The 57,671-nt window shown below is 61.4% G+C and carries 54 protein-coding genes and 3 pseudogenes (2 of these 57 only partly in view); 43 read left to right on the forward strand and 14 right to left on the reverse strand.

What is annotated here, in order from left to right; translation table 11 throughout:
• The 8 genes from P6U23_RS09205 to P6U23_RS09240 form a co-directional block, all read left to right on the forward strand.
• Positions 1-162: the 3' end of an adenylate/guanylate cyclase domain-containing protein gene (locus P6U23_RS09205; RefSeq protein ID WP_407179267.1), read on the forward strand. Its footprint begins 3,159 nt before the window's first position; only the last 162 of its 3,321 coding nucleotides appear in the window; its start codon lies beyond the left edge, outside the window; it ends in the stop codon at positions 160-162.
• 480 nt (positions 163-642) lie between these two features.
• Complete coding sequence (locus tag P6U23_RS09210; RefSeq protein ID WP_407179269.1) at positions 643-1,326, forward strand: Crp/Fnr family transcriptional regulator; 684 nt, start codon at positions 643-645, stop codon at positions 1,324-1,326.
• A 160-nt stretch (positions 1,327-1,486) separates the two neighbouring features.
• Positions 1,487-2,308, forward strand: a complete 822-nt coding sequence (locus P6U23_RS09215; protein WP_407179270.1) for a Crp/Fnr family transcriptional regulator — start codon at positions 1,487-1,489, stop codon at positions 2,306-2,308.
• A 279-nt stretch (positions 2,309-2,587) separates the two neighbouring features.
• Positions 2,588-2,788, forward strand: coding sequence for a CsbD family protein (locus tag P6U23_RS09220; RefSeq protein WP_407179272.1), 201 nt, complete (start codon positions 2,588-2,590; stop codon positions 2,786-2,788).
• Positions 2,789-3,174: 386 nt separating this feature from the next.
• Positions 3,175-3,660, forward strand: a complete 486-nt coding sequence (locus P6U23_RS09225; RefSeq protein ID WP_407179274.1) for a ketopantoate reductase family protein — start codon at positions 3,175-3,177, stop codon at positions 3,658-3,660.
• Between the two features lie 32 nt (positions 3,661-3,692).
• On the forward strand, positions 3,693-4,283 hold the full coding sequence (locus tag P6U23_RS09230; protein ID WP_407179276.1) for a DUF2760 domain-containing protein: 591 nt from the start codon (positions 3,693-3,695) through the stop codon (positions 4,281-4,283).
• A gap of 122 nt (positions 4,284-4,405) precedes the next feature.
• Positions 4,406-6,238: an Hsp70 family protein gene (locus P6U23_RS09235; protein WP_407179278.1), complete on the forward strand. Its 1,833-nt coding sequence runs from the start codon at positions 4,406-4,408 to the stop codon at positions 6,236-6,238.
• Between the two features lie 27 nt (positions 6,239-6,265).
• Positions 6,266-9,082, forward strand: a complete 2,817-nt coding sequence (locus P6U23_RS09240) for an Hsp70 family protein (protein WP_407179280.1) — start codon at positions 6,266-6,268, stop codon at positions 9,080-9,082.
• A 160-nt stretch (positions 9,083-9,242) separates the two neighbouring features.
• Here the strand turns inward: P6U23_RS09240 and P6U23_RS09245 are convergent, their stop codons facing one another.
• Entirely contained in the window at positions 9,243-9,506 is a 264-nt protein-coding gene (locus P6U23_RS09245; RefSeq protein WP_407179282.1) for a hypothetical protein, read from the reverse strand.
• A 611-nt stretch (positions 9,507-10,117) separates the two neighbouring features.
• On the opposite strand from P6U23_RS09245, the gene P6U23_RS09250 reads away from it, so the two are divergent.
• A complete protein-coding gene (locus P6U23_RS09250; RefSeq protein ID WP_407179284.1) occupies positions 10,118-10,354 on the forward strand; it encodes a hypothetical protein in 237 nt (78 codons plus the stop codon).
• Positions 10,347-10,634: a hypothetical protein gene (locus P6U23_RS09255; RefSeq protein WP_407179285.1), complete on the forward strand. Its 288-nt coding sequence runs from the start codon at positions 10,347-10,349 to the stop codon at positions 10,632-10,634. The genes P6U23_RS09250 and P6U23_RS09255 overlap by 8 nt, the downstream gene beginning before the upstream one ends.
• 585 nt (positions 10,635-11,219) lie before the next feature.
• On the opposite strand, the gene P6U23_RS09260 is transcribed toward P6U23_RS09255, so the two are convergent.
• The 6 genes from P6U23_RS09260 to P6U23_RS09285 form a co-directional block, all read right to left on the reverse strand.
• Complete coding sequence (locus P6U23_RS09260) at positions 11,220-12,494, reverse strand: trehalase family glycosidase (protein WP_407179286.1); 1,275 nt, start codon at positions 12,492-12,494, stop codon at positions 11,220-11,222.
• Positions 12,495-12,626: 132 nt separating this feature from the next.
• Complete coding sequence (locus P6U23_RS09265) at positions 12,627-13,097, reverse strand: hypothetical protein (protein ID WP_407179287.1); 471 nt, start codon at positions 13,095-13,097, stop codon at positions 12,627-12,629.
• A gap of 250 nt (positions 13,098-13,347) precedes the next feature.
• The gene (locus P6U23_RS09270; protein ID WP_407179288.1) at positions 13,348-14,394 is read right to left on the reverse strand and encodes a substrate-binding domain-containing protein; all 1,047 of its coding nucleotides are present in this window, start codon (positions 14,392-14,394) and stop codon (positions 13,348-13,350) included.
• Between the two features lie 398 nt (positions 14,395-14,792).
• Entirely contained in the window at positions 14,793-15,419 is a 627-nt protein-coding gene (locus tag P6U23_RS09275; RefSeq protein WP_407181392.1) for an isochorismatase family cysteine hydrolase, read from the reverse strand.
• Between the two features lie 68 nt (positions 15,420-15,487).
• Positions 15,488-15,778, reverse strand: a complete 291-nt coding sequence (locus tag P6U23_RS09280) for a putative quinol monooxygenase (protein WP_407179289.1) — start codon at positions 15,776-15,778, stop codon at positions 15,488-15,490.
• Positions 15,779-15,816: 38 nt separating this feature from the next.
• Entirely contained in the window at positions 15,817-17,478 is a 1,662-nt protein-coding gene (locus tag P6U23_RS09285) for a thiamine pyrophosphate-binding protein (RefSeq protein WP_407179290.1), read from the reverse strand.
• Between the two features lie 647 nt (positions 17,479-18,125).
• Between P6U23_RS09285 and P6U23_RS09290 the strand changes: the two genes are divergently transcribed.
• From P6U23_RS09290 to P6U23_RS09300, 3 genes are read left to right on the forward strand one after another with little or no spacing between them, the layout of a single operon-like run.
• Complete coding sequence (locus tag P6U23_RS09290) at positions 18,126-19,052, forward strand: tyrosine-type recombinase/integrase (protein ID WP_407176356.1); 927 nt, start codon at positions 18,126-18,128, stop codon at positions 19,050-19,052.
• An 11-nt stretch (positions 19,053-19,063) separates the two neighbouring features.
• Positions 19,064-20,275 carry an IS91 family transposase gene (locus P6U23_RS09295; protein WP_407176357.1) on the forward strand — a complete coding sequence of 404 codons (1,212 nt, stop codon included), beginning with the start codon at positions 19,064-19,066 and terminating at the stop codon, positions 20,273-20,275.
• A complete protein-coding gene (locus P6U23_RS09300; RefSeq protein ID WP_407176359.1) occupies positions 20,272-20,514 on the forward strand; it encodes a hypothetical protein in 243 nt (80 codons plus the stop codon). Before P6U23_RS09295 ends, P6U23_RS09300 begins: the two co-directional genes overlap by 4 nt.
• A 140-nt stretch (positions 20,515-20,654) precedes the next feature.
• On the opposite strand, the gene P6U23_RS09305 is transcribed toward P6U23_RS09300, so the two are convergent.
• Entirely contained in the window at positions 20,655-21,449 is a 795-nt protein-coding gene (locus P6U23_RS09305) for a hypothetical protein (RefSeq protein WP_407179291.1), read from the reverse strand.
• 873 nt (positions 21,450-22,322) lie between these two features.
• Positions 22,323-22,667: a hypothetical protein gene (locus P6U23_RS09310; protein ID WP_407179292.1), complete on the reverse strand. Its 345-nt coding sequence runs from the start codon at positions 22,665-22,667 to the stop codon at positions 22,323-22,325.
• 304 nt (positions 22,668-22,971) lie between these two features.
• Here P6U23_RS09310 and P6U23_RS09315 point away from each other — a divergent pair, with 304 nt between their 5' ends.
• The 5 genes from P6U23_RS09315 to P6U23_RS09335 all read left to right on the forward strand — a co-directional run bounded on the left by P6U23_RS09315 (position 22,972) and on the right by P6U23_RS09335 (position 28,261).
• Positions 22,972-23,898 carry a tyrosine-type recombinase/integrase gene (locus P6U23_RS09315; RefSeq protein WP_407176356.1) on the forward strand — a complete coding sequence of 309 codons (927 nt, stop codon included), beginning with the start codon at positions 22,972-22,974 and terminating at the stop codon, positions 23,896-23,898.
• Between the two features lie 11 nt (positions 23,899-23,909).
• Complete coding sequence (locus P6U23_RS09320; protein WP_407176357.1) at positions 23,910-25,121, forward strand: IS91 family transposase; 1,212 nt, start codon at positions 23,910-23,912, stop codon at positions 25,119-25,121.
• 572 nt (positions 25,122-25,693) lie between these two features.
• Positions 25,694-26,695: a dienelactone hydrolase family protein gene (locus P6U23_RS09325; protein WP_407179293.1), complete on the forward strand. Its 1,002-nt coding sequence runs from the start codon at positions 25,694-25,696 to the stop codon at positions 26,693-26,695.
• 293 nt (positions 26,696-26,988) lie between these two features.
• A complete protein-coding gene (locus tag P6U23_RS09330; protein ID WP_407179295.1) occupies positions 26,989-27,387 on the forward strand; it encodes a VOC family protein in 399 nt (132 codons plus the stop codon).
• 256 nt (positions 27,388-27,643) lie between these two features.
• Positions 27,644-28,261 (forward strand): DUF6624 domain-containing protein, encoded by a 618-nt coding sequence (locus P6U23_RS09335; protein WP_407179297.1) that lies wholly within the window; start codon positions 27,644-27,646, stop codon positions 28,259-28,261.
• A gap of 475 nt (positions 28,262-28,736) precedes the next feature.
• On the opposite strand, the gene P6U23_RS09340 is transcribed toward P6U23_RS09335, so the two are convergent.
• A complete protein-coding gene (locus P6U23_RS09340) occupies positions 28,737-29,768 on the reverse strand; it encodes an IS110 family transposase (RefSeq protein ID WP_407179298.1) in 1,032 nt (343 codons plus the stop codon).
• Between the two features lie 215 nt (positions 29,769-29,983).
• Between P6U23_RS09340 and P6U23_RS09345 the strand changes: the two are divergent.
• Positions 29,984-31,017: pseudogene (locus tag P6U23_RS09345) on the forward strand (IS110 family transposase).
• 624 nt (positions 31,018-31,641) lie between these two features.
• Positions 31,642-32,511, forward strand: a complete 870-nt coding sequence (locus P6U23_RS09350; protein WP_407181393.1) for an AraC family transcriptional regulator — start codon at positions 31,642-31,644, stop codon at positions 32,509-32,511.
• Between the two features lie 802 nt (positions 32,512-33,313).
• Here P6U23_RS09350 and P6U23_RS09355 read toward each other — a convergent pair.
• Positions 33,314-33,583 carry a hypothetical protein gene (locus P6U23_RS09355; RefSeq protein ID WP_407179300.1) on the reverse strand — a complete coding sequence of 90 codons (270 nt, stop codon included), beginning with the start codon at positions 33,581-33,583 and terminating at the stop codon, positions 33,314-33,316.
• A gap of 185 nt (positions 33,584-33,768) precedes the next feature.
• Here P6U23_RS09355 and P6U23_RS09360 point away from each other — a divergent pair, with 185 nt between their 5' ends.
• The 17 genes and pseudogenes from P6U23_RS09360 to P6U23_RS09440 all read left to right on the forward strand — a co-directional run bounded on the left by P6U23_RS09360 (position 33,769) and on the right by P6U23_RS09440 (position 50,402).
• Positions 33,769-34,848, forward strand: coding sequence for an IS630 family transposase (locus P6U23_RS09360; RefSeq protein ID WP_407179302.1), 1,080 nt, complete (start codon positions 33,769-33,771; stop codon positions 34,846-34,848).
• Positions 34,849-35,195: 347 nt separating this feature from the next.
• The gene (locus tag P6U23_RS09365; protein ID WP_407179303.1) at positions 35,196-38,522 is read left to right on the forward strand and encodes an AAA family ATPase; all 3,327 of its coding nucleotides are present in this window, start codon (positions 35,196-35,198) and stop codon (positions 38,520-38,522) included.
• A 691-nt stretch (positions 38,523-39,213) separates the two neighbouring features.
• Positions 39,214-39,927, forward strand: coding sequence for a reverse transcriptase domain-containing protein (locus P6U23_RS09370; protein WP_407179305.1), 714 nt, complete (start codon positions 39,214-39,216; stop codon positions 39,925-39,927).
• 75 nt (positions 39,928-40,002) lie between these two features.
• The gene (locus P6U23_RS09375; RefSeq protein ID WP_407179307.1) at positions 40,003-40,206 is read left to right on the forward strand and encodes a hypothetical protein; all 204 of its coding nucleotides are present in this window, start codon (positions 40,003-40,005) and stop codon (positions 40,204-40,206) included.
• 38 nt (positions 40,207-40,244) lie between these two features.
• Positions 40,245-40,442, forward strand: a complete 198-nt coding sequence (locus tag P6U23_RS09380) for a group II intron maturase-specific domain-containing protein (protein ID WP_407179309.1) — start codon at positions 40,245-40,247, stop codon at positions 40,440-40,442.
• Positions 40,443-40,886: 444 nt separating this feature from the next.
• Positions 40,887-41,813, forward strand: a complete 927-nt coding sequence (locus tag P6U23_RS09385; protein ID WP_407176356.1) for a tyrosine-type recombinase/integrase — start codon at positions 40,887-40,889, stop codon at positions 41,811-41,813.
• Positions 41,814-41,824: 11 nt separating this feature from the next.
• Positions 41,825-43,034: pseudogene (locus P6U23_RS09390) on the forward strand (IS91 family transposase).
• Positions 43,031-43,273 (forward strand): hypothetical protein, encoded by a 243-nt coding sequence (locus tag P6U23_RS09395; protein ID WP_407176359.1) that lies wholly within the window; start codon positions 43,031-43,033, stop codon positions 43,271-43,273. The pseudogene P6U23_RS09390 and the gene P6U23_RS09395 overlap by 4 nt, the downstream one beginning before the upstream one ends.
• Positions 43,274-43,474: 201 nt before the next feature.
• A complete protein-coding gene (locus P6U23_RS09400; RefSeq protein ID WP_407179305.1) occupies positions 43,475-44,188 on the forward strand; it encodes a reverse transcriptase domain-containing protein in 714 nt (237 codons plus the stop codon).
• Between the two features lie 75 nt (positions 44,189-44,263).
• Positions 44,264-44,467, forward strand: a complete 204-nt coding sequence (locus P6U23_RS09405; protein ID WP_407179307.1) for a hypothetical protein — start codon at positions 44,264-44,266, stop codon at positions 44,465-44,467.
• Positions 44,468-44,505: 38 nt separating this feature from the next.
• Positions 44,506-44,742 carry a group II intron maturase-specific domain-containing protein gene (locus tag P6U23_RS09410; RefSeq protein WP_407179310.1) on the forward strand — a complete coding sequence of 79 codons (237 nt, stop codon included), beginning with the start codon at positions 44,506-44,508 and terminating at the stop codon, positions 44,740-44,742.
• A gap of 406 nt (positions 44,743-45,148) precedes the next feature.
• On the forward strand, positions 45,149-46,075 hold the full coding sequence (locus tag P6U23_RS09415) for a tyrosine-type recombinase/integrase (RefSeq protein WP_407176356.1): 927 nt from the start codon (positions 45,149-45,151) through the stop codon (positions 46,073-46,075).
• Positions 46,076-46,086: 11 nt separating this feature from the next.
• Positions 46,087-47,298 (forward strand): IS91 family transposase, encoded by a 1,212-nt coding sequence (locus tag P6U23_RS09420; protein ID WP_407176357.1) that lies wholly within the window; start codon positions 46,087-46,089, stop codon positions 47,296-47,298.
• On the forward strand, positions 47,295-47,537 hold the full coding sequence (locus P6U23_RS09425) for a hypothetical protein (protein ID WP_407176359.1): 243 nt from the start codon (positions 47,295-47,297) through the stop codon (positions 47,535-47,537). Before P6U23_RS09420 ends, P6U23_RS09425 begins: the two co-directional genes overlap by 4 nt.
• A gap of 329 nt (positions 47,538-47,866) precedes the next feature.
• On the forward strand, positions 47,867-49,135 hold the full coding sequence (locus tag P6U23_RS09430) for a M20 family metallopeptidase (protein ID WP_407179312.1): 1,269 nt from the start codon (positions 47,867-47,869) through the stop codon (positions 49,133-49,135).
• Positions 49,136-49,196: 61 nt separating this feature from the next.
• Positions 49,197-49,862: a trimeric intracellular cation channel family protein gene (locus tag P6U23_RS09435; protein ID WP_407179314.1), complete on the forward strand. Its 666-nt coding sequence runs from the start codon at positions 49,197-49,199 to the stop codon at positions 49,860-49,862.
• 237 nt (positions 49,863-50,099) lie between these two features.
• The gene (locus tag P6U23_RS09440; RefSeq protein WP_407179316.1) at positions 50,100-50,402 is read left to right on the forward strand and encodes a hypothetical protein; all 303 of its coding nucleotides are present in this window, start codon (positions 50,100-50,102) and stop codon (positions 50,400-50,402) included.
• Positions 50,403-50,734: 332 nt separating this feature from the next.
• Here P6U23_RS09440 and P6U23_RS09445 read toward each other — a convergent pair whose 3' ends face one another.
• Entirely contained in the window at positions 50,735-50,944 is a 210-nt protein-coding gene (locus tag P6U23_RS09445) for an alpha/beta fold hydrolase (protein ID WP_407179318.1), read from the reverse strand.
• A gap of 13 nt (positions 50,945-50,957) precedes the next feature.
• Positions 50,958-51,542 (reverse strand): alpha/beta fold hydrolase, encoded by a 585-nt coding sequence (locus P6U23_RS09450; RefSeq protein WP_407179320.1) that lies wholly within the window; start codon positions 51,540-51,542, stop codon positions 50,958-50,960.
• A 432-nt stretch (positions 51,543-51,974) separates the two neighbouring features.
• Between P6U23_RS09450 and P6U23_RS09455 the strand changes: the two are divergent.
• The 5 genes and pseudogenes from P6U23_RS09455 to P6U23_RS09475 all read left to right on the forward strand — a co-directional run.
• Positions 51,975-52,502 (forward strand): annotated as a pseudogene (locus tag P6U23_RS09455) (adenylate/guanylate cyclase domain-containing protein); the annotation flags it as partial.
• A 752-nt stretch (positions 52,503-53,254) separates the two neighbouring features.
• Positions 53,255-54,181, forward strand: a complete 927-nt coding sequence (locus P6U23_RS09460) for a tyrosine-type recombinase/integrase (RefSeq protein WP_407176356.1) — start codon at positions 53,255-53,257, stop codon at positions 54,179-54,181.
• A gap of 11 nt (positions 54,182-54,192) precedes the next feature.
• Positions 54,193-54,840 carry a transposase zinc-binding domain-containing protein gene (locus P6U23_RS09465; RefSeq protein WP_407179321.1) on the forward strand — a complete coding sequence of 216 codons (648 nt, stop codon included), beginning with the start codon at positions 54,193-54,195 and terminating at the stop codon, positions 54,838-54,840.
• A 76-nt stretch (positions 54,841-54,916) separates the two neighbouring features.
• The gene (locus P6U23_RS09470; protein WP_407179323.1) at positions 54,917-55,405 is read left to right on the forward strand and encodes a transposase; all 489 of its coding nucleotides are present in this window, start codon (positions 54,917-54,919) and stop codon (positions 55,403-55,405) included.
• Positions 55,402-55,644 (forward strand): hypothetical protein, encoded by a 243-nt coding sequence (locus P6U23_RS09475; protein ID WP_407176359.1) that lies wholly within the window; start codon positions 55,402-55,404, stop codon positions 55,642-55,644. The genes P6U23_RS09470 and P6U23_RS09475 overlap by 4 nt, the downstream gene beginning before the upstream one ends.
• Before the next feature lie 221 nt (positions 55,645-55,865).
• On the opposite strand, the gene P6U23_RS09480 is transcribed toward P6U23_RS09475, so the two are convergent.
• A complete protein-coding gene (locus tag P6U23_RS09480; protein ID WP_407179325.1) occupies positions 55,866-57,164 on the reverse strand; it encodes an MFS transporter in 1,299 nt (432 codons plus the stop codon).
• A gap of 139 nt (positions 57,165-57,303) precedes the next feature.
• Here P6U23_RS09480 and P6U23_RS09485 point away from each other — a divergent pair, with 139 nt between their 5' ends.
• Positions 57,304-57,671, forward strand: the 5' end (the start) of a protein-coding gene (locus P6U23_RS09485; RefSeq protein ID WP_407179327.1) for a LysR family transcriptional regulator. The gene runs 625 nt beyond the window's last position; the window shows 368 of its 993 coding nt (coding positions 1-368); the start codon lies at positions 57,304-57,306; its stop codon lies off the right edge, out of view.

A 57,671-nucleotide genomic window follows, 5' to 3' on the forward strand; every position in this document is an offset into this window, starting at 1 on the left:
ACTTTCGAGCTGCGCAGCGCGCTCCGGCTTGCCCACCTGTATAGCGCAAGTGACCGAGCCGATGCGGTGCACGAGGTGTTGGCGCCGGTCCTCCTCAACTTCGACGTGTGCCAAGATCTGCCCGAGATCGAAGCAGCGCAAAGGCTGCTTAGACATGAGTGATAGCCAAGCTGCCCTAAGCGGCCCTCGACGGACGTGCTTGCGGAGGTCCTGGGCACCCTCGTCGAGGTCGCTTATGCGCATCCTCGCATAAACGCACTGATCGCGGCATAAGTCGCGCGTTACTCTTTCCAGATCGCAGCAGCATTTGCTGCGCCCCGGAAATTGGAACTCCCTATGGTGTTACCCATACGCATTTTGCAATTGTCTCGAGTGGCGCATTTGCATCTAAAGTCCCCAATGATGCTGCCAGGCAAACATTCGCCTCGCAGTCGCGAGTGTTGGAGATTTGTTTTTGAGATTGAGAGCTTCTGCAGCTGAATCGGATGCGCACAGCGCAGGCAGGTTTAAACAAAGTTCGAGGCTGCCGTTCTACGCAAGTCGGAGTGGACGAGGCGGCGGATCGCTCACGGCGGGTCACCTGCGGTGATCCGTCCCGGCGGAATTGGTAATCGCCTTCTGGCAGCGCTGCCGCGAGCTGACTTGGATCTGCTCGCGCCCGGGCTGGAGATGTTCGCGCTCGCCCAGGATGAGGTTCTCTTGCGAGCGGGTGACCCGATCGAACATCTCGTCTTCCCTCATAGCGGCGCCATCTCGCTGATGATCGACATGGGGAATGGGCAGACGGTTGCCACCGCAATCGTCGGGCGCGAAGGGGCAGTCGGCAGCCTCTCACTGCTGGGGCCGTCACCTTCGGCCATAACCGCCGTCGTTCGTGCGGCGGGGACTGCCTCGCGGATCAACGCCTCCCGATTTCTTGCCGCTTTCAATCGCAGCCGCTCGATCCGGCATGCGATCCAAATTCACGCCAGCGCGATGCTGACACAGTTTCAGCTCAGCGCGGCCTGCAATGCGCTGCATCCGGTCCAAGCCCGCATGGCCCGCTGGCTGCTGCATCTTCGCGACCATATCGACGTCGACGTTCTCCCGCTCACCCAGGAGGCGCTGTCGCAGATGCTCGGCGTCCGACGGACGACCGTGAACGGCCTAATGCGCAATCTGCGCGCGTTCGGAGCGATCAGATCCGAGCGACGTGGCCAGATCGAGATCGACCAATCGCGGCTCACTGCGGCTGCGTGCGATTGCCACGGCGCCATACGTCTCCAAATTGAAGAGATATTTTCGATGAATACGGCGCCGATCCCGCTTTCAGGATGTTCCGGATGATGGCGCATCTTCGCGCGTTCGTCAGCCACGCCCTGTGAGCCGCTTCCGTGCGGCCGCCTGCGCGAAAAGATCTTTTTCCGTCGCCATGGGTTAAATCACATTCATGGATGCTGCTTCAAATTCGTCGGTGCAGTGTTTGCTCGGTTCACGGAAGAACACTGTGATCGGGCGCCCGACCGGCATTGAGAATTGGCTTCTAGCGGCATTGCCACCGGCGGACTTGAGCCTGCTCACGCCTCACTTGCAGAGAGTCTCGTTCGAACCCGACACCGTCTTGGTGCGGTCGGGCGATGAGCTCGATAAGGTCTATTTTCCCCATAGCGGGGCCATCGCCTTCGTTGTCGATATGCCTGACGGGCAAGCGGTCGCGACCACGTTGATGGGGCGGGAAGGCGCATTGGCGTCGCTCTCCGCGCTTGGCCCCTCGCGTTCGTCCGTTACCGCGGTTGCTCGTGTGGCCGGCACCGCATCGCTGATTTCCGCCGCAACATTCCGGGTCGCCTACGCGCGAAGCGCAGCCATCAGGTACGTCGTGCAGGTCCACGCTCGCGCGCTGTTGCTGCAGCTCCAGCACGTGGCCGCCTGCAACGCACTGCATCGGGTGGATCGCCGCATGGCGCGGTGGCTCCTGCAGCTCCACGACCGGATTCCCGACGACGTGCTTCCGCTCACGCAGGAGACGCTTGCCCAATTGCTCGGGGTACGGCGGCCGACGGTGACGTTGATAGTGAGCAAGCTTCGCGCGGCGCGCGCGATCTCGTCCGACCGGCGCGGCTTCGTCGAGATCGACCGGGCGCGGCTCGAGAGCGCGGCATGCGAATGCTATGCGTTGATGCAGGGCAGGATCGATCGCATGTACTGCCAGGAATTGTCTACGCCGCAACCTGACCTTGCGCCGTTCCGGGAAAGCTCCGCCGGCGCCTCCGATGAAGCCGGCAAAGCCGGTGCTCAATTTAAAGGCGCTTTCCCGGAAGGGGAATAGCACTCGTGGCGGTGCTGAGCATAATTGAGTGATCGCAGCTAATCGGTTCGCTCTTTCGGTAGTCCGCACGATCGCGGTAAGCTGCTACAGAGGAGAGGCTGCCGAATACCTGATTTCCGCTCCGAGTCGCCCGCTTTTTCGCGGGATCCTTCCGAGGCTCATGCAGGGCACGAGCCGTGCCACGAGGACGCGGGCGTTGGTTCAACCAAGCGGCATTCGCGCGGAACATCAGGTACGGCTTGAAGGTTCTCACAAAGTACAAGCAAGGGAGAACAAGCAATGGATTGGAACAGAGTGGAGGGTAACTGGAAGGAGATGAAGGGCAAGGTCAAAGAGAAGTGGGGCAAATTGACCGACGATGATCTCAGCGCGATCAACGGCAGGCGAGATCAGCTCGAAGGTGCGCTCCAAAGGCGATATGGCTATGCCAAGGATCAGGCTCGGCAGGACGTTGATACCTGGTTCTCTACGCTGCATTGAGGGCGGTTAGCAAGCGGACCGCTGCCGAGCCAGAAGGCCGCTAGGACAACGCGGCTGCCGATTTGTCTGCCTACATAGGTTTGGGCTTCATTTTGCGTCGGGGGGAGGGCGCAGGGGGCGGACATCGGCGACGTACGGATCAGGCAGGCGCACGAACTCGCCCGTGGTGGCATTTGCTCTGCTCCGTCACAAGCCACATCGTCCCCACGGCAAATGTCATCTTTGTCGGCATAGCCGTGAACGCGGCTGAGCATACGGCGTTCGACTACATAGCCGAAACTGGAACAGAGCTGCAGGACGTCAATTCGATCGGGCCGTTTTGCATTCGATCATTGTGATGAACGCTGCCGGCGCGCTAGGTTCAGTCAACGAAAGTGTCGGAAACCATGGGCCACCAGATAGCTATCGTACGAGCAGGCGCCGTTGCAAGGTATTCCGGCGCACATTTGGTGTGGGCGGGCATGGACGTGACATGCATTGACCCGTGGCCCGAGCATGTCGAACGAATGAGAAAGCATGCTCTGTGGGTTAGTCGCGCCACGGATGTTGCGGAATTCTCGGCTACCGTGCGGGCGCTGCACGTTACGGATGTCCAGCAATCGGTCAAGCAGACAGCGGTCGATATCGCCCTCGTGTGCATGAAGTCCTACGACACGACGTCGGCGACCACGATGATCCAACAGGGTCTTGCGTTGGAGGGCGACGTCGTGTTGCTCCAGAACTGTATGAATGAAGGGACGATCGCCAGCATTGTTGGCTGCGGCAAGACCGTGGGGTGCACCGTGAGCAGTATCTCTGTAAACTTGCCTGAGCCTGGCCGCATGCACCGCGGCGAATCAACGCTATGCGTCTCAAGAGGGAGCTGCGGGTAAACATGCATGCGATGAAAGCGATCGCCATCACAATGATCCTGCTCGTGGTCGTGGTGAATGCTCTGGAATTGCTGCCGGCAGCGAGCGCATTCCAAATGTATCTGTCGGGTGGGGCCGTGGCGCTGAGCCTTATCGCGCTGATAGCGATTCTGGTCGGGCGCGGCCCGTCACGGGATGATCGAAGCGTTGGCGCTGAGGCGGCCCGACCGAGGCCTGTTCCGACCGGTGCAAAGCGGGCGGACGCCGAGATCGTCAGCTTTTTGGCGATGCTGCAGGCAAGGGGCCGGCTGGTCGATTTCCTGATGGACGACATCAACGCGCATGATGACGCACAGGTTGGGGCAGCCGCGCGCGTGGTCCATGCCGGATGCAGGACCGCCCTGCTGGAGCACTTCCGAATCTCCCCCGTGCGCGCAGAGAGCGAGGGGTCGACAGTGCAGGTCGCCGCTGGCTATTCACCGGACGAGTACCGACTGCTGGGCAAGATCAGCGGCCCGGCGCCGTTCTCGGGAGTGCTTGTCCACCACGGCTGGAAAACGGATGCGGTGAATCTACCACGCGTCTTGCGGAGCTCGACCGATCGACTGCCAACAATCGCTCCGGCGGAGGTGGAACTGAGATAAGCGGCTCCCATTGGCTGGCTGCCGCCGGAACGCCCGAGTCGGATCACGTGTAACCGGTGCTTTCCATCACGCGCGGCTATTGACGCGAATCGACAGCACGACAACCAGGACAACCCTCCCTCATGAGCGCTCGTTTCAGTCTTGCTATCGACCTCGGCACCAGCAACAGCGCAATCGCGATCGCCGATCTGGAGAGTGGTGAGACCAGGATTATCGAAATCCCGCAGATAATAGGACCAAATCAGATCGGCGAGATGCCGACACTGCCGTCCGCCATGTATATTCCGCACTCCGAGGAGTTCCCGGAGAGTTCGTTTCCTCTGCCCTGGAACGATGCGGGGGAGCGCGCAATCATTGGCCAGTTCGCGCGCGAGCGGGGGGCGCTCGTGCCTGATCGCCTCGCGACCTCCGCCAAATCCTGGCTGTCCAACCCGCACATCGACCCGAAGCAGCGGATCCTGCCCTGGCGATCCGAGATCGCGGAAGAGAAGGTCTCGCCATTCGAATGCTCACGCCTTTACCTCCAACACCTCAGGGACGCGTTCCTGCACACCGAGCGCGTGCAGGGCCGGGATTGGGACCTCTCGGACGGCGAGATCGTTGTAACCGTTCCTGCTTCGTTCGATGAGGTCGCAAGAAGCCTCACCGCCGAGGCCGCCAAGGATGCGGAGCTTGGGGACGTCACATTGCTGGAGGAGCCGCAGGCTGCATTCTACGCCTGGATGGCGCAGACGCGCAGAGAATGGCGAAACCTGATTGCTGATGGCGACATCGTGCTGGTCTGCGATGTCGGTGGCGGGACAGCCGATTTCAGCTTGATCGCGGTCACCGACGTCGAAGGCCGCCTGGAACTTGAGCGTGTCAGCGTCGGCGAGCACATTCTGCTGGGTGGCGACAATATGGATTTGGCGCTCGCATATGCGCTGAACGCCAAACTTGAGGCCGCGGGCAAACGGCTGGACTCCTGGCAATTCCTGGCGCTCGTGCATGCCGCCTCGAAAGCCAAGATGGTGCTGTTTGATGATGGCGCGCTGGCGCAGGCGCCAATCGCGGTACCCTCGCGCGGCTCCAGCCTGCTTGCCAAGACCGTCTCAACGACTCTCGATCGCGAGATGCTGGAGCAAGTTGTTGTCGATGGTTTTTTCGCCCCAACCAGCCTTGACGACCTGCCGCGCGAGAGCCGTGTGGCAGGGCTGCAGGAATTCGGCCTGCCCTATGCCTCCGACCCGGTTGTCAGCAAGCATATCGCCCGGTTTCTCGCCCAGAGCCTGCAGAACGTGAAGGCAAGCGAAAAGCTTGCCGCTCTGGTGGGAGCATCGGCTGGCGCGCAGGTGCTGATGCCGACCGCGGTCTTGTTTAATGGGGGCGTTTTCAAAGCCGCCCCAATCCGTACCCGAGTGCTTGATCTGCTGGCGTCCTGGAATGGAGGCCAGCCAGTGCGCGAATTGCAGGGTTTCGAACCAGACCTCGCCGTCGCACGCGGCGGCGCGATCTACGGCCGTCTCCGCGCCACTGGCAAGGGCATGCGCATCAAGGCCGGCGCGGCGCGCTCCTATTACATCGGCCTGGAAACGTCGATGCCCGCCATTCCGGGCTACAAGCCGCCGCTGAAGGCATTGTGTGTTGTGCCGCAGGGGATGCAGGAAGGCACGGAACTGGTGATCGAAGGACGCGAGTTCGGGCTTGTGACCGGCCAAACGGCGGAGTTTCGGTTTTTCTCCTCCTCGGTACGAAGCGGCGATACGCCGGGACAGATACTGCCTGACGCCGAGCGTGAGCTTGATGACGCTGGCCTGCTCGAAGTCGCGATCCCGGCACTGGACGTCCAGGTGGGGGAGGTGGTGCCGGTTCGCGTCAGCCCCGTCGTCACCGAACTTGGCATCCTTGAGCTTTGGATGAGGCACACGAACTCCGATCGCCGATGGAAGGTTGAGTTCCAGGTCCGCACGGAATAAGGCGCGGACCGCCTCTGGAGGCAATTCTTGAGCAAAGACCGCGCCCGCTTCGCCATTGGTATTGATCTCGGCACGACCAACTCCGCACTCGCATTCGCGTCACTGCTTGGCCAGGGGACGCCAGAGGTTCTTCTCGTCCCGCAATGGGAAGGTCTTGCTAGTCTGACCGAGAAGCCAACGCTGCCTTCTTTCCTGTACCTGCCAGAGGAAGCGGTCGCAGCGCATTTGCAAGGTGAGGAGGTCGGCGCCGGGCAATGGATCGTCGGCCTCTTTGGACGCATGAAGGCAAGCGAAGCGCCCGGACGGGTGGTCCATTCCGCGAAGTCATGGCTTTGCCATCACGCCGCCGACCGGTCGGCACCCTTTCTGCCATGGGGATCGACGGTTCTGACACGTGAGCAGAAAATCTCACCGGTACGCGCCTCGGCACTGATTCTGAATTATCTGCGGGGGATCTGGAACAGGCGGTTTGCCGAGGCCGGGTTTGCGTTCGATGATCAGGACATCACCGTTACCGTCCCAGCTTCCTTCGATGTGGCCGCGCAGCGGCTGACGATGACCGCCGCCGAGCTAGCGGGCTTCCCCGGCGATGTGCGACTGCTCGAAGAGCCGCAGGCTGCGTTCTATTGCTGGCTGGAAAGCCACGACCCAGCGTGCGAATTATGGCAGGGGCCCGACAACGGCGATGCCGGGCTGCGACACGTGTTGGTCATCGATATCGGCGGCGGCACCTCGGATTTCAGCATTTTTGAAGTTCGCCTGAACGAGCAAACGCCCGACCCCGACATCAGGCGTGTGGCGGTGAGCGAGCATACGCTGCTCGGCGGCGACAATATCGACCTTGCCGTCGCCCATTTCCTGGAGCCGCGGCTTGCCGAAGCGGCCGGCCAGCTTTCCGGCCCGCAATGGGATCAGCTCGTCGCCGCCTGCCGTCATCTCAAAGAGCACGCGCTGGCGACTACGGGGCCGCCGGATGAGCGGTTCGTTGTTGCGCTGGCCGGCCGCGGGTCGGGGATGGTCGGCGGCTCGCAGACGGCGACGGTGATGCGGGCGGAAATCGAGAGCCTATTGCTGGACGGATTTTTTCCGTTCTGCGACGCGGCGGCGCGGCCGTACCGGACGCACACGGCGCTGAGGGAATGGGGGCTTCCTTATCCTCCCGACAGCGCGATAACCCGACACCTTGCCGAATTCCTCAATGATCGGCCGCGCATTGATGCCGTCCTGTTCAACGGCGGATCCGTCCGACCGCCGCTCCTGCGCCAAAGACTCCGCGAGCAGATCGGGTTGTGGCAGGACGGCTTGGTACCGCAGGTTCTGGAGAACGAGGAGCCGGATCTGGCGGTGGCGCGCGGAGCCGCGCGATTTAGTGCCCTTCTCCACCACCGTTCGGGTCGCATCGCCGCGGGGGCAGCCGCCGCGATCTTTCTCGAAGTGGAGGCGATACAGACAGCGGATCGCGAGACTGTGCGTGCGCCCCTCGTGTGCGTTCTTCCTGAAGGTGCAGCGCCGTCGCAGCTTTTTGAGATCGCTGATCTTGGGCTTAAGCTCCGCACCGATCAGCTGGTGCGCTTCCAGGCTTATTCCTCAACCCGGAAGAGCGCCAGCCGGGCCGGAGACATCGTTTCCTGGTCCGAAGGCGAATTTCATCCGTTGCCCCCGCTCCAGACCACCGTCAGGACGGCTGAGCTATCCGGTCCGGAAGAAGCGGGCGGGATGTTGCCGGTCGGTCTGACGGCGCGGATGAACGCATTGGGGCTGCTCCACATCTCCTGCGTCAGCGCCGACCCCGCCGTCCAGCAGTCCTGGCCGCTGGAATTCAACATGCGCGAGCACGTCCAAGGCGTCGCGGGTACGCCCGGTGCGGGGCGGGCGCGGGAGGCAAACGCTCCAATTGAACCGAACGCCTCGGCGGACGCGCTGGAAACGGCACGAAGGCAGATCGGGATCGTGTTCACCCAGCCTGCTAATAACAGCAAAAAGAACAAGATTACTGCAGCCACGATCCTCAAGGGTATGGAGCGCGTCCTCGCGTCCGCCAGAAGTGAATGGAACGGGGCCCTGCTGCGCGCCCTTTGGCCAGCGCTCTACGAGCGGCGGGACGACAGACGACGTTCGCCGGATCACGAAGAGGCATGGCTCATCATGGCTGGATTTCTGCTGCGCCCGGGCTTCGGTGTTGTCCGCGACGACCTTCGTATCGATGCCCTGTGGCGGGTGCACGATGATGGCTCGTGTTTTCCCGGTCGGCGCATCAAAAGCCAGGAATACATCCTCTGGCGCCGGGTGGCGGGCGGGCTCACACGCGAACGTCAGACCAGGCTTATGGCCGGAGCGATCGACAGGATCCGCAGCGGCAGGGCGCCCGACGAACTCGTGCGCCTGGCTGGATCCCTGGAACTGATCGACCACGACACCAAGGCGGAACTGGTGCGTTGCTTCTGCGAGATCGCAGTGACGCTTGCACGGGCCAAGCGGCACTGCGCTCCTTATCTTGCTGCGCTCGGGCTGCTGCTCAACCGAACTCCGCTCTACGCAGGACCGGAGACTGTCGTCTCGCCCGATCTCGTCGAGCACGCGTTTCAGATTTTCCAGGACTTCGATTGGACTACGCCGGAGTTGCTCGACCTGCAGATTCTGTTCCTCCGGGCCGCGCGCGTCGTCGACGATCGGAGGCTGGATCTACCCGTGCCTTTGCGCGGCCTGATTGCCAGCAAGCTGGAGAAATCCGGCGTCTCTTCGCTGCAGACCGCAAAAATCAAAGGGTTCGTTCCGATCGGACGATCCGACCGGGCCAGTCTATACGACGATTCACTGCCTCCCGGTCTGCTCCTGATCGAATAGACAGGCGCGAGGCCCGCGCCGCCATCGGCCATGCCGCCGCCGCGCCGCGCGATGTTTCACCTTGTTAGCTTGTTCCGCTTGCGCGATGGATGTTCGTTATTTCGGACTCCGCCTCAATGTGGCGGCACGTCCGCGGCGGGCAACGGGCGAGAAGCGACGCTCAGGGGGCTTCGTCGCGACATTCACCCCCTTGAGGCCCTTCGGGTCGATCGCTTTCTGCGGCGATCCGTTTTGCTTCATCGACGAATGTCGCGAGTACAGCCTGCGCCTCTTCGGAGCGGCCCTTCGGAAGCGCGGCCGCCACGCGAAGCATCGCCAGCGCGCCGGGTACGATCTTTGCGCCCAGCAAGGCGTCGGCAGCAGGATATCGACGCCCGAGCCGCCCCAAAGACGTCTGCCTGCCGGAGCGCAGCAGTTCGGCCACGTCACTCGCGATGGGCTCAGCGGGATACGAATGATCTCAGCGGTCTTAATCTGCCGCATCAGCACTCGCTCAGCGGGAGCATCGGAATTTGTGCCGATCTTTACACCCGCCTTATCGACGAGCCGATAGCGGGAAATTCCTTTCCGGGCGCGGCGACATAGATATGTCTGATGACCCAGAGGCCAGCCGTCGAATCGGGGCCTCATCCGCAGGAGCAAGAACGCGCGGTCCGATAGCGATGCCCCATTCACCCTTTCCGAAGCTTTGCAGATAAGCATCCGGATTCGGATCCATCGTAGGTTCGATGGCCGCGCCGAGCTTCTGTCCAATGGACCTCGCGACAGGCTCAGCTAGGCCGCCGAGCACCGCGATGGAAATCGTGGCCAACGGCGCAGCTTTCCGTTTCGACGCGATTTCCGATGCGGGCGCTACCTGCCCAAATGTCACGCCGGATAAGGTTGCGAGAGAAAGCGAGTCATTTGTGCGCCCCTGTCTGAAAGGACTGTGGACGAGTTGACGGATCAAACCCGGCAAGCCGTTGACGACTTCTTGAAGGCGGCAACAGGCCAGGTGAGTATTCGTTCACTGGAAGCCGTTGGCGCGATCAGGCAATGACGAACCGCCAATATGCTCGCCTGCTTGCCGACTGGGTGGCAAGCATCGGACTTGACCCGAGGGTGTTTGGCACCCACTCCCCGCGCCGGACCAAGGCAACGCTGATCTACCGGCGCACGGGCAACCTGCCGTGCAGTCTGTTGCTCGGCCACACCAAGATTGAAAGCACGGGGCGCTATCTGGGCATCGAGGTGGACGACGCGCTCGCGATTGCCGAAGAAGTTGATGTCTGAATCACCGGGGCAGAGCAGACATGCTCTGCCCATCGGCCATCAGCAGCTTCGGGCCACCACCGGACATTCACTATGTTCGGGCTTTCGCGATGAGCCGATTGCTTTCCGATCGCTTAAGATGGACCAAATCAGTATCGTTGGTCTGAGGGTTACATCACAACTGGCAGGCAGAAATACGATGAGCCTCAAACCAGCTATCATGCGCGACGTTCCGGCTGATGCTTCTTCGATCAAGAAGGCGCTCGGTCAAAGGCTCGCCAAGCAATGCCGCAAATCCTAATGTGGCGAAATACTCGTTCGTTTTTAAATTCCCAGACGGGGTCGTCACGGAACGTGCGGTGTCCCATGCGTTAGGGAAACTTCCAACGCCGCATGGCCCGACCTTGCTCGTTACAGTCGAAGCAATGAGCGCCGCTAAGGCGGACGGATGTGATGTGATCGCCGTTCACGAGTACTTTTGGACCGATGCAAGCTACGCAGCTATTCGCCAGAGCATCTAACGCCAGTCTGAAGCGGTTTTACTTTTTTGGTAGCATCCCCAAGACGAACCATTGAGCCGGAAAGAGGGGAAAGAACAGCGCTCCCCAGAGGAACCAAGTGCGCTTTGACCGGCCTCTCTCGGCCGCGAAGTTCGCGGTTACGCGGCCGCACCAAAACATCAACCCGATAACGACTAAGCAAAACACAATCGAAGCGAGCATGGGTGGCTCCTGCCGATAACGCTTTTGACCATACAGGATTGACTTCGCGGCTGCGATAGGACGGTCTGTGACGATTTCGTGTTCGGGCGTCGGACATCCGCGCGACCGTCCTTGCCCGATCAGCCATGTCGGAGTTGGGGTCAATCGCGACTGGTCCCGCGATCTCATCTGCCGCCTGATGTCCGGTTTGCCCCGAAAGCGATGGACTTGCTGCGCAGCAACGAAATGTAGCGATCGGCCAAACTGCGACCCTGGGTAGGGATCGTGATCTTCGTATTTCCCGTGCATGGCGAACCTGCCGCCGACGCTCCACAGAGTTGAGGACTCAATCTCGATAGAGCCGGAAACAACGATGTAAGCGCGCGCAGCACGCCGTTGGTCCAGCCGAAACCGACCTGGACTGCATATTCTCCACCGCCGCCGGCGCGCCCACTCATCAGATTGTATTTCTCTACCACGACACGTGACCTTTGATAGACGTTTATGATTTCGCAGCTCCAGCGCTTCGCGATTGCTTCCGCCAATTGCGCTTCGTTGGAGTTTTTAAGCCCGACGACTGCGATCCACTGCAGCGGGGCCCAACCATTTGGCTGATCCCATTGTTGGCCGGTCACCACCAGTGTTGTGGCTATGCCACCAGGCATCAGCAGCTTTCGCCGCACGGTTTGAGCTTCCATCTCTGCTTGACGCTGGTTCGCAACGTGGAGGAATAGCGGGAATAGCCCCGCCGCAGTAACCGGCAAAGCTTCGTGCCTCCGCCAGGCGTAATCCGTAAATGCGTGGAACCGCTCGTTCCACATTAGCTTCCGAATGGCGGCTTCGCGACGACCCGCCAACGCGACGAAGTGAGACGACCGATCGCCATCTCCCTCGATCCGATATGCTTTGGCAAGTGTTTGCTCCAGGTGAACCATGAGACTGTTGAGATCCACCGGCAATATGGACGTGGTCCTGATCGTGCTGAGGGTATGGCCATCGGTAAGCCATCGGGAGCCGAAATCCCATCCCGATTCGGCTGCCGCTCGAAGGTCGCGGTAGACATCTCCCGGGTCTCGGCGACCCTCGCGGGCCGTCGCGACGTCTTCGCGATAGGATTCGTCGCGCGGCTCAGCTCGGTCGTCCCAATAACGATTGAGAATCGTCCCATCACTAAGCCGGACCACGCGGCGGTAGCTCTGACCTCTGCGCAGGATCGCGGAACCATCCATCCAATACTCATATTCCGCTTCCAGCTCTGGAAGATAAGTCACGTAGGACCCTTCACCCACTCGCTCGGCGATCACGTCCACCATTAACGAAAAAAACGGTGGCTGAGAGCGGCTCAGATAGTAGGTCCGGTTCCCGTTGGGCACGTGTCCGTAGCAGTCGATCTCGAAGGCGAAGTTCTTAAGCATGTTGAGCGCGAGGTCATGGCGGCCGTCCGCTTCGAGGCCCAACATGGTGAAATAGGAATCCCAATAGTAGAGCTCACGGAACGGCCACCTGGCACGACATAGGGGTAGGGTAGTGGTATGAGGGACGAATGGCTCGATATCTCCTCGCTTTGGTGGCTCAGGACATCCCAGAGCCGTTCAAATGTATGTGTCGATCGGCTCGCCTGGCGACGCGGGGGGAACAGTTGGGCCCTCCGGCGGCAGCGAGAAATGTTGGTGTACGAATGCAGCAAGATCAAAGCCGGCTTCGACCTTGCGAGCCTGATAATCAGAAAGAATTGCGTTGGATGATTCGCCAAAGTGCAAGTCAGCAAAGGTTTTGCTATCCGGGAATATGCGCTTCAGCTGCACATTTCGGAACAGATCGCCGAATTGTTCCGACGGAGGTACCTCCGATGCACAGCTCGCGATTTGCGCGCCCGCAGAGTGGGTATGGATGGCGCAGCACAGAACAGCGATCAAAGTGATCAAGCGCGAACTCGCCCGCTTGAGCAACGGCAAAAGACCGCGAGCAATGAGGTCTGTATTTGCTGAAGACGTAACCATTGCGATCTGGAGTCCTTGAAACAGGTAAAGGTTATTGCCGTCTGGGTCGTTAAGTCCCACCATGCGGGTGCCCCAGGATATCAAGGCTTCGGGTAATGAGAGACGCTGTTACCTAGCGCTAAGGCAGTCCAGTGCAAACTGCATCACGGCCGGCGTGAGACGTTACATATTCGGCAAGCACGACACCCTATGACCGCTGTGAGGCATGGGCGTCGATTTGGCCGTGCCGCGGCCATGTCCGCTCTACCCCTTCACAGCCGACATGTAGACGATAGCCGGATTTCGCCGTAACGGGCCATAAGCAGGCGACAGATTAGTCGAGTGCGAAGGCGGCTGCAAATTCCCGCTCGTTCATGGCCGCAAAATCATAACGGGGATATACGTCCCTTGCTCGGTTGAAGAAGAACTCGTCGAATGCCTTGGTGGCATTTGAACGCAGTGGATTATTGACGCGAGCGAACGCGATCCGAGTGAAGAACGGCTCCGCGCCCGGGACGTCGACAAACTCGAACTGATTTGGAAATATCCGCGTCCAGTACGAAACGAGGTGATACCATGTGCAGCCTACATCAGCATATTCGCGGGCGATCATCTCTGGGAGATCGCGATGCATGATGCCGAGCCGACCCGGGAAGCTCACCTCGGCCGCAACGAGAGCATCGACTGCAGACGTTCCAAGCAGTTTCTCTGTGGCAGCAAGGCACTTCGCGCGGACGTCGCCCGTATCCGGTAGCGCGACCCGTATGCCCGGGCGTATTACGTCAGCCAGGCCGTGAATGCCGACTGGATTGCCTTTCCGGATAAGTAGCGCAACACCTCGATTCTTGCAGAAGAAACGCGCTTCAGGCTCGACGACGCCCAACTGATGCAACTGCCGCAGGGGCTCCGGGTAGCCCATGAAAATGTCAGGATAGAAACCGGAGCTGCGACTGACATCGAGTGAGAGATTGCCAAGTGCAATGGCTCCAGTGCGCACCATTTGGACGAGGATGGGCTGAGGCAAGGTGACCAAGATAATGTTGGTCAGATCTAGATTGGCGTATTGCGGTTGCGATTTGGCCCACGACGGAAACGCGCCGACAATATCGTCGCTCGACAATACCATCAGGTGATTGCCTTCGGTGAAGATAACCAGGTCTGCCGGCCCTCCGATTCGCCCGATCACGTCAAGCACGGTGTCTGTGTGGCCGACGAAAGATCGAATGCCGCCGGGCAGCTTCGTTACAAGTGGCCAGACGAGTGGTTCAGACCGCTCGCTCACGCGCGTAGTTTGCGCAATTCCCGTTGCCTCCTGCGCGTTACAGCTCGACAAAGCGGCAGCGCTCAAAGTGCAACCCAGGAAAGCCCGGCGTCTGATCATGTCGGTTCTCCGCACGAGCCTCAAGTCCGGCGGAATTTAACACATCCGGCTCCTATCCACATTAGGTCCGCCTCGGCTCATCAGCGTCCTTTGCGCCACCTTGCCGGCATTTCCGCTCTAGCCCCGAAAGGCGACATTCGGATGATCGCTGGAGTTTGTCGGTGTGGGCCACTTCCGGACTCATGTGCCGCAGCAATCAGAATTGTTATTCGCTCGCCCTGTCAGCGCGAGCGAGCACTGAAGGCCCTAGTAAGCCCGCGCAATGGCGGTCTTGATATCTGGGAACGAGCTCAAATCGTGTTGGCTGCATAAAAGGCATTTCAGCGGGATTTGAACCTTTGAGAATTGGCCGACGTGTTCACCAGCTTGGCTGGGTGCATTCCTGCTCGTGCATCGCATTAGAGAGCGGCGATCGCGGAAACGATCTCCTCCGAGCTTACAACGGCATTGGCGTAGTTTGGGATATTGATGTCGAGGGCGACATGCATCATCTCGTCTGAGTAATCCGCCGTCGCATCCTTAACGACGGTGACGTCATATCCGAGCTCGGCGGCATAGCGCACAGTCGCTTCAATGCAGGTATGCGCGATGAGCCCGACGACGATGAGCTTATGGATGCCATGCTTCTTGAGCTGCAAATCCAAGTCGGTGTTGGCGAAACCGCTGGAACACCAGTGTTCTTGCGCGACAATCTCACCTGGCGCCGGCACGAATTCGGCACGGAACTCGCCACCCCACGTGCCGTATTCGAAGGTCTTGTGCTCCCACGTGGCTCGTTGAATCGGCGCAATGTAGGTCCACGTCTCGTAGTCGTCCGCACGATATCGATGATGCATGGCATAGAAGACGCGAAGCTTCGCCGCGCGCGCGGCATGCAGGACCTTCAGCATGTTGGGAACGCAGCCGTTTGCTTCAGCGACAGCCTTGATTCGAGGCCAGCTCTTGCCGCCCTCAGAAATGAAGTCGTTGTAGGGATCGACTAGCAAAAGGGCGCTGATGCTCTTGTCGTATGTCGGAGTATTCACAGCGGTCACTCCTTCGGTAGTTGGATTGTGGCGACCTGGTAATGGTGTTGGCGCGCGTTAGTGATAGATTAGTCCACGACTGTGCACCGCACCCCCTGGAGTTTCACCACCGTTCCGGCAGTCTCTTTTTTCCATTGCGCAAGGGACGGCCCGTTCAGATGCACCTCGAATGCGGCTGCGTCCCGGTACATTTCGTAGACGCGAACTCTTGTATCGTCGTCTTTCGGCAGCAGGACTTCGAATTGCAGGGTCCCGGGTTCATCCTTCAGGCGGGCCTTGTGCGCCAATAACAAGGCAACGACCTCATCTTTCCGCCCTGGGGCAACCTCGATCGTAACAACGTTTGCAAACCTTGACATGACGCTTCTCCTTCAATGATGGCCGTTGACGTGGATATCTATCGTCCGGTGACTGCGATCACGGCTTCCTTGACCTTCGCGATGGCATAGTGGGCCGCAAGGTCGAGCTCGATATGGGGAATGTTGGGCAGCTCGTCGGCCGCGACGACGCAATCGACGATCGCGGGCCCGTCGACTGCGAAAGCATCGGCGATCGCGCCATGCAGCTCGTCTGGATGCCTTGCCTTGAATCCATGGCCTCCGCAGGCACGGGCCAAGGCGACAAAATCCGGATTCGGAAATTCGATCGCCTCCCGAAAAGCCGGGAGACCTACACCCTCCGCCTCCAAAAAAATGAGACCAACGCTGGAATTATTGTAGACGATGACTTTTACCGGCAGCTTGTGGTGCACTGCGGTCAGGAGCTCGCACATCAGCATGTTGAAACCACCATCGCCGCAAAGAGCAATGATTTGGCGCGAGCGGTCGAGCACCTGGATGCCGTTGGCCTGACCAAGCGCAGTTCCGACACCGCAATTGTTGAAGGAGCCGAGGATCCGCTGTGATCCACTCTGCCGAATCCAATTGCCAGACCAGAGCGTGTTGAGGCCCGTATCGATAATGAACACCGCATCGCGTTTGGCGGCATCGCTGACGGCCCGCGCCACCGCTTGCGGGTGGATACGGTCGCGGCTACGCTTTGGGTCCGCTTGCTTGTCCAGCAACGCGTCCCACTTGCGACGCTCGCTCGTCACTCGCTCGAAAAACTCTCTGTCGCTCTTGGCGGCGATTTGGTCGAGCAGCAGCCTCACGGTCGGTCGCACCGATCCAACGACGCCTAAGGCGGTCGGAGCCCGGCGTCCGAGTGCGCCCGCCCTCTCATCGACTTGAATGACAGAGCCCTTGTGCGGCAAAAAGTCCGAATAGGGGTAGTCCGTACCAAGCATCAGCAGCAAGTCACACTGCATGATCGCGTGGTAGACCGCTTTCGTGCCAATCATGCCGATGCCGCCCATCCAGCGGGGGTCGTCAAACGGCATAACGTCTTTGCCTTTGACTGAATGGATCAAAGGCGCTTTGAGCCGATCCGAGAGTGCCCGCAGCTCGTCAGCGGCGCCGTAGCATCCGCTGCCGCACATAATGACAATATTGTCGGCCGCATCAATTTGGCGCGCCATCGTAGTGACGTCTGTTGCACTTGCAGCAAACTCAGGGGGCGGTCTCAACGTCGCGACGCTCGAAACGGCGCCATCAGCTTTGACTGCAATCACGTCTTGTGGAAGCGTCGGATGTGCGACGCCGCGGCCAGCATAGGCAGCCGAGATCGCCTGATGGATCACTGCCGGCGCCTGCGCCGGGGAGGAAACGGTTTCGGTATAGAGGCAGACATCGCGGAAAAGCAAATTCGGCTCAGTCATCTGGACATAGTCGGTTCCGCGCAGCTTGCTCGGCATGTCGCCGGAAAGCGCAAGGACCGGCGCATGGTCGCGGGCTGCTTCATAAAGGCCGGCGACGAGATGAGTGCTGCCGGGTCCGGTCGTGCCCGCACACACGCCCAGCCGGCCGGTCAACTTGGCTTGCCCTGCAGCCGCAAGTGCCGCTCCCTCCTCATGCCGGACGCCGATCCACTCTATCTTGCTGCGGCGAACCGCGTCGCCCAGCGGATTCAGAGAGTCGCCGATCAGGCCGAAGATCTGCCGAACCCCGATCTGTTCGAGCACGCCGACTAGGACGTCTGCTACCATTTGGGCCATCTGCCACTCCTTCGCTGCTGCCACAGCCGCCATCGTTGTGGCGTCCAAGAAATTGATTCCGTCCCGAAATTCGGGGCGCAGACTTCATTTCAGGGCGTAGGTGCGTAGTGAGTGAAAGCGTAGTCGCGATCTATTGCGGGCTGGTAGCAGGGGAAGCATGCTTTGTGCAGCCGGACTCATCGCTAGGCTTGCCGGTCGTGACGTGGGCGAAACCGCAAGTCGGTGAGGCAAAATGCCTAAGACCAGGGAGAGCCCGCACACTGGCGCAAAGGGTCACGAGTTCCTCCCTTGCCAATGCCGCAACGCGGTGGCCAACGTAAATTCCCGTGAGGCCAGCGTCAACCTAAACTCTGCACCTTACGTCGGGTTCGGGTCAATCGTGACGGTTTTGCCCGATCCCGATTAGGTCCGGTCTACGCCCTCAGAGCCGACATGCAGGCGACAGGCGGATTTCGTAGCGAAGGGCCACTGCACAAAGTCGCTGCGCTCCAGCCCGCTGCGCGGGGGCAAGAGCCGAGGGGGCCCGGTAGCCAGTTGAGAGGATAGTGGTAGCACTAAAGAGCCCCGTCCTGAGAATCGAGGTGTTGCAACCCTCACTCAGGAAGGAGCTCTCCATGAGCGATACCAACACAGTCAGTCCGCTGCGTCAGCGTATGATCGAAGACATGGCTGCGCGCAAGCTCAACCCGCACACGCAGCGCGGCCACATTTACAGTTGCAAGCGGTTCGCCGCCTGGCTCAAACGCTCGCCGGATACAGCGACCGCCGACGAGGTGCGGCTATTTCAGCTGCACCTGATCGAGAGCGGGATGAGCATCTGCAACCGCAATCGGATCATGACCGGGGTGCGGTTCCTGTTCCGCGTCACGCTACGTCGTCACGATCTGGCGGCCGAGGTCTGGCACATCAAGGAGCCCGAGAGGCTGCCGCCGGTGCTGAGCCCTGAGGAGGTCAAGCGTGTCCTCACCATGGCGACGAGCCTGAAGGCGCGAGCGATGCTAACGCTGGCCTATGGTTGCGGATTGCGCGCCGGGGAGGTGGTGCGGCTGCGGGCGAGCGACATCGACAGCGCGCAGAAGATCATCCGCATCGTGCAGTCGAAGGGCCGCAAGGACCGGCACGTGATGCTGCCGCCGGAGGTCCTGAGGCTGTTGCGGCAATGGTGGAAGGCGGGGCCGACCGCATCCAACAACGGCGTCGCGCCCGAACAGCGCTGGCTGTTTCCCGGTCGCAGTCAACGTCAGCCACTGACCACGCGTCAGTTCAGCCGGTTGTTCAAGGAGGCCGCCAAAGCCGCGGGGCTGCGCAAGACGGTCCCGCTGCATTCGCTTCGCCACAGCTTCGCGACCCACCTGCTCGAGCGCGGCAGGGACATTCGCGTGATCCAGGCGTTGCTCGGACATTCCAAGCTTGAGACGACAGCCCGCTACAGTCGCGTGGCGATCGGACTGATTGCCAAGATCGAGAGCCCGCTCGAGGGCCTAAGCGCGCCGCGCCGCCGCCGTGCGAAGCGAGGCAGTGAGGAGCCGCCAGCGCCGTAGCGCCGCCGGCCGTGGCTCGGCCAGTTCTGGAGGTCGCGGATATCCTCCGCGACCACGGCCCTGCTTGGCGTGACGCCAATCAGGGGCATGTGAGCCTCGGGCAACTGAAGGTGATGAGTGCGATCGAGCGCTGTCGTACGGCAGCGCTCGGCGGCCACGTCGCGCGCTGCGAGAACACAGCGTGCGGCCACACCGAGATCGCCTACAACTCCTGCCGCAACCGGCATTGCCCGAAGTGCCAGGCTGCGGCGTCACGCCAATGGCTGGCCGACCGCGAAGCGGAGCTGCTGCCGGTGCCGTATTTTCATGTCGTCTACACGCTGCCGAGCGAGCTGCGTGACATCGCCTACCAGAACAAGCGTGTGATCTACAACCTGCTGATGAAGACGGCGGCCGAGACGACGCTCGCCATCGCAAGCGATCCCAAGCGCCTCGGCGCACGGATCGGTATCACGGCCGTGCTGCACACCTGGGGCTCGGCGCTCACCCATCATCCGCACGTGCACATGATCGTGCCGGGTGGCGGGCTCTCGCTCGATAACAGGCGATGGATCGCCGCGCGCTCCGACTTCCTCGTCCATGTCAACGTGCTGGCGCGCCTGTTCCGCGGCAAGATGCTGGCGATGCTCATGCAGGCGCACGCCGCCGGCGCGCTGAAGTTCTTCAACACCCATGCCGGGCTCGCCGACAAGACAACGTTCAAGCGCTTCATCGCGCCGCTGCGGCGCATCAGATGGGTGGTCTATTGCAAGGCCCCGTTCGCGGGGCCCGCGCAGGTGCTGCGCTATCTCTCCCGTTACACCCATCGTGTCGCCATCTCCAACCGCCGCCTCGTTGCAGCCGACGACGAGGCGATTGCGTTCCGCTGGAAGGACTATCGCGTCAGCGGCCCCGACCGCTGGAAGACGATGCGGCTTCACCCGCACGAGTTCATCAGGCGCTTCCTGCTGCACGTGCTGCCCACGGGTTTCCACCGCATCCGCCACTACGGGCTCTTTGCCTCCACCAACCGCGCCGAGAGCATCGCAACCGCCCGCGCACTCCTCAATGTCGCCCCGTCTGCCGCCGATCCCCAACAAGAGCCGGATGTTGCGCCGGATACGCCGCATGTGCTGCCGTGCCCTTGTCCCCGCTGTGGCGCACGCATGATCGTCATCGAGACCTTCGCACGCGGCTGCGCGCCGAGCTGGCGACCAACACCGATCAGGATCGACACGTCATGACCAACACCGCGTGTAAGCCCTGCAGTTTTCCCGGGCCGATCCGCTGGCTCCACGCCGGCAGCGATCTCGCTCAACCCAATGGCATCTATCAGTGCGCGGATCGTGCGTCGATGCGCTCCGAACAGCCACCAAAAAGCCTATTGCGCCCTGCCGATCTCCTGTCCGTGCAGACACCCTGGTCGAATCCTGCCGGCATCACCTCGACCATCGAGATCGGCGCCAACATCAAATCCCCATAGCACTCGCTGCCCGGCCAGTGCCCAACTTCCCGCGACTTCGTGCCTTGGCGCTTTTTGGACGCCGGTCAGTTGAGCGTGCGGAGCCTCCTCGTTGCCGGCGTCCAAAAACCTGCACACAACAGGACATCACGGCCGCCAGGTCAATCGATCACAATTTGCCCAAGCAGCGACTCCGGCCCGATCTCAAACCCGCCGGCGGAAAACGGCCGGTCGTTGACCAGCAACAGCACAAGGCAAACGGCGAGAGCCGTCGAAAGGATGAACAAGTTCACGGCCATCGCGGGTGGCCGATCGATGTGCACGATGGCGACGGTCACAAGCATGAGCATCCCAAGAACGACAATGACAATCCACTGCATGGGCAGCACAGAAGCCTCGCTGAGCAAAATGCGATGCCGTCTTGCGTCGATAGCTTGCTCGATCGCGACCAACGTGCGTTGCTGTGCGATCTGCTGACCAGGATTTTGCGGCACAAAGGACAATAGCGTCGCCATCGCGTCGGTGAGTCCCGGTATGGAGGTCCGCATTTGGGCGCTGCTGGCCAGCATGGCGGACCATTCGTGTTCTCTGGTGAATTGCAGGTACCGGCCGATGGCGTGGCGAATCTCGGTCTGCACATTCTGCGGGAGTCTGTCCGCCAGCGTCACGACTTCCTCGATGTTGCGGACCTCGTCCCTGACGACAGCACTGGCGTGATCGAAATTGGTCCATGTCCGGGACGCGACGAATGCGATCACCAGGCCGGTAAGAACTGACAAGGGCGTCAACATAACAGGTGTTGTCGCCTTCAACTCGTCCGCGATGCGTTTTGAAACCGATACTCGAGCGATTAGGAAGACTATCGTCGCGCAGAGATAACACGCTCCGAAAGTAACGAGAGCAATGACGATCGATGGTTGCGATTCAATCCATAACAGCAGGCGATGGAATTCCATGTCGCTTCCCAAACAGCTGTCTTTCACAACCGATCAACCGCACGAGCCATTACTGACGTAACCCGCGCGCTTCACCTCGCTCCATATCCGCCAAATTCAGCGGGCAGCCAACCGGCGCGCGCGATGTCACGCCTGCAAAATCCTTTGGCAACCGACCCGAAGCGCTTCTGCCTAAACCCAATCAATCACATCTTGCGACCATACACCTTAGGCACCCATGATCAAAAGAAGAACCGTGAAACTTGCATGGGCTCAACCGGAGATCATCGAGTTCCGCTCTGGGTCACCAGCGCCGCTCGCTGCAATAGGACCTTGGCCTTTCGATTTCCGCTGTATCCGGCTAGCCACCCGCCGTGCGCGGCGGTGCAATAAGTCGCGACGGCCAACAGGCGACATCGGAGGATCAGCCTGATAGAAAGGATGCCGCCAACTGAGCCGACCGAAATGATGTGGACGCATGCAAAAAGCATCAAGGTTATTGACCGAGCCGATGGAAAGGCAAAGGTCTATATCCTTGCTCGCCATGATGGGCTTTACGAGTACAGAGGCGAGGCTGAGATTGAAGGGGATGAGTACGAAGGAGTCTATTGGTCGCCTACTGAAAGGTCCGGTCTCTTCGCATCAGCCCAAGAGGCCGAGCACGCCGCGTGCGATGAGGTACTGTGGCTCCGTCAACAAATTAGGAAAGAAGAACCCGGCCGCTAGGCTCTTGGAATCCGTTGCGGGTCATCAGCTCCAGTTGCACAGCCTTACCGGCATCTCCGCTCCACCCCCGAAAGCCGACATTCGGATGATCGCCGGAGTTCGTCGGTGTGGCACAACAGCGGACGTTCGCGATTTGGAACAGGCCGCCAACTGATTGCGTAACCTTGCTCATTTGATGAGGAGTTTCCGTGCATCTTCCGCCGCTCGGTCCAAGCGCATACGGTTCTTCCCTTGGCCTAGTTCGTCACGATATTGACTAAGAGAGAAAACATTGAGTTCTTTGACGGTCAGCGACCCAGCAGTGCGCGGAATCTCAAAAGTAACAACCGACCGGTCATCGATAAGCACGGTGTATATGTCTTCGTATTGTTCTGGAATGTTGTTTAGCACGTGAAAAACCGTGCCGCGTAGGCCATTGGCCGCCATGAGGCTTATCAAGTCCGCGTCTTGACTACTTTCATGTGGCTGCAAGATGCGAGACTTGTATTTGTCGTGGAGCCGTTGCGGTGACATCCGTCTAATCCTTCCCATCCCTTCGAGCGAAAATGACAGCCGAGACCGACGTCTGCAACGGGTCCAATCGTGACGGTTTTGCCCGATCCCGATTAGGTCCGGTCTACGCCCTCAGAGCCGACATGCAGGCGAGAGGCGGATTTCGTAGCGAAGGGCCACTGCACAAAGTCGCTGCGCTCCAGCCCGCTGCGCGGGGGCAAGAGCCGAGGGGGCCCGGTAGCCAGTTGAGAGGATAGTGGTAGCACTAAAGAGCCCCGTCCTGAGAATCGAGGTGTTGCAACCCTCACTCAGGAAGGAGCTCTCCATGAGCGATACCAACACAGTCAGTCCGCTGCGTCAGCGTATGATCGAAGACATGGCTGCGCGCAAGCTCAACCCGCACACGCAGCGCGGCCACATTTACAGTTGCAAGCGGTTCGCCGCCTGGCTCAAACGCTCGCCGGATACAGCGACCGCCGACGAGGTGCGGCTATTTCAGCTGCACCTGATCGAGAGCGGGATGAGCATCTGCAACCGCAATCGGATCATGACCGGGGTGCGGTTCCTGTTCCGCGTCACGCTACGTCGTCACGATCTGGCGGCCGAGGTCTGGCACATCAAGGAGCCCGAGAGGCTGCCGCCGGTGCTGAGCCCTGAGGAGGTCAAGCGTGTCCTCACCATGGCGACGAGCCTGAAGGCGCGAGCGATGCTAACGCTGGCCTATGGTTGCGGATTGCGCGCCGGGGAGGTGGTGCGGCTGCGGGCGAGCGACATCGACAGCGCGCAGAAGATCATCCGCATCGTGCAGTCGAAGGGCCGCAAGGACCGGCACGTGATGCTGCCGCCGGAGGTCCTGAGGCTGTTGCGGCAATGGTGGAAGGCGGGGCCGACCGCATCCAACAACGGCGTCGCGCCCGAACAGCGCTGGCTGTTTCCCGGTCGCAGTCAACGTCAGCCACTGACCACGCGTCAGTTCAGCCGGTTGTTCAAGGAGGCCGCCAAAGCCGCGGGGCTGCGCAAGACGGTCCCGCTGCATTCGCTTCGCCACAGCTTCGCGACCCACCTGCTCGAGCGCGGCAGGGACATTCGCGTGATCCAGGCGTTGCTCGGACATTCCAAGCTTGAGACGACAGCCCGCTACAGTCGCGTGGCGATCGGACTGATTGCCAAGATCGAGAGCCCGCTCGAGGGCCTAAGCGCGCCGCGCCGCCGCCGTGCGAAGCGAGGCAGTGAGGAGCCGCCAGCGCCGTAGCGCCGCCGGCCGTGGCTCGGCCAGTTCTGGAGGTCGCGGATATCCTCCGCGACCACGGCCCTGCTTGGCGTGACGCCAATCAGGGGCATGTGAGCCTCGGGCAACTGAAGGTGATGAGTGCGATCGAGCGCTGTCGTACGGCAGCGCTCGGCGGCCACGTCGCGCGCTGCGAGAACACAGCGTGCGGCCACACCGAGATCGCCTACAACTCCTGCCGCAACCGGCATTGCCCGAAGTGCCAGGCTGCGGCGTCACGCCAATGGCTGGCCGACCGCGAAGCGGAGCTGCTGCCGGTGCCGTATTTTCATGTCGTCTACACGCTGCCGAGCGAGCTGCGTGACATCGCCTACCAGAACAAGCGTGTGATCTACAACCTGCTGATGAAGACGGCGGCCGAGACGACGCTCGCCATCGCAAGCGATCCCAAGCGCCTCGGCGCACGGATCGGTATCACGGCCGTGCTGCACACCTGGGGCTCGGCGCTCACCCATCATCCGCACGTGCACATGATCGTGCCGGGTGGCGGGCTCTCGCTCGATAACAGGCGATGGATCGCCGCGCGCTCCGACTTCCTCGTCCATGTCAACGTGCTGGCGCGCCTGTTCCGCGGCAAGATGCTGGCGATGCTCATGCAGGCGCACGCCGCCGGCGCGCTGAAGTTCTTCAACACCCATGCCGGGCTCGCCGACAAGACAACGTTCAAGCGCTTCATCGCGCCGCTGCGGCGCATCAGATGGGTGGTCTATTGCAAGGCCCCGTTCGCGGGGCCCGCGCAGGTGCTGCGCTATCTCTCCCGTTACACCCATCGTGTCGCCATCTCCAACCGCCGCCTCGTTGCAGCCGACGACGAGGCGATTGCGTTCCGCTGGAAGGACTATCGCGTCAGCGGCCCCGACCGCTGGAAGACGATGCGGCTTCACCCGCACGAGTTCATCAGGCGCTTCCTGCTGCACGTGCTGCCCACGGGTTTCCACCGCATCCGCCACTACGGGCTCTTTGCCTCCACCAACCGCGCCGAGAGCATCGCAACCGCCCGCGCACTCCTCAATGTCGCCCCGTCTGCCGCCGATCCCCAACAAGAGCCGGATGTTGCGCCGGATACGCCGCATGTGCTGCCGTGCCCTTGTCCCCGCTGTGGCGCACGCATGATCGTCATCGAGACCTTCGCACGCGGCTGCGCGCCGAGCTGGCGACCAACACCGATCAGGATCGACACGTCATGACCAACACCGCGTGTAAGCCCTGCAGTTTTCCCGGGCCGATCCGCTGGCTCCACGCCGGCAGCGATCTCGCTCAACCCAATGGCATCTATCAGTGCGCGGATCGTGCGTCGATGCGCTCCGAACAGCCACCAAAAAGCCTATTGCGCCCTGCCGATCTCCTGTCCGTGCAGACACCCTGGTCGATCCTGCCGGCATCACCTCGACCATCGAGATCGGCGCCAACATCAAATCCCCATAGCACTCGCTGCCCGGCCAGTGCCCAACTTCCCGCGACTTCGTGCCTTGGCGCTTTTTGGACGCCGGTCAGTTGAGCGTGCGGAGCCTCCTCGTTGCCGGCGTCCAAAAACCTGCACAAAAGCAGTCATGCCGCTTCCGCCGACCGCGTAGTTGATGTAGGCTCGCCATCGAGCTGCCCGACAGGGATATGCCGAAGCCCCTATTTTGAGCGGCAGCGCTAGTGCCGTCGGCAGGCTCGCACTCCAATAATCGAATTGACCTGTTTCTTGCGGAGGACCATCACCAGGCATCCGCAGCTAAACGCGTTCTCGGGTGCCGGATAAAGGGAGGAACAGATGAACACTGATCGGTCCATATCGCCTTTGTTCCCGATGTCGCTCCCCGCGGCCGTCCTGGGCGCTCTGCTTGTCAGCATGCCGTGCCCGGCCTACGCGCAGATGCGTATCGAAATACGGCCTGTCGAGACCGTCACGCTCAGCACTCAGCAATTCCTGACGGGCGACAAGAATGGCAAGCCTGCTATCTTGGCTGGGGAATTGCGCATTCCGAAGCCGGGAAGCGACAAGCTGCCCGCCGTGATCCTTGTGCACGGTTCAGGGGGAGCCAGCGCGCTTCATGACCGATGGGTGCAAGAACTCAATGGCATTGGGATCGCAACATTCCTTCTCGACAGTTTCTCCGGTCGCGGCATCGTCAACACCATCAACGATCAGTCCCAGCTAGACAGTTTGGCCATGATGGTCGATGCGTATCGCGCCCTCGGCAGTTTGGCGCAGCACCCGCGAATTGACCCAAACCGCATCGCTGTGATGGGCTTCTCGAAGGGTGCCGTAGCCGCCGTGTATTCGAGCAATGAACGGTTCCGGAAGATGTATGGTCCACCAAATGCAGAGTTTGCTGCACACATCGGCCTCTACACTCCGTGTAATGTCACCTATCGCGACGACGGTAAAGTGACGGGAAAGCCGATACGCTTATTCCATGGCATAGACGATGACTGGGTCTCAATCGAGCCGTGTCGCGCCTATGTTGCTCGGTTGAAGAACTCAGGAGCAGATGCAGTATTGACCGAATTTCCGGGTGCCTACCATGCTTTCGATGCGTTTTACTTCAAGGACGCAATGAAGTTTCCGCAGGCACAGACTACCCGCCACTGCCTGCTGGTAGAAGGCAATTCCGGTGAGATTTTGAACAGCAAGAGCGGCGCGCATTACGATCTGAATGATCCTTGCGTAGAGAGGGGAACGACGGTCGTGTATAACGAGGATGCGACCGCAGCTTCGACCAAGACCGTGAAAGAGTTGTTTGCAGCGATGCCATCAAGCGTCAACAACTGAGGGCATCTCTGCGGCAGATTGGCAGTGAGACCTTGGCGTCGCGCAGGTCTGGTCAGGGTCACGTGCCGCCTTCCCGAATGCGTCAGCGCCACGGCCGCAGTACCCCGGATAGCTGCCGACTTGCTGCAGCACGAAGTCCGGCGGCCCTGGGCCCAGAAGCTGTCGTGGCTGGTGCCCGACGAAAAGTGTACGCGCCGCATCGATGCTGACTGCTGCTGACAGGGCGCTGTCAGCAGCACGGTGATACGAGGCGACTGTCGCAAGAGAGCTATCCGGAACCTGCAGGAGATCGCATGAAATTTGCTTCGACCCGTCTGATTGCTGCTGACGTCAAGGCGCTTGTCAGATTTTACGAGAATGTGACAGGCAAAACGGCGGAGTGGCTGGCGCCTGTGTTCGCCGAAATAGTGACCCCTTCGGCAACGCTCGCCTTCGGTAGCGTCGAGACGGTAGCGCTATTTAAGGAGGGGAGCGCAGAGCCTGCTGCCAATCGAACCGCTATTATCGAGTTCCAAGTCGATGACGTGGAGGCCGAGTTTGCGAGATTGAAAGATCAAGTGGAGGTGGTGCACGAGCCAAAGCTGATGCCTTGGGGAAACTGCGCTGCTCAATTTCGCGATCCCGAAGGAACGCTCGTGGGACTTTACACGCCTGTCAGCGAAGCCGCCAAAAAACGGTTTGGGTCGCGATGAATTGGGAAAGAGGATTTCGTCTTCCTCCCTCGGTTAGGCCGGTCCTCTGTGGGCAGGCCCCTCATCGGCTGAAGTCGGTCGAGACGGTTTTGCACGAGTTCCATTAGGTCCGGTCTACCCCTCAGAGCCGACACGGAGGCGACAGGCTGATTTCGCGAAGGGCATCTTCAAATCTCTCTCTCTCAATAGGGTCACCAAACAATGTTAGCTAAACTCAGTTGTCGATGCGGGTTGCGTCATCGGCAAACTCGATCCCGTGCTGCGTTACCCGTCGGAAGCCATCGCCTGCATGGTCAATAAAGTCGCTCAAACGCAACTCTTGGCCATGCGCGCGCGTGACGAACAAGTTCGCTCCGAGCTTGCGGCCAACGGCTCACTATTCGAGGGCTATCATCCCCGAATGGAAGAAGTCCACCGAGCTAACGCCCAGGAGCTTCGATCGATAATCCAGGAGCACGGATGGCCGCACGACGCGCTTGTCGGGCCCGAGGGCGCGGAGGCAGCCTGGCTCATTGCCCAGCACTCCATTGGCGAACCGGACTTCATGCGCTGCTGCCGGGCGCTCCTTGATGAAGCGAGTTCTCTCGGGCGCGTGCCCAGGTGGCAGTTGGCCTACATCGATGACAGGATTCGTGTCTTCGAGGGAAAGCCGCAGCGCTTTGGAACGCAGATCGACCTTCGGCCGGAGGGGCCGCAAGCCCACGAACTGGAAGACGCGTCTCAAGTCGATGCCTGGCGAAAAGAGGCAGGCTTGCTAGCAATCGCTGTCGTTCTCGCCAGGGCACAGGCCGATCCGCTCCCTACGCCGCTGGAGCACGAGGTTAGGCGGGCCGCAGAACTCCTGTGGCGTCAGAAGGTCGGCTGGGTATCGTGAGGCGAGGCTAATAGCCCCACGCGGCGAGGTTCGGCCGCAATGCTCGCGTTGTGGTGGCTCACACCGACCCGCGAGGAGATGCATCGGTCAGCCGGACAGCGGGCCGATTTCCGGTTCGGGTCAACAGCGGCGCTCGCGGCCCGTCCGCCAGATATCTGCTTACCCCCTGACAGCAGCGTGAGAGCGGACATCGCTTAGGCGCCGCTTGGGGCCATGTGTGGACGGCTCCGGGTTGGCAAGGAGAATCTTCACGTCGCAGGATTGGTCGGAGCAGCCATGTGTTCGGCCTGTTTGCGCGGTACACATGACCGCTGGCCATAATGCTCTCCGCGGATCAGGTCCCGGTCAAAAGCACGCATTCGAGATGCCATGGCCCAAGTGGGTTGTCCTGATCGCCGGATCGACCGGCACTGCATTACGTGCTGTTCGCCCTCCCAACCGTTACGTCACGCCGGCGATGTCGGCGCGATCTCGTTTAGGCCGCCAGCGCGGCCGGCTCCTGGTAGCGTTCGTTCCTCGCCATCATCGCCCAGGCCATCCTGGCGAGCTTGTTGGCAAGCGCGATGGCCGCGAGCTTGGTGGGCCGCCGCGCCAACAATCGCGTGAGCCATGGCCGATGATCGGTGCCATGGATCTTTGCGTAGCGGATTACGGCGAGCGCGCCAGCCGTGAACAGGCTACGCAAATAGCGATCGCCCTGCTTGCTGATGCTGCCAAGCTTGTCTTTGCCCCCGCTCGAGCTCTGCTTTGGCACGAGGCCAACCCAGGCCGAGAAGTCCCGCCCGGATCGGAAGGCTTTGGGATCGGCAATGCTGGCGACCAGCGCTGTTGCCAGCGCCGGACCGACGCCAGGGATCGCGTCCAGCCGCTTGCTCGTCGTGTTTGATCGGTGCCAGGCGATGATGCGGCGGTCAAACTCCAGGATCTGGGCCTTCAGCGCGCGCAATTGACCGCCAAGAGCAGCAAGGCACATCCGGGCGACCTCCGGGACTCGGTCTTCGGCTTTATCGGCGCCGACTTCCAGCAATTGCTCGACGCCTCGCCGCCCAACAGGTGCGACAATCCCGAACTCGGCAAGATAGGCGCGGATCGAGTTGATGACCGCGGTCTGCTGGCGGATGAAGAGGTGGCGCGCTTGGTGAAGCATCAGACAGCTCTGTTGCTCGACTGTCTTGGTCGGCACGAACCGCATGTTGGGCCTCGTCACCGCTTCACAGATCGCCTCCGCATCCGTAGCGTCGTTCTTCTGCCGCTTGACGTAGGGCTTCACATAGGCCGGAGGCATCAATCGCACCATATGTCCCAACGCCTGCAGTTCACGGGACCAATGGTGCGATGATGCGCAAGCTTCGATCCCCACCAGGCATGGCGGCAACTTCTGGAAAAACGCCAAGACGTGGCGGCGCCTCAACTGACGGTGTACGACCACCTGGCCGGCTGCATCAACGCCGTGCACTTGGAAGACCGACTTCGCAATATCAAGGCCAATCGTCGAAATTGACTGCATAGGCTGCTCCTCCGAATCGTGGGAGCCTCAAAACGGCACCCACTCCTTGGCACTCTCGTGCCGGTGGAGGAGCCGTCCACATGGGGTAATCGCGGGAGCGAGTCGCCCCTGAATCCGGGTCAACCGACAATGGAAGCTGGTGGCTGTTCTCCGATAGCATGGAAATACGGGCTCACGACTGGACGCCGGGCCCAAGCATCGAATGGAGAACAGCCATGGAAGAATATATTGGTCTCGACGTGTCGATGAAAGAGACAGCAGTCTCGATCCGCCGAGCCGGTGAACGGATCTGGCGCGGCAAGTGCGCATCTGATCCGAGTATCGTCGCCGAGCTCATCCGCAAGCGGGCGCCGGCCGTAAAGCGAGTGGTGTTCGAGACCGGACCGCTGTCGGTATGGTTTTATCATTCTCTCCGCACCGAAGGATTGCCGGCGATCTGCATCGATGCGCGACATGCTAAAGCGGCGCTTGACATGGCGGCGAACAAGACGGACGCGAATGACGCCGATGGTCTGGCGCAGCTCGCGGAAGTCGGTTTCTTTCGTGAGGTGCGCGTGAAGGGATTTGACAGTATGCTGACACGCACGCTTGTCGCGGCGCGCACTCGGCTGGTCCGGATCACTACCGAGCTCTCCAATCAGATCCGCGGTGTCATGAAAACCTTCGGTCTGCTGGTTCCCGCCGGAAAGCGAAGCACCTTCGAGAAGCACGTCCGGAGCCTTCTTGCCGATCAGGAAGCACTTGCATCCATCGTGCTTCCGATGCTGGAAGCCTGACGCGGCATCCGCGTCCGCGCCGCCGAACTCGGACGCCAATTGGTGCGGGACGCGCGCCAGAGTCGGGCTTGCCGCATCCTCATGTCAATTCCTGGCATCGGTGCGATAACCCAACCTCCTTTACCACCGCTATTGAGGAGCCTGACAACTTCAGGAAATCCCGATCTGTTGGCGCGCGGATCGGCCTAACAACGCGCCGCTACCAATCCGGAGAAGTCGATTATGACGGCCATATATCCCGACGTGGCGACTGCCATTTGCGAGGGCTTCTCCATGAAGCGGCGGCGGTCATTCTGACGCGCAGCTCAACCCACAGCACTCTGCGCACGTGGGGTTTGCAGCTCCGGCAGAGGATCGGCTTCAAAAGAGCTGCCGTGGCTGTGGCGCGCAAACTGGCGGTAATAATGCATACGATGCTTAAAACCGGCGAGCTGTTTAACCGAATGCCGGAGCTGCCGCATAAGTCCAGATAGCGTTCCGAACCCGAACGCCTAAGGCGTCCCTGCCGGGACGTGAGCCGAGCCATTCCGCTGATGCTGTTGCACTGCTGACTCAGCAAAGTGCGTCGTCCACATTGAAGGCTCGTCCCGCGAAGCTCCATCATGCGGCGGCTGATGCCGACCGCGAAGACAACCATGCACCCGGCAGTGTCTCCTCAGCGATTAGATGCTTGACGCTCCGGCAGCGATTAGACAACAGCATCAGTAGCGGATTATGCCGCTTCCAGCCGCTGATCGATGACTGCGCGTAACAAGCCCGACACCGCCATTTGCGACCATTGCCGCCATAGGCTGGTTGTTCTCGTAAGTGAAGGAAGCTGCGGTCTTGTTGGCCACAACAATCTGGGCGCGGTGCGTGCCAACTCGTCGCGTGCAGCGCACAACGCTTCGTCATCTCACGCAGCCTATCGCCTCTATGTAATCCATTTCACAAATGCAGCGAAGCGCGGTCCGATATGATCTCTTGAGGGGCCCCAAAACGGGAGGCCGAGATGCCAACGTTATCTCACCTTTTGCGATGGTCGACCGAGATGCTGCCGGAGCGCGCGGTTCTCCACGTTCCGTGAGGAGTTTGCGCGGCTGAACCTCGCCTTGGACGTGATAGATCACAGCGGCGGCCGCCCGCGTATCGACGTCACCTACTTACCGCTCGGCGCGGTTGGCGTTTGTAACATTGTCACCACGCCGGTGGAGTTTATCCGTCACAAACACCACCTCAAGGATAGCCGTGACCAATTCGGACTGAACATCGTCGAGGCTGGACCAGTCCAATTCGCAAATGCTGACCAGGAACATGTCTATGATGCCGGCTCCGCTTGTTTGGTTGACCGGGGAAGGCCGCTGCGAGTATTTGGGCCGCGTGGCGGCAGGGTCAGATTCGTGACCGTGCAGGCTGCCGCCCTTAAGTCTCTGGTTGAGCAGCCGGAAGATCTATCAGGTCGGCTGGTGCGTCCCGGACCGGCGCTTACACTCCTCGACCGCTACCTGCGGTCGCTCGCATCCTTCAAAGAACCTCCGTCATCAAAACTGGCCTCCACTATAGGCGTACACTTCCTCGATCTCGTGGCCGCGACGCTCGGGCCGACCGCGGAAGCTTCAAACATCGTTGCTGAGCGTGGTGTGAAGGCAGCCAGGCTGCAGGCGATCCTGGCGGAGGTCGCGCGACGCTTCATCGATCCCAATTTCGATCTGGACAATGTCGCGAGGGCGCTCGGTATGTCGCGGCGATACGTGCAAAAATTGCTCGAGGGAACCGGAAAGTCGTTCACCGAGCACCTTGCGGGATGCCGGCTTGAGCGTGCCTTCGCGATGTTGACTGACCCGCAACATCTGCATTTGGCGATCATCGATATCGCGTTTGCGGTCGGCTTTGGTGATGTTTCTCATTTCAATCGCACGTTCCGCCGGCACTTCGGCGAGACGCCATCAGGCGTGCGCGCCGCATCGACCACGCGGGAGCAGAAGTGATTCTGCGAGTCCTCACAGGCGCCGACGGCAGAACCGTAGGCGACGGTGTTTGAGTGGACGGTCTTTGAGTATTGGCGTCGAGGCACAACGCCGAATTTTCGCGAGCCACTCAAATGAACGAGGCCACAACCGAGGCGGCCTTAGTATCGGTGACGCCTCCCCAACGTTTTCTGCAGCCTCACCGAGCGGCGGCGCACCTGGGAGCTTTCGGCCAGTATGAGGTAACGGCACTCAAGGGTCGCAAGATGGCTCCGAGATACCCTAGCTCGTGCCTCATCTAGCTCTCTGCATCGTTTAGCTAGCTTGAGAAATCCTCGGGGTCTCATCCCCGGCTAACGAAAGGCCGAAAGCAGCGTTCGCAAGCAGCGTTCCTGCGCAACAGGCTGAGCGGCCGTGCTGGATGCCGATTGATCCGATCTCGAACTCGCCGTCCTCGCCCTTCAGGGATGACGCGTAGTTGTCGGGGCCTGTGGGTGATAACTCTGCGCAGATATAGATCGCTGGTGGCCCCGCCGGGCTGGCCAATAGAAATCTAGCACTCCGCGGTCGGAAGCTTCGCCGCATAGTTCACAAGACCGTCGAGGAGACCATCGCTGAGCTCTAGGAAATTGTGTGACTTCCAGTAGCTATAAGCGCCCAGCGTGGGCAGCGGGTCGAACGCGGTCTGCCATGCCATGAAGGGCTACATGCCGAGCGCGATAGCGTGTTCATATGCGGCCGCGGCGACGCCGGTCGCTATGCTGCGACAATCGCCACAAGCCGCGAACCCAAGGTCATTGCACTGGCCGATTAGCTCATCGCGTTACCAGTTATTAGGATCAGATATATTGCCGGACGGACCAATGTCATTCTTTGGATTGTACCCGGAATCATGTAGATTCCGCATATGCATCTCGTGCTCACTGAGGTCGCCATTGAAACTGGCATTGGCATTGAGTAGAGCGGGGCGGATCGTAGCGCCAATCACTGCGGCGCGATGATGATGGGTCCGGTGTTGTTGGGCTGCTGCCCCTGCATCAGACATTGTAAAAAGAGAAGCAGTTGCGATCACAATAGGAATGACTTTTTTCATGATTGTGCTCCTGTGAAATACCAGCCCGTTAGAAAAACGACGGGAGGTTAGCGGGCGGCCGCCATGATTTCTTGGACTTTGGCGCATCGCGTAACAAAAAGTCCGTACGCAAATTGCAACGTTAGCTAGTGTTCCGTCACTGACAGACGATTCACAAATCGGCGCGAACCTGCAAGTCTGCGCCGATGAGGAAGATCGAACAGATTGCGGTCGGCGCGACCGATCGTGAGCGACTGGAGCGGCTGGTCCGGGGCCGGAACACGCCGCAGAAGGTGGTTTGGAGAGCACGGATCGTGTTGCTGGCAAGCGATGGACTGACGGCGGAGGCGATTGCGGCGGCGGTTGGCAAGAGCCTGCTGACCGTGCGCCGCTGGCGTCAGCGCTACTTGGCGAAAGGCGTGGACGGGCTGCTGAAGGACGCGACCCGGCCATCGCGCGTCAAACCGTTGTCGCCCGAAAAGATCAAGCAGGTTGTGCACATGACGCTGCACGAGAAGCCGCCAAATGCGACCCATTGGAGCGTGCGCAGCATGGCGAAGGCGGTGGGCCTCTCCTACAGCAGCGTCCAGCGTATCTGGCATGCGCACGAACTGAAACCGCATCTCGTCGACACCTTCAAAGTCTCGCGCGACAGGAACTTCGCTGCCAAGGTGGAAGACGTGGTCGGGCTCTATCTCAATCCGCCGGACAAGGCGCTGGTCCTCTGCGTCGATGAAAAGAGCCAAATCCAGGCTCTCGATCGTACCCAGCCCGGTCTGCCCATGAAGAAGGGCCGCGCCGGCACCATGACCCACGACTACAAGCGCAACGGCACTACGACCTTGTTCGCGGCACTCAGCATGGTGGACGGCAAGGTGATCGGGACGTGCATGCCACGCCATCGGCATCGTGAGTTCCTTCGCTTTCTCAGGCTGATCGACCAGCAGACCCCGCCCGGCCTCGACCTGCATCTGGTTGTTGACAACTATGCGACCCACAAAACGCCGGCCGTAAAGCGTTGGCTCAAGGCGCATCCACGCTTCCATTTGCACTTCACTCCGACCTCGGCCTCTTGGCTCAACATGGTGGAGCGCTTCTTTGCCGAGATCACTCGAAACCGCATCCGCCGCGGCACCTTCGAGAATGTCGCCGAACTGAAAAGCGCGATCATGGAATACCTGGAAAACCACAATGCCGATCCAAAGCCCTTCATCTGGACCAAGTCCGCAGGCGAAATCCTCGAAAAAGTCGCCCGTGCGAAACAAGCGTTAGAGTCACAACACTAGATTGAGGCACCGCGCAGGCATCGAGATGGTGGAGCCTCCGACGCCGACGTCGCACAGTCGCCGGCATATGGACCAGCCTCGGCTAGTAGTCGCAGCTATCGGTCGTATTTAGTCAACTCCGGTAACGCTCCCTTGCTGCCGAAACCCGGCGTACGCCGCGATCGAGCTGTGCCATGCGCGGCTTGGTAGCGAGTGCCTGTACTCTTGCACCATTTTGGCAAAGATCGAGGGCCAGCCGCGGCCGAATGCCGCAAACTAAAACATGCTATGGTGAAAAGGTCGGGATAACGTTTCTTGGCTGTAGTCCAAAATTCGGCTGGCCATCAATCAGACAGTCGAGGGAGCCAATGCAGCAGATTGCGGACTGGCTCAACACTCTTGGCCTAGGGCAATACGCGCAGTGCTTTGCCGAGAACGATATTGACCCAAGCGTTCTGCGCGATCTGACCGAATCTGATCTCGAAAAAATCGGCGTCTCGCTCGGCCACCGCAAGAAGATCTTGCGGGCGATCGCGGAGCTCGCTGAGACCGGACCGCGACCCGTGACCGTTCCTCGGACCGAGGCCGAGAGACGTCAGCTCACGGTGATGTTCGCTGACCTTGCTGGCTCGACAGCACTCTCGACGAAGCTCGACCCTGAGGACTTGCGCGATATCATCGGCGCGTACCACCGCTGTTGTGCCGAGCAAATCGAGAAATCTGGCGGGTTCGTTGCCAGATACATGGGCGACGGCGTGCTCGCATATTTCGGCTATCCGCGGGCGGATGAAGACGATGCTGAGCGCGCGGTATGCGCAGGGTTGGCATTGATCACAGCCGTCGCAGGACTCGATACCGGCCCGGAGGCAAGATTGCGAGTGCGGGTTGGCATTGCCACTGGTTTGGTGATCGTCGGCGATCTCATCGGGAAAGGCGCGTCGCAGGAACATGAGGTGGTCGGTGAGACCCCCAATCTGGCCTCACGGCTTCAGGCATTGGCCGAGCCGGATACGGTGATCATCGACAGCAGCACCCGCCGGCTCGTCGGAGGTCTCTTCGAGTATCTCGCTCTCGGGAGCGTGTCCATTACAGGCTACTTCGACCCGGTTCCGGTCTGGCGAGTCATTGGTGCGAGCGCGGTCGATAGCCGCTTCGAGGCCTTGCGCGTATCCAGAACACCACTGCTCGGCCGCGATGAGGAGATCGAGCTGCTGATGCGGCGCTGGCAGCAGATAAAACGCAGCGATGGTTCGGTCGTTCTGATATCGGGTGAGCCCGGCATCGGCAAATCGCGCCTCGCAGAAATCGCGCTGGAACGGCTGAGCGATGATCCACACATCCCCTTGCGCCGCTTCTGCTCGCCGCATCACCAGGACAGCGCACTTTATCCGACCATCTCACAGCTAGAGCGGGCAGCGGGATTCCGGCGTGACGATACGGACCAGCAACGGCTGTCCAAGCTCGAGGCGCTGCTCGCGGAGGCAAACACTGACCTCAGCGAGGCCGTTCCTCTGATCGCGGACCTGCTGTCGGTGCCAATCGGCAATGGCTATCCACCTCTCAACCTCACATCGCAGAAGCGCAAGGAGAAGACGCTTCAGGTCCTCCTGGCCCAGCTCGAGGGGCTGGCGGCGCGCCGGCCCGTGCTGATGGTGTTCGAGGATGTGCATTGGATCGACCCCAGCTCGCTCGACCTGTTGGACCTCATTGTCGACCGGGTCGCCACCCTCCGGGTCTTGCTGATTATCACTTTCCGACCAGAGTTCGCGCCGGCCTGGATCGGGCGCTCGCACGTGACATCGATCAACCTCGGTCGTCTGCCGCGTCCCCAGCGCGCCGAGATGATCATGCGGGTGACCGGCGGCAAGGCGTTGCCCCAGGAGATCGCCGCACAGATCATCGATCGGACCGATGGCGTACCGTTGTTCGTCGAGGAATTGACCAAGGCGGTGATCGAGAGCGGCATGCTGACCGACGCTGGCGACCGCTTCGATGCGAGGGGGCCCGTGCCTCGGCTTGCCATCCCTACCTCGCTCCACGCCTCGCTCCTGGCACGGCTCGATCGCTTGGCACCCGTGCGCGAGATGGCGCAGATCGGAGCCGCCCTCGGGCGGTCGTTCTCGCACGAGCTGATCAGCGCTGTCGCGGCCATGCCGCAGCAACAGGTAGACGGGGCCTTGGCGCAGCTCGTACGCGCCGAATTGGTCTTCCAGCGGGGCAGCCCGCCCGATGCAGAGTACACCTTCAAGCACGCGCTGGTGCAGGACGCAGCCTACAGCACCCTGCTGCGCGGTCGACGCCAGCAGATCCATGCTCGGGTTGCGACGACGCTCGAGAACCAGTTCCCGGAAATCGTGGCCGCTCAACCGCAACTCATGGCCCAGCATTGTGCCGAGGCCGGTTTCAACGAGAAGGCGGTCGGCTACCGACTCAAGGCCGGCCAGCAGGCTGTCGCGCGGTCGGCGATGACGGAAGCAGTGGCGCAGTTGCAGAGGGGGCTCGAATTGCTGGCGAACATGCCCGAGGAGTCGCGGCCCGTGCAGCACGAGCTCGACCTGCAGATTGCCCTCGGGCGGGCCCTGATGGCAGCCAGGGGGTATTCGGCGCCGGCGGTGGCCGATACCCTCGTCAAAGCGCGAGCGCTCGCTGAACGGTTCGATCGACCGGATCGTCTTGCTCCGCTGCTCTATTTCCAATGGGGCTTCCATTCGGTTCGTGCCGAGCACCAGCTGGCGGTGTCGCTTGCCGAGCAGATGGAGAAATTGGGTGAGACAACAAAAGATCAAGCCACTCTGCTGCTGGGTCACTATATCCATGGCGCCAGTTGCCACTATCGCGGGGAGTTTGTGACCGCGCGCGGTCTTCTCGAGCTGTGTGATGGCTTGAGAGATCCGGCCGCTCACGCGATTTGCGCGGCCATAACGGTGGCCGACCCGCACGCGGCGAGCCTAGGTCACTTGGCGCTGACATTGGCGCTTCTGGGCCACATCGATCAGGGCCGCGTACGCGTGGACGAGGCGTTGTCAAAAGCCCGTTCGCTCCACCATCCGTTCACGGTGGCTTTTGTGCTGAGCAAGGTGTGTGCGGTGGAGGCGGCGGCCGGCTTGCCGCATGAGGCAGGACGGCACGCGGAGGAATTGGTGGCTCTCTCGAACGAGCATGGTTTTCCGCTCTGGTTGGGCCTCGGACTTCTCCAACATGGTCGCTCATTGACAGCACTTGGACAGGTGCAGGACGGCCTCGCGTTGCTCGCGAGGGGGCTCTCGGTGCTTCGTGGTGCCGGAGCTGTCGTGCACACGCCGCGTGCGCTCTGCTTTCTCGCCGATGCTCACGCCAAGGTCGGGCATCTGCAGGAGGGACAGAATTGCCTCGTCGAGGCTGGGCAACTGATCGAGACGACCCAGGAGCGGTCCGGTGAAGTCGAGCTGTATCGAGTTCGAGCCGACATAGCGAATGCGCGAGGCGACCAGGCAGCTGCGGAGCAGAATTATCATCGAGCATTTGCTGTGGCGGAGCGTCAGAGCGCGAAGACGTTTGGGCTGCGCGCTGCGACAAGCCTCGCCTGCTTGTGGCGCGACCAGGGTAAGTGCACGCAAGCTCACGACCTCCTCGCGCCGGTGTATGGCTCGTTCACCGAAGGCTTCGACACGCCGGTCCTGCGGGACGCCAGGGCGCTGCTCGACCAGCTGGCCTGATGCAGGTCACGTCTTTGGTGGCGGGATAGCTGCTACTTGCCTGCACTCCAAGGCTTGCCGGACTCTGGTCTATGATCTCATGAAGCGTGATCTGCGATGCGTCGACGGCGCGGAGTGCATGCGCTCGATGCCGTCAGAATGACCGCTTCGGGTGTGCGCCGTGCAAAGGCGGCGCTTTCCAGTGGGGCAAGCCCCACCCGGCAACCGCTCCAGCCGGAAGCAACCGGAGCAGCTATGGAGGTGACGAAATAGCTGAAGCCTTCGGAATGCGTGTCACGAATTGGTGACAGCGCGAGTGTGCAGGCCGTAACGCGAGTGAACGCCGAGCAAGCCTCGAAAAGGACGATGCGTACGCCGACCCGATGACCCTTTCGGGGAAGGCTGACATGGCTGGAGGAATGAACGAAACGATGCGCTCAGCCGCTGCGCCGGGGTAGTGGCGACGGCGTGTACACAAGGAAAGCGTACGCAACATGGGAGGCCCCACGACGTGGTCAGGGATGATCAACCGGACGCCGCGAGGGACAGGCCGGGCGCCGTGGGGATGCGGAGAGGTTCGTAGTACCGCTGAAGCCGGGTAACGCCGGCGGAGGGAAGGGACCTCAGTTCAAGACGAACGCAAGACGTAGTGAGGGACCTGGGGATTGGGCAATCTATCAACTCCGAGAGTGTTCAGAAACTGCAGACGGCGTTGCACGCGAAAGCGAAGGCAGAAGCCGGCTACCGCTTCCATGCCCTGTACGACAAGATCAGCCGGGAAGACATCTTGGCCCATGCCTATGCCCAATGCCGCTCCAACAATGGCGCACCGGGTGTGGACGGTCAGGACTTTGCGGATATCGAAGCGTACGGGGTGCAGCGATGGCTGGGCGAACTGGCGCTTGCGCTCAGGCAGGAGACGTATCGACCGGACCCTGCTAGAAGAGTGTACATACCGAAGGCCAATGGCAAGCTCAGGCCATTGGGCATCTCGACCTTGTGTGATCGGGTCTGCATGACGTCAGCGATGCTGGTGCTAGAACCGATGTTCGAGGCCGACCTTCCACCCGAACAGTGCGCGTACCGTCCCGGGCGAAATGCCCAACAGGCGGTGGTCGAGGTGGAAGCGCAGCTGTACCGCGGTCACCCGGAAGTCGTGGATGCCGACCTCGCGGACTACTTCGGGAGCATTCCGCATGCCGAGCTACTCAAGTCGGTAGCGCGCCGGATCGTGGATCGGCGCGTGCTGCATCTGATCAAGATGTGGCTGGAATCTCCCGTGGAAGAAACCGACGATCGAGGACGGAAGACACGCACGAGGCCCGGGACAAGCGGCGTGGCATCCCGCAAGGCTCACCGATCTCACCATTGCTGGCGAATCTCTAGATGCGCCGGTTTGTGCTGGGAAGATGCCCGGGCTGGATAGAAGCCTAGGCTCTCGCATCGTGAGCTATGCCGACGATCTCGTGATCCTATGCAGGCGGGCAAAGCCGAAGAGGCCTTGTCGCGATTGCGTGAGATCATGGGAAAGCTGAAGCTGACGGTCAACGAGGACAAGACACGAATCTGCAAGGTGCCGGAAGGAGAGTTCGACTTCCTGGGATCGTTCGGACGGATGTACTCAGCGAGAACCGGCCAGGCGCGCCTGGGATACCGGCCATCGAAGAAAAGCATCAAGCGCATGGTGGAAACATACATGCACTGACGGCTCGAACCGGGTTAGGGCAAGACACCACAGAGCTGGTGGCCAAGTTGAATCGCACGCTGCGCGGATGGGTGAACTACTTCAATGTAAGCACTGTCAGCAAGGCGTACCGCGCGATCGACAACTACACCGCTGTGCGGTTGCGGCGGTGGTTGCCCTCCAAGACATCAGGCGACGCAAGGACGGGACTTATCCACTCTCGCACCTCTACGGGCACTTCGGGCTCGTACGCCTAGCTGCGCGCGGACACGGCGTGCCGTGGGTGAAGGCGTGAGGTCTTGTCCGAGAGCTGGATGCGGGAGATCTGCCTGTCCGGTTCGATGAGCGGGATGTGGAAACGGAGTCACGGTCGAACCACTAGGGCACCGCCAGACGAAAGAGGCGGGAACAGATATGTTCGATCCTAAAGCCACCGCGTCACATCTCGACTCCACCAAACGCCACTCGTCCTGCCGGCAATACCTGCCGCTTGATGTCCGGTTTGCCCCGAAAGCGATCGAATAGCTGCACGCAACCAAACGGCGCGAAGGGCCACTGCACAAAGTCGCTGCGCTCCAGCCCGCTGCGCGGGGGCAAGAGCCGAGGGGGCCCGGTAGCCAGTTGAGAGGATAGTGGTAGCACTAAAGAGCCCCGTCCTGAGAATCGAGGTGTTGCAACCCTCACTCAGGAAGGAGCTCTCCATGAGCGATACCAACACAGTCAGTCCGCTGCGTCAGCGTATGATCGAAGACATGGCTGCGCGCAAGCTCAACCCGCACACGCAGCGCGGCCACATTTACAGTTGCAAGCGGTTCGCCGCCTGGCTCAAACGCTCGCCGGATACAGCGACCGCCGACGAGGTGCGGCTATTTCAGCTGCACCTGATCGAGAGCGGGATGAGCATCTGCAACCGCAATCGGATCATGACCGGGGTGCGGTTCCTGTTCCGCGTCACGCTACGTCGTCACGATCTGGCGGCCGAGGTCTGGCACATCAAGGAGCCCGAGAGGCTGCCGCCGGTGCTGAGCCCTGAGGAGGTCAAGCGTGTCCTCACCATGGCGACGAGCCTGAAGGCGCGAGCGATGCTAACGCTGGCCTATGGTTGCGGATTGCGCGCCGGGGAGGTGGTGCGGCTGCGGGCGAGCGACATCGACAGCGCGCAGAAGATCATCCGCATCGTGCAGTCGAAGGGCCGCAAGGACCGGCACGTGATGCTGCCGCCGGAGGTCCTGAGGCTGTTGCGGCAATGGTGGAAGGCGGGGCCGACCGCATCCAACAACGGCGTCGCGCCCGAACAGCGCTGGCTGTTTCCCGGTCGCAGTCAACGTCAGCCACTGACCACGCGTCAGTTCAGCCGGTTGTTCAAGGAGGCCGCCAAAGCCGCGGGGCTGCGCAAGACGGTCCCGCTGCATTCGCTTCGCCACAGCTTCGCGACCCACCTGCTCGAGCGCGGCAGGGACATTCGCGTGATCCAGGCGTTGCTCGGACATTCCAAGCTTGAGACGACAGCCCGCTACAGTCGCGTGGCGATCGGACTGATTGCCAAGATCGAGAGCCCGCTCGAGGGCCTAAGCGCGCCGCGCCGCCGCCGTGCGAAGCGAGGCAGTGAGGAGCCGCCAGCGCCGTAGCGCCGCCGGCCGTGGCTCGGCCAGTTCTGGAGGTCGCGGATATCCTCCGCGACCACGGCCCTGCTTGGCGTGACGCCAATCAGGGGCATGTGAGCCTCGGGCAACTGAAGGTGATGAGTGCGATCGAGCGCTGTCGTACGGCAGCGCTCGGCGGCCACGTCGCGCGCTGCGAGAACACAGCGTGCGGCCACACCGAGATCGCCTACAACTCCTGCCGCAACCGGCATTGCCCGAAGTGCCAGGCTGCGGCGTCACGCCAATGGCTGGCCGACCGCGAAGCGGAGCTGCTGCCGGTGCCGTATTTTCATGTCGTCTACACGCTGCCGAGCGAGCTGCGTGACATCGCCTACCAGAACAAGCGTGTGATCTACAACCTGCTGATGAAGACGGCGGCCGAGACGACGCTCGCCATCGCAAGCGATCCCAAGCGCCTCGGCGCACGGATCGGTATCACGGCCGTGCTGCACACCTGGGGCTCGGCGCTCACCCATCATCCGCACGTGCACATGATCGTGCCGGGTGGCGGGCTCTCGCTCGATAACAGGCGATGGATCGCCGCGCGCTCCGACTTCCTCGTCCATGTCAACGTGCTGGCGCGCCTGTTCCGCGGCAAGATGCTGGCGATGCTCATGCAGGCGCACGCCGCCGGCGCTGAAGTTCTTCAACACCCATGCCGGGCTCGCCGACAAGACAACGTTCAAGCGCTTCATCGCGCCGCTGCGGCGCATCAGATGGGTGGTCTATTGCAAGGCCCCGTTCGCGGGGCCCGCGCAGGTGCTGCGCTATCTCTCCCGTTACACCCATCGTGTCGCCATCTCCAACCGCCGCCTCGTTGCAGCCGACGACGAGGCGATTGCGTTCCGCTGGAAGGACTATCGCGTCAGCGGCCCCGACCGCTGGAAGACGATGCGGCTTCACCCGCACGAGTTCATCAGGCGCTTCCTGCTGCACGTGCTGCCCACGGGTTTCCACCGCATCCGCCACTACGGGCTCTTTGCCTCCACCAACCGCGCCGAGAGCATCGCAACCGCCCGCGCACTCCTCAATGTCGCCCCGTCTGCCGCCGATCCCCAACAAGAGCCGGATGTTGCGCCGGATACGCCGCATGTGCTGCCGTGCCCTTGTCCCCGCTGTGGCGCACGCATGATCGTCATCGAGACCTTCGCACGCGGCTGCGCGCCGAGCTGGCGACCAACACCGATCAGGATCGACACGTCATGACCAACACCGCGTGTAAGCCCTGCAGTTTTCCCGGGCCGATCCGCTGGCTCCACGCCGGCAGCGATCTCGCTCAACCCAATGGCATCTATCAGTGCGCGGATCGTGCGTCGATGCGCTCCGAACAGCCACCAAAAAGCCTATTGCGCCCTGCCGATCTCCTGTCCGTGCAGACACCCTGGTCGAATCCTGCCGGCATCACCTCGACCATCGAGATCGGCGCCAACATCAAATCCCCATAGCACTCGCTGCCCGGCCAGTGCCCAACTTCCCGCGACTTCGTGCCTTGGCGCTTTTTGGACGCCGGTCAGTTGAGCGTGCGGAGCCTCCTCGTTGCCGGCGTCCAAAAACCTGCACAGACAAGACGAACGCAAGACGTAGTGAGGGACCTGGGGATTGGGCAATCTATCAACTCCGAGAGTGTTCAGAAACTGCAGACGGCGTTGCACGCGAAAGCGAAGGCAGAAGCCGGCTACCGCTTCCATGCCCTGTACGACAAGATCAGCCGGGAAGACATCTTGGCCCATGCCTATGCCCAATGCCGCTCCAACAATGGCGCACCGGGTGTGGACGGTCAGGACTTTGCGGATATCGAAGCGTACGGGGTGCAGCGATGGCTGGGCGAACTGGCGCTTGCGCTCAGGCAGGAGACGTATCGACCGGACCCTGCTAGAAGAGTGTACATACCGAAGGCCAATGGCAAGCTCAGGCCATTGGGCATCTCGACCTTGTGTGATCGGGTCTGCATGACGTCAGCGATGCTGGTGCTAGAACCGATGTTCGAGGCCGACCTTCCACCCGAACAGTGCGCGTACCGTCCCGGGCGAAATGCCCAACAGGCGGTGGTCGAGGTGGAAGCGCAGCTGTACCGCGGTCACCCGGAAGTCGTGGATGCCGACCTCGCGGACTACTTCGGGAGCATTCCGCATGCCGAGCTACTCAAGTCGGTAGCGCGCCGGATCGTGGATCGGCGCGTGCTGCATCTGATCAAGATGTGGCTGGAATCTCCCGTGGAAGAAACCGACGATCGAGGACGGAAGACACGCACGAGGCCCGGGACAAGCGGCGTGGCATCCCGCAAGGCTCACCGATCTCACCATTGCTGGCGAATCTCTAGATGCGCCGGTTTGTGCTGGGAAGATGCCCGGGCTGGATAGAAGCCTAGGCTCTCGCATCGTGAGCTATGCCGACGATCTCGTGATCCTATGCAGGCGGGCAAAGCCGAAGAGGCCTTGTCGCGATTGCGTGAGATCATGGGAAAGCTGAAGCTGACGGTCAACGAGGACAAGACACGAATCTGCAAGGTGCCGGAAGGAGAGTTCGACTTCCTGGGATCGTTCGGACGGATGTACTCAGCGAGAACCGGCCAGGCGCGCCTGGGATACCGGCCATCGAAGAAAAGCATCAAGCGCATGGTGGAAACATACATGCACTGACGGCTCGAACCGGGTTAGGGCAAGACACCACAGAGCTGGTGGCCAAGTTGAATCGCACGCTGCGCGGATGGGTGAACTACTTCAATGTAAGCACTGTCAGCAAGGCGTACCGCGCGATCGACAACTACACCGCTGTGCGGTTGCGGCGGTGGTTGCCCTCCAAGCACATCAGGCGACGCAAGGACGGGACTTATCCACTCTCGCACCTCTACGGGCACTTCGGGCTCGTACGCCTAGCTGCGCGCGGACACGGCGTGCCGTGGGTGAAGGCGTGAGGTCTTGTCCGAGAGCTGGATGCGGGAGATCTGCCTGTCCGGTTCGATGAGCGGGATGTGGAAACGGAGTCACGGTCGAACCACTAGGGCACCGCCAGACGAAAGAGGCGGGAACAGATATGTTCGATCCTAAAGCCACCGCGTCACATCTCGACTCCACCAAACGCCACTCGTCCTGCCGGCAATACCTGCCGCTTGATGTCCGGTTTGCCCCGAAAGCGATCGAATAGCTGCACGCAACCAAACGGCGCGAAGGGCCACTGCACAAAGTCGCTGCGCTCCAGCCCGCTGCGCGGGGGCAAGAGCCGAGGGGGCCCGGTAGCCAGTTGAGAGGATAGTGGTAGCACTAAAGAGCCCCGTCCTGAGAATCGAGGTGTTGCAACCCTCACTCAGGAAGGAGCTCTCCATGAGCGATACCAACACAGTCAGTCCGCTGCGTCAGCGTATGATCGAAGACATGGCTGCGCGCAAGCTCAACCCGCACACGCAGCGCGGCCACATTTACAGTTGCAAGCGGTTCGCCGCCTGGCTCAAACGCTCGCCGGATACAGCGACCGCCGACGAGGTGCGGCTATTTCAGCTGCACCTGATCGAGAGCGGGATGAGCATCTGCAACCGCAATCGGATCATGACCGGGGTGCGGTTCCTGTTCCGCGTCACGCTACGTCGTCACGATCTGGCGGCCGAGGTCTGGCACATCAAGGAGCCCGAGAGGCTGCCGCCGGTGCTGAGCCCTGAGGAGGTCAAGCGTGTCCTCACCATGGCGACGAGCCTGAAGGCGCGAGCGATGCTAACGCTGGCCTATGGTTGCGGATTGCGCGCCGGGGAGGTGGTGCGGCTGCGGGCGAGCGACATCGACAGCGCGCAGAAGATCATCCGCATCGTGCAGTCGAAGGGCCGCAAGGACCGGCACGTGATGCTGCCGCCGGAGGTCCTGAGGCTGTTGCGGCAATGGTGGAAGGCGGGGCCGACCGCATCCAACAACGGCGTCGCGCCCGAACAGCGCTGGCTGTTTCCCGGTCGCAGTCAACGTCAGCCACTGACCACGCGTCAGTTCAGCCGGTTGTTCAAGGAGGCCGCCAAAGCCGCGGGGCTGCGCAAGACGGTCCCGCTGCATTCGCTTCGCCACAGCTTCGCGACCCACCTGCTCGAGCGCGGCAGGGACATTCGCGTGATCCAGGCGTTGCTCGGACATTCCAAGCTTGAGACGACAGCCCGCTACAGTCGCGTGGCGATCGGACTGATTGCCAAGATCGAGAGCCCGCTCGAGGGCCTAAGCGCGCCGCGCCGCCGCCGTGCGAAGCGAGGCAGTGAGGAGCCGCCAGCGCCGTAGCGCCGCCGGCCGTGGCTCGGCCAGTTCTGGAGGTCGCGGATATCCTCCGCGACCACGGCCCTGCTTGGCGTGACGCCAATCAGGGGCATGTGAGCCTCGGGCAACTGAAGGTGATGAGTGCGATCGAGCGCTGTCGTACGGCAGCGCTCGGCGGCCACGTCGCGCGCTGCGAGAACACAGCGTGCGGCCACACCGAGATCGCCTACAACTCCTGCCGCAACCGGCATTGCCCGAAGTGCCAGGCTGCGGCGTCACGCCAATGGCTGGCCGACCGCGAAGCGGAGCTGCTGCCGGTGCCGTATTTTCATGTCGTCTACACGCTGCCGAGCGAGCTGCGTGACATCGCCTACCAGAACAAGCGTGTGATCTACAACCTGCTGATGAAGACGGCGGCCGAGACGACGCTCGCCATCGCAAGCGATCCCAAGCGCCTCGGCGCACGGATCGGTATCACGGCCGTGCTGCACACCTGGGGCTCGGCGCTCACCCATCATCCGCACGTGCACATGATCGTGCCGGGTGGCGGGCTCTCGCTCGATAACAGGCGATGGATCGCCGCGCGCTCCGACTTCCTCGTCCATGTCAACGTGCTGGCGCGCCTGTTCCGCGGCAAGATGCTGGCGATGCTCATGCAGGCGCACGCCGCCGGCGCGCTGAAGTTCTTCAACACCCATGCCGGGCTCGCCGACAAGACAACGTTCAAGCGCTTCATCGCGCCGCTGCGGCGCATCAGATGGGTGGTCTATTGCAAGGCCCCGTTCGCGGGGCCCGCGCAGGTGCTGCGCTATCTCTCCCGTTACACCCATCGTGTCGCCATCTCCAACCGCCGCCTCGTTGCAGCCGACGACGAGGCGATTGCGTTCCGCTGGAAGGACTATCGCGTCAGCGGCCCCGACCGCTGGAAGACGATGCGGCTTCACCCGCACGAGTTCATCAGGCGCTTCCTGCTGCACGTGCTGCCCACGGGTTTCCACCGCATCCGCCACTACGGGCTCTTTGCCTCCACCAACCGCGCCGAGAGCATCGCAACCGCCCGCGCACTCCTCAATGTCGCCCCGTCTGCCGCCGATCCCCAACAAGAGCCGGATGTTGCGCCGGATACGCCGCATGTGCTGCCGTGCCCTTGTCCCCGCTGTGGCGCACGCATGATCGTCATCGAGACCTTCGCACGCGGCTGCGCGCCGAGCTGGCGACCAACACCGATCAGGATCGACACGTCATGACCAACACCGCGTGTAAGCCCTGCAGTTTTCCCGGGCCGATCCGCTGGCTCCACGCCGGCAGCGATCTCGCTCAACCCAATGGCATCTATCAGTGCGCGGATCGTGCGTCGATGCGCTCCGAACAGCCACCAAAAAGCCTATTGCGCCCTGCCGATCTCCTGTCCGTGCAGACACCCTGGTCGAATCCTGCCGGCATCACCTCGACCATCGAGATCGGCGCCAACATCAAATCCCCATAGCACTCGCTGCCCGGCCAGTGCCCAACTTCCCGCGACTTCGTGCCTTGGCGCTTTTTGGACGCCGGTCAGTTGAGCGTGCGGAGCCTCCTCGTTGCCGGCGTCCAAAAACCTGCACAGAAGCAGGCCTACGCCCCACACTGCCCTAGGGTTGTCCGATCACCTCGTCGGTGCGCGCGAGCCATCCTTCAAAAGCAGGGGCTCACCTTTCCTTGAAGAGGCTCCAAATGCGTTGCGCCTGATGGAAAAGGGCGCGAGACTCCCAAGTCGAGTTCACCAACGGCGTGTTATGACGCGAAAGCAACAGTGGCCTGAACTGAGGCGTTTTTCTTATGGCCAGCACTCAGTCGCTTTCATCCGATACCGCACTGCGTGACCTGGATGGTATGCTTCCTGATCTGGAGGCCCTCTACAAAGACATTCACTCGCATCCAGAGCTGTCAATGCAGGAGACCCGTACGGCGGGCTTGGCGGCCGACCAACTGCGTGCCGCCGGCTACGAGGTCACGACCTCGATCGGCAAGACCGGTGTCGTCGGCCTGCTCCGGAACGGCGAGGGACCGACCGTTATGCTGCGCGCCGACATGGACGCGCTGCCGATTCAGGAAGTGACCGGCCTTGCCTATGCCAGCAAGGCGACGGCGACGGACAAGGAGGGCAAGACGGTGCCCGTTTCGCACATGTGCGGCCACGACATGCACGTCACCTGGCTCGCGGGCGCTACCAAGCTGATGGCGGAAGCCACGACTTCTTGGCGAGGCACGCTCATGGCGGTCTTTCAGCCCGCGGAAGAAACCGGCGAAGGCGCACAGGCCATGATTGACGACGGTCTGTTCAAGCGCTTTCCGAAACCGGACGTGATCCTGGGCCAGCATGTCATGGTTGGCCCTTCCGGGACGGTCGCCGGGCGCGCCGGCGCGATCACGTCGGCGGCGGACAGCCTGCAGATCCGCCTGTTCGGGCGCGGCGCGCACGGGTCGATGCCCCAGGCCAGCATCGATCCCGTCGTGATGGCCGCCTCGACCGTGCTGCGGCTGCAGACCATCGTATCCCGCGAATTGGCCGCCGCCGACGCCGCCGTGCTGACAGTGGGCGTCCTGCAGGCAGGCACCAAGGAAAACGTTATCCCGGACGAGGCCATCATCAAGCTCAACGTCCGGACCTTCGATGCCGGAGTGCGCTCACGGATGCTGGCTGCGATCGAGCGGATCGCCAATGCCGAAGCGGCCGCTTCGGGGGCGCCGCGGCCGCCGGAGATCACCACCATCGATCGGTACCCCCTGAACGTAAACAATCAGGAAGCCACCAGCCGGGTGGTGGACGCATTCCGAGCACATTTCGGCGCCGAGCGTGTTCGGGCGACGGGACCGGCCCCCGCCAGTGAGGACTTCGGATCGTTCGGGTCCGAATGGCACGTGCCTTCGGTCTTCTGGTTCGTCGGCGGTACCGATCCGGAAGTTTACGCGAAGGCCAAGGAGGCGAACGAAATCAACGAACTTCCGGTGAACCACAGTCCCAAATTCGCGCCCGTTCTCCATCCGACACTGCAGACCGGCGTCGAAGCGCTGGTCGTCGCGGCCCGCGCCTGGCTGCCGGCATAGCGGATGCGAAACCGCCCGATCGGCCAGCGCGCTCGAGGTTTGAGGCAAGGAAAGCCGCGTCATGGACAAGCTGCCTATCGTGCTCGATCTGACGGGGACTTTCGTCTTCGCGCTTAGCGGGGCGTTGGCGGGGACCAAGCGCGGGCTGGACCTGTTCGGCGTTATGGTCTTGTCATTCGCGGCGGGGAATTCGGGAGGCATCACCCGAGACCTCCTGATCGGCGCGGTGCCTCCCGGGGCGGTCGGCGACTGGCGCTATCTCGGCGTGTCGCTCCTGGCCGGCTTCGTCACCTTCTACTTCTCGCGCCTCATCGTGCGGATGTCGAATGCGGTGCTGCTGTTTGACGCGGCGGGACTTGCGCTCTTCGCCGTCGCAGGCTCATCGAAGGCGCTGTCGTTCGGGCTCAATCCGGTGATGGCGATGGTGCTTGGCACGGTTACCGGGATCGGCGGCGGCATGGTGCGGGACGTGCTGCTCGCCGAGATCCCAACTGTGCTGCGCGCGGATCTCTACGCGGTCGCGGCGCTGGCGGCGGCCGCCGTCGTGGTGATCGGTCATGTGCTGTTGTTGCCGGTCGTACCTGTGACGGCGGTGGCGCTGATTTCATGCTTCATGCTTCGCGTCATGGCCATCAGACGCGGTTGGCGGCTCCCGGTTGCGAAAATCGAGAAGCGAGACGATCGGAATACTGCGAAGGAAAATTCGAAAGACAGCGACCGATCTTAGACCGGTTCGTTACGGACTCAGGACGGCTTTGGGTCAAGCGCGTCGGTTCCGCCGCCTTTACCGGCATTTCCGCTCGCCCCCTGAAAGCCGACAATCGGATGATCGCCGGAGTTCGGCGGTGTCATTAACGGAAGTCAGGGATTTCCATGGCATCCCTTAAGAGAACCTCAACTACTGGTTACGTAGCGTGAGGACATATGCGCTGCGTTGCGCATTGAAAGAGCAGGCGCAACTTCAATGAAGCCTAGGAACGCGTTCATTGCCGGATGCTTTATCCTGGCTGGTGTGGGTATCGTTATGGCGGCGATGTCCGGTTCGCTAATCATCAGCAAATTCCCATCATCTGACTTGGCCGAACCCTTCCGTCACCGAGCGACGCACTACAATCAGCAAGGCGCGAATTTCGTCGTATTTTCTTCCTTTGTCTTTTACTTGACGCTGCAAGTGGCGGGCTTTGTCGTCGGCATTTCTCTGATTGGATTTTCAGCCCTTACCGCATGGAAGCATCTGATAAGGCCACGCCCCGTCCCAAAAATTTGATCGGCAGCGATGTCGCCGAGGGTCAATCGTGACGGTTTTGCCCGATCCCGATTAGGTCCGGTCTACGCCCTCAGAGCCGACATGCAGATTTCGTAGCGAAGGGCCAATTTCGGACACCCGCACCGCCACAAACTCGTGCGAAGGACCTGAAAACGCTGGTGCTCTAAAAGCCCTTCATTGGTATTGTGACCTCCTGCTCTGAAGAACGACGCACGGGAGTGGATCACGCGCGCGCTCTGTTCGTCCCGGCGCTTGTCCGCAAAAAGTTCACGCTCAAGGCGGCCACAGCTACTACAAAACGGCGCATGTGGTCCTAATTGCTTTTCTTGTGCTTAATTGCTCTTGGTCGCCGCGCGTACGAAGGCGGCAAGCTCCGAGTTGAAGCGCGGCGCATCCTCGTAGAACGGGAAGTGACCGATCCCGTCATAGATCGAGAGTTTCGCGCCGGGGACGATGGATGCGGTGTATTTCGAGACACCCACCTTGACGTTGCGGTCTTCGGCGCCGTGTGTGACCAGCACCGGTATGGTCAGCTTGGACATGACTTCGGTCGCATCAAGCGGACGACCGGAGAGTCCGGCGCGCACTTTGGGCGGCACCATCATATTGGAAGGCGAGCATGGTCTCGTAGTCGTCGACACTCGGTTGTTTGGAGAAGCAACCGTGCACAAAGACGCGGGTCGCCGAGATGTTGGTCGCCATGTCTTCGGATGCCATCAGTGGCAGGTTCTTGAGGTTGTCGCCGACCAGCTCTGGATCGAACTTGATCGAGGCGTCGACGAAGTTTATGCCGGCGAGTTTGCTCGTGCCGTGGGTCGTCACGTAGTCGGAGATGACGCGCCCGGCATAGGACGAGCCGACCAGCACCGGGTGCTCGAGGCCGGCCGCTTCCATGACGGCTTGCACCTCGTCGCCCCACGCTTTCGAGTCGCGATAGTACTTGGGATCGAGCGGCTTATCGGAATTGCCATGGCCGCGCAAATCGTAAGTCACGATGTGAAATTCTTTGGCGAGATCGCTGTTGAATTGGCGCATCCACGACATGTAACTTTGTGAAAAGCCATGAATGAACAGGATTTCGGGGCCGGTCGGGTTGCCCCATTCTTGGGCGGATATGGTCAGTCCGTCTGGGGTGTTCACCCTGATCGGTTTATATTTGGGTTCATCTGTGAGAGCAGGCGACGTTATGGCGACCAACAATACGGCAGCAGTTATTACCGTGAAACGGCGACCGGATGACGCGAACGGATTCATGAGTATCCTCCCTCGCCTGGTTTTAAATGTTTGTGATGTGTGAAGGCTAACATGTGTCGCGCGGCCGGGCCATTGATTTGAAACCCAACTTCGCGACTGCCCATGGCTATCTCGGCGAAAGGCTCGTCCTTCCCGGGCGGTGGAATCTCCCAGCCGCGATACTCACCGATGGAGTCTCAAAGCTGGCGTCTGCCCAGAGCGTTGGCGGATGAAGTTTGCCGCGGTGCGTGAGTCTGCAATGGGCCAATAAGCGACCTTAGCCGTGTGGCCCGGTCACCCAATCCGTCGTACAATATCTCATCGGTTGGGTTGCGAGCCATGGAGCAGGAGCTACCAGTCCGCGTGGAGCGCAGGCTGTCGGCGATACTGGCCGCCGACGTTGCTGGCTATTCGCGGCTAATGCACAATGACGAAGAGGCTACGCATGGCAAAATGACGGCGCTCCTTAAGGATGCTGTTCCCTCAGCAATTACAGAACACGGCGGCCGCATTGTGAAGAATACCGGGGACGGTTTCCTGGCAGAGTTTGCGAGTGCGGTCGAGGCGGTTCGGGCTGCTATACAGTTTCAGGGCCGTATCAAGGAGCTTACAGTCAGCGACGCGGAAGATAAGCGCATTGCCTTCCGCGTCGGGATCAATATCGGCGACGTAATCGTCGAGGCGCATGACATATTCGGGGACGGCGTTAATATTGCGGCGCGGCTCCAATCGGCGGCAGAGCCCGGAGGGGTCTGCATCTCTGGTAGCGTTCACGATCAGATCCGCAACAAGCTTTCGCTTTCCTTCGAATTCCTGGGTGAACAGAAATACAAGAATATTCCTCAGCCGGTCCGAACCTATTCCATCAATGCGCTCAACGGTCCTTTGCCTACTTCCACCAAGAAGTGGCGCAACGGAAAATGGTTGGGAGCCGCTTCTGTATTCATCCTACTGCTAACAATCGGATCTTGGGCTTATACAGTTCGTCAACAGCAGCAGACGGCAAAGGCGCAGGACGGTCAGTATGCCGGACAAGTTTGCCTCGGGCCGGATCGCGAAGAGGCAGCTCGCTGCTACATGGTGAATGTCGCTACCGTCCACAACGGTAAGATTTCGGCAAGATATCCAGCGCGGGCGCCAAACAGAGACGTTGTTATCGCCGGCGACGTTTCACCGTCGGGAGACGTCAAGATGGAGCTGAACGTTGAAAACAACAACGGCCTTCGAGTGAGCACCGCCCATCTATCTGGAACGCTAAAGAACGGTCAACTCAACGCGACTGGCGGAACTGCGGTTCGAACCATCGACATTGAGTGGCATCGCCAGTAGCTCGAAGCTACTGCCATTCATACGGAAGCGCAGCACCGTCGGTTTTGGGTCAATCGTGACGGTTTTGCCCGATCCCGATTAGGTCCGGTCTACGCCCTCAGAGCCGACATGCAGGCGAGAGGCGGATTTCGTAGCGAAGGGCCACAGCACAAAGTCGCTGCGCTCCAGCCCGCTGCGCGGGGGCAAGAGCCGAGGGGGCCCGGTAGCCAGTTGAGAGGATAGTGGTAGCACTAAAGAGCCCCGTCCTGAGAATCGAGGTGTTGCAACCCTCACTCAGGAAGGAGCTCTCCATGAGCGATACCAACACAGTCAGTCCGCTGCGTCAGCGTATGATCGAAGACATGGCTGCGCGCAAGCTCAACCCGCACACGCAGCGCGGCCACATTTACAGTTGCAAGCGGTTCGCCGCCTGGCTCAAACGCTCGCCGGATACAGCGACCGCCGACGAGGTGCGGCTATTTCAGCTGCACCTGATCGAGAGCGGGATGAGCATCTGCAACCGCAATCGGATCATGACCGGGGTGCGGTTCCTGTTCCGCGTCACGCTACGTCGTCACGATCTGGCGGCCGAGGTCTGGCACATCAAGGAGCCCGAGAGGCTGCCGCCGGTGCTGAGCCCTGAGGAGGTCAAGCGTGTCCTCACCATGGCGACGAGCCTGAAGGCGCGAGCGATGCTAACGCTGGCCTATGGTTGCGGATTGCGCGCCGGGGAGGTGGTGCGGCTGCGGGCGAGCGACATCGACAGCGCGCAGAAGATCATCCGCATCGTGCAGTCGAAGGGCCGCAAGGACCGGCACGTGATGCTGCCGCCGGAGGTCCTGAGGCTGTTGCGGCAATGGTGGAAGGCGGGGCCGACCGCATCCAACAACGGCGTCGCGCCCGAACAGCGCTGGCTGTTTCCCGGTCGCAGTCAACGTCAGCCACTGACCACGCGTCAGTTCAGCCGGTTGTTCAAGGAGGCCGCCAAAGCCGCGGGGCTGCGCAAGACGGTCCCGCTGCATTCGCTTCGCCACAGCTTCGCGACCCACCTGCTCGAGCGCGGCAGGGACATTCGCGTGATCCAGGCGTTGCTCGGACATTCCAAGCTTGAGACGACAGCCCGCTACAGTCGCGTGGCGATCGGACTGATTGCCAAGATCGAGAGCCCGCTCGAGGGCCTAAGCGCGCCGCGCCGCCGCCGTGCGAAGCGAGGCAGTGAGGAGCCGCCAGCGCCGTAGCGCCGCCGGCCGTGGCTCGGCCAGTTCTGGAGGTCGCGGATATCCTCCGCGACCACGGCCCTGCTTGGCGTGACGCCAATCAGGGGCATGTGAGCCTCGGGCAACTGAAGGTGATGAGTGCGATCGAGCGCTGTCGTACGGCAGCGCTCGGCGGCCACGTCGCGCGCTGCGAGAACACAGCGTGCGGCCACACCGAGATCGCCTACAACTCCTGCCGCAACCGGCATTGCCCGAAGTGCCAGGCTGCGGCGTCACGCCAATGGCTGGCCGACCGCGAAGCGGAGCTGCTGCCGGTGCCGTATTTTCATGTCGTCTACACGCTGCCGAGCGAGCTGCGTGACATCGCCTACCAGAACAAGCGTGTGATCTACAACCTGCTGATGAAGACGGCGGCCGAGACGACGCTCGCCATCGCAAGCGATCCCAAGCGCCTCGGCGCACGGATCGGTATCACGGCCGTGCTGCACACCTGGGGCTCGGCGCTCACCCATCATCCGCACGTGCACATGATCGTGCCGGGTGGCGGGCTCTCGCTCGATAACAGGCGATGGATCGCCGCGCGCTCCGACTTCCTCGTCCATGTCAACGTGCTGGCGCGCCTGTTCCGCGGCAAGATGCTGGCGATGCTCATGCAGGCGCACGCCGCCGGCGCGCGCTGAAGTTCTTCAACACCCATGCCGGGCTCGCCGACAAGACAACGTTCAAGCGCTTCATCGCGCCGCTGCGGCGCATCAGATGGGTGGTCTATTGCAAGGCCCCGTTCGCGGGGCCGCGCAGGTGCTGCGCTATCTCTCCCGTTACACCCATCGTGTCGCCATCTCCAACCGCCGCCTCGTTGCAGCCGACGACGAGGCGATTGCGTTCCGCTGGAAGGACTATCGCGTCAGCGGCCCCGACCGCTGGAAGACGATGCGGCTTCACCCGCACGAGTTCATCAGGCGCTTCCTGCTGCACGTGCTGCCCACGGGTTTCCACCGCATCCGCCACTACGGGCTCTTTGCCTCCACCAACCGCGCCGAGAGCATCGCAACCGCCCGCGCACTCCTCAATGTCGCCCCGTCTGCCGCCGATCCCCAACAAGAGCCGGATGTTGCGCCGGATACGCCGCATGTGCTGCCGTGCCCTTGTCCCCGCTGTGGCGCACGCATGATCGTCATCGAGACCTTCGCACGCGGCTGCGCGCCGAGCTGGCGACCAACACCGATCAGGATCGACACGTCATGACCAACACCGCGTGTAAGCCCTGCAGTTTTCCCGGGCCGATCCGCTGGCTCCACGCCGGCAGCGATCTCGCTCAACCCAATGGCATCTATCAGTGCGCGGATCGTGCGTCGATGCGCTCCGAACAGCCACCAAAAAGCCTATTGCGCCCTGCCGATCTCCTGTCCGTGCAGACACCCTGGTCGAATCCTGCCGGCATCACCTCGACCATCGAGATCGGCGCCAACATCAAATCCCCATAGCACTCGCTGCCCGGCCAGTGCCCAACTTCCCGCGACTTCGTGCCTTGGCGCTTTTTGGACGCCGGTCAGTTGAGCGTGCGGAGCCTCCTCGTTGCCGGCGTCCAAAAACCTGCACAACAGCAGACGCGCTATGCGACGCAGATGCCGGGGGGAACGGTGAAGTAGAAGAACCGGCGTGAGGGATGGGTCGCATTCCGTGTGATGCCGGTCCATCTTCTCCTTCAGCTCTTCTGCGTCACCACCTTGAAAGCAAACGCGATACCGGTAGCGACGATCAAGATCACGGCCATTCCGATCATGCCGGCGTCGAAGGAACCGGTCGCGTCCTTCAGGAAGCCGACCATATACGGGCCGACGAAGCCACCGAACGCGCCGACCGAGTTGATGAATGCGATTCCGCCGGCGCCTGCGGCGCCGGTCAGGAAGCCCTGCGGGATGGTGTAGAACACCGTCCGCGCGGAGATCGTACCGATCAGGGCCAAGGTCAGGCAGGCCAGCGCCGGGATCAGCGATGTGAAAACGACCGACAGCGCGAGCCCCAACGCGCCGAGGATCAGGGCCGCCATCAGGTTATAGATCTTTTGGCCGTTGCGATCGACAAGCCGCGCCCAGAACAGCATGCCAATAGTGGCGAACAGATACGGCACCGCGGTCAGCCATCCGACTTCCATGTTCGTCAGGCCATGGTTCTTTAGGATTAGCGGCAGCCAGATTCCGATGCCGTAGGAGCCGATGGTGAAGGCGAAGGTGATGGCGGTCAGCATCAGCACGCGCGTGTCCTTCATCGCCGCCCACAGGTCTTTCTTGGGCTTGTAGTGCTTGTCGTTGGCGAGTTCGTCGAGCAGAGCCTGACGCTCTTTAGTGGTCAGCCACTTGGCCTGATCCGGCGTGTCGGCCAGCAGGACGAGGCAGAGGACGCCGAGCACGCAGGCCGGCAGGCCCTCGACCAGGAACATCCATTGCCAACCAGCAAGGCCCCACAGTCCGTCCATGCCGAGGAGCGCCGCCGAAATCGGGCTGCCGAGCAGCGAGGACAGCGGCGTCGATGCCATGAACAGGGCGAGCACGCTGGTGCGGTACTTTGCCGGAAACCAGATCGAAATGTACCAGATCACGCCAGGGAAGAAGCCGGCTTCGAACACGCCGAGCAGGAAGCGGATCAGATAGAAGCTGTAAGGGCCGACGGCAAAGGCGGTGGCGGCTGCCGCCAGTCCCCAGGTGATCATGATGCGCGCGAGCCAGCGTCGAGCGCCGAACCGGTACATCATCATGTTGCTGGGAACTTCGAGCAGGCAGTAGCTGAAAAACAGGATGCCAGCGCCCCAGCCGAATTGAGTGGCGCTGAGGCCGATCGCCTTGTTCATCTGCAGCGCAGCAAAACCGACGCTGGTGCGGTCGAGATAGTTGAACAGGTAGGCGAGACCGAGCAGCGGCACCAGGCGCCAGGTGTTCTTCGAAACGGCGCTGGCTAACAGCCCTGAACTGGCGCCGTCAACTGCATTGGCCATGACATCGGTCATCTCCTCTTCCTCCCGGTCATGGGCTGTGTCTCCAGCCTCGATTTCCGAGCCGGGCCAGCCGTGTTAGGCTCAAGATGCCAGACGGTGCCGACAAGGGTCCAATTGCTAATTTTCAAGGACCGATAACCGGGAGGAAGTAATGGACCTACGCGACCTCGCTTATTTCGAGGTGATCGCCGATCTGGGTCACATGGGCCGGGCTGCTGACAAACTGGGCCGCACCCAACCCGCACTCACAAAATGCATCCAGCGGCTCGAGGAGACCGTCGGCGCCGACCTGTTCGAGCGGACCGGACGCGGCATCACGCTGACGCGGGTGGGCGAGGTCCTGCTCTCCCGTGCCCGGCGCATGCGCGAGGCGATGGAGGAGTCGCTGCGAGAAGTGACGGATTTCGCCGCCGGGGCCGCCGGCCACGTCGCCATCGGCTGCGGCGCGACCATGGGCGAATATCTGCTGCCGCAGATCTGCAGGGCTATCATCGGCGACGCTCCGGGGTTGACTATCGA

It is taken from the genome of Bradyrhizobium sp. STM 3562 (assembly GCF_045571435.1).
Lineage (GTDB): Bacteria > Pseudomonadota > Alphaproteobacteria > Rhizobiales > Xanthobacteraceae > Bradyrhizobium.

Excerpts from the sequence above, each read along its gene's own strand:
- P6U23_RS09365 (WP_407179303.1), top strand. The coding sequence starts at position 35,196 with ATGCAGCAGATTGCGGACTGGCTCAACACTCTTGGCCTAGGGCAATAC.
- P6U23_RS09480 (WP_407179325.1), bottom strand. The coding sequence starts at position 57,164 with ATGACCGATGTCATGGCCAATGCAGTTGACGGCGCCAGTTCAGGGCTG.
- P6U23_RS09300 (WP_407176359.1), top strand. The coding sequence starts at position 20,272 with ATGACCAACACCGCGTGTAAGCCCTGCAGTTTTCCCGGGCCGATCCGC.
- P6U23_RS09425 (WP_407176359.1), top strand. The coding sequence starts at position 47,295 with ATGACCAACACCGCGTGTAAGCCCTGCAGTTTTCCCGGGCCGATCCGC.
- P6U23_RS09250 (WP_407179284.1), top strand. The coding sequence starts at position 10,118 with ATGACGAACCGCCAATATGCTCGCCTGCTTGCCGACTGGGTGGCAAGC.
- P6U23_RS09225 (WP_407179274.1), top strand. The coding sequence starts at position 3,175 with ATGGGCCACCAGATAGCTATCGTACGAGCAGGCGCCGTTGCAAGGTAT.
- P6U23_RS09315 (WP_407176356.1), top strand. The coding sequence starts at position 22,972 with ATGAGCGATACCAACACAGTCAGTCCGCTGCGTCAGCGTATGATCGAA.
- P6U23_RS09440 (WP_407179316.1), top strand. The coding sequence starts at position 50,100 with ATGAAGCCTAGGAACGCGTTCATTGCCGGATGCTTTATCCTGGCTGGT.
- P6U23_RS09330 (WP_407179295.1), top strand. The coding sequence starts at position 26,989 with ATGAAATTTGCTTCGACCCGTCTGATTGCTGCTGACGTCAAGGCGCTT.
- P6U23_RS09270 (WP_407179288.1), bottom strand. The coding sequence starts at position 14,394 with ATGATCAGACGCCGGGCTTTCCTGGGTTGCACTTTGAGCGCTGCCGCT.
- P6U23_RS09415 (WP_407176356.1), top strand. The coding sequence starts at position 45,149 with ATGAGCGATACCAACACAGTCAGTCCGCTGCGTCAGCGTATGATCGAA.
- P6U23_RS09325 (WP_407179293.1), top strand. The coding sequence starts at position 25,694 with ATGAACACTGATCGGTCCATATCGCCTTTGTTCCCGATGTCGCTCCCC.
- P6U23_RS09460 (WP_407176356.1), top strand. The coding sequence starts at position 53,255 with ATGAGCGATACCAACACAGTCAGTCCGCTGCGTCAGCGTATGATCGAA.
- P6U23_RS09230 (WP_407179276.1), top strand. The coding sequence starts at position 3,693 with ATGATCCTGCTCGTGGTCGTGGTGAATGCTCTGGAATTGCTGCCGGCA.
- P6U23_RS09310 (WP_407179292.1), bottom strand. The coding sequence starts at position 22,667 with ATGTCACCGCAACGGCTCCACGACAAATACAAGTCTCGCATCTTGCAG.
- P6U23_RS09475 (WP_407176359.1), top strand. The coding sequence starts at position 55,402 with ATGACCAACACCGCGTGTAAGCCCTGCAGTTTTCCCGGGCCGATCCGC.
- P6U23_RS09470 (WP_407179323.1), top strand. The coding sequence starts at position 54,917 with ATGGGTGGTCTATTGCAAGGCCCCGTTCGCGGGGCCGCGCAGGTGCTG.
- P6U23_RS09355 (WP_407179300.1), bottom strand. The coding sequence starts at position 33,583 with ATGAAAAAAGTCATTCCTATTGTGATCGCAACTGCTTCTCTTTTTACA.
- P6U23_RS09435 (WP_407179314.1), top strand. The coding sequence starts at position 49,197 with ATGGACAAGCTGCCTATCGTGCTCGATCTGACGGGGACTTTCGTCTTC.
- P6U23_RS09260 (WP_407179286.1), bottom strand. The coding sequence starts at position 12,494 with ATGTTGGGCCTCGAAGCGGACGGCCGCCATGACCTCGCGCTCAACATG.
- P6U23_RS09340 (WP_407179298.1), bottom strand. The coding sequence starts at position 29,768 with ATGCAGTCAATTTCGACGATTGGCCTTGATATTGCGAAGTCGGTCTTC.
- P6U23_RS09445 (WP_407179318.1), bottom strand. The coding sequence starts at position 50,944 with ATGTCCAAGCTGACCATACCGGTGCTGGTCACACACGGCGCCGAAGAC.
- P6U23_RS09395 (WP_407176359.1), top strand. The coding sequence starts at position 43,031 with ATGACCAACACCGCGTGTAAGCCCTGCAGTTTTCCCGGGCCGATCCGC.
- P6U23_RS09430 (WP_407179312.1), top strand. The coding sequence starts at position 47,867 with ATGGCCAGCACTCAGTCGCTTTCATCCGATACCGCACTGCGTGACCTG.
- P6U23_RS09385 (WP_407176356.1), top strand. The coding sequence starts at position 40,887 with ATGAGCGATACCAACACAGTCAGTCCGCTGCGTCAGCGTATGATCGAA.
- P6U23_RS09265 (WP_407179287.1), bottom strand. The coding sequence starts at position 13,097 with ATGGTGGGACTTAACGACCCAGACGGCAATAACCTTTACCTGTTTCAA.
- P6U23_RS09360 (WP_407179302.1), top strand. The coding sequence starts at position 33,769 with ATGAGGAAGATCGAACAGATTGCGGTCGGCGCGACCGATCGTGAGCGA.
- P6U23_RS09280 (WP_407179289.1), bottom strand. The coding sequence starts at position 15,778 with ATGTCAAGGTTTGCAAACGTTGTTACGATCGAGGTTGCCCCAGGGCGG.
- P6U23_RS09220 (WP_407179272.1), top strand. The coding sequence starts at position 2,588 with ATGGATTGGAACAGAGTGGAGGGTAACTGGAAGGAGATGAAGGGCAAG.
- P6U23_RS09305 (WP_407179291.1), bottom strand. The coding sequence starts at position 21,449 with ATGGAATTCCATCGCCTGCTGTTATGGATTGAATCGCAACCATCGATC.
- P6U23_RS09235 (WP_407179278.1), top strand. The coding sequence starts at position 4,406 with ATGAGCGCTCGTTTCAGTCTTGCTATCGACCTCGGCACCAGCAACAGC.
- P6U23_RS09290 (WP_407176356.1), top strand. The coding sequence starts at position 18,126 with ATGAGCGATACCAACACAGTCAGTCCGCTGCGTCAGCGTATGATCGAA.
- P6U23_RS09255 (WP_407179285.1), top strand. The coding sequence starts at position 10,347 with ATGTCTGAATCACCGGGGCAGAGCAGACATGCTCTGCCCATCGGCCAT.